Genomic DNA, 57,671 nt, shown 5'->3' with positions numbered 1-57,671 from the left:
TAATTCTGCATGAAATGGGACATGTGATTGGAATTGGTACAATCTGGCAAAGCCTCGGTTTAGTCATCGACCTTGGCACAACAGACCCAAGATTTGTCGGCCCCGAGGCGATTGCGCAATACAATGCCTTGTTGGGCCGTAGTGTGGTTGATGTTCCTGTCGCTAATACGGGCGGTGGTGGTACATTTGGTAGCCACTGGCGGGAATCGGATCTGGACAATGAATTGATGACCGGATACTTGAATTCGGGTGTCGCAAATCCGATCAGTACGATCACAATTGGGAGCTTGGCAGACTTGGGCTACGTTGTCAATCTCAACGCCGCCGACAACTATCCTCTTCAGGCTCCAGGCGCTCAATTACTCGATCCTGTACCTGTCGGAGAAATGTTGGACGCAGGTCCGTTCACAATCTTAGACGCGAGCGCCTTTGTTTCGTCTGGTGCAGATGTAACCGCGAATGCAATTACTCCTGCAGGACGGGGTATTCTGGTTGAAAATTATGCCACCACAACTATTTTGAATAATGTGATCGCCAATACTGGAACCGCGATCGATCTACAGACGCCTGCAGGCATCCCGAATGTGGTTGGCGCTACCGTTTTCAAAGGCAATAACAGCACCGGAACACTTGGTACAAATGCGATCCAGCTTACTGATGCAGACCCGCTGTTTGTAAACCCAGAACAAGGAAACTTCTACCTGGCAGATAACAGTAAGGCGATCGATAGTTCCTTGAACAGTCTTTCTGATCGTCCCGAATTTGTCGATGTCAAAGATCCTGTGGGAATGCCAAATTCGGACATTTTCTCCCCCGACTATGACGCGTTCGGGCAATTGCGTATTGATGACCCGACTCAAACTCCGCCTCCTGGCCTGGGTTCAAATATCTTTAAAGACCGTGGTGCTATTGAGCGGGCAGACTTCGTTGGCCCTACAGCCAGAATTACTTTGCCCGAGGACAATGACGCCAATGACGTTGACCTCGACGACGATTTAACTGAAGTTTACATTGCGGATCCGGAATTGTTCACAACCATGATTGTGGAATTACGTGACTCCGGTATCGGCGTTGATGATTCACTGGTGAATTCATCACAATTTATTTTAACAGCCACAACAAGTTCCACGCAAAGCACTCTGATTGAAGGCACAGATTATCTCTTCAATTACAATTCCAATACCAACGAAGCCATTTTCACTTCGATTGCCGGTGTCTTCAGCCTTGACACGCTTTATACCATTGATGTCCGCAATACCGACTTCATCGACATCAATGATCCAACGAATAATATCATCGGCATCAAAGACCTGGCCGGCAACGACCTGCAGCCAAACCGTGACGACCTGACGACAGCATTCACAATTGTTGTAACTGATGCTGCGAATGATCCGCCTGTCAATCACTTTGGCGGCACTCCCATCCCTGCTTCTCCGAATCTGGTTGTGCAAACGGAATCCGAGGCGTCGTTCGTCTTCACTTCAACCCCCAGCCCAGGATACCCTAACGGAAATGCGCTGAGCGTAACTGATAGTGATGCGTTTCTGGGAGATGGTCTGGTTCAAGTAACCCTGACTGCAGTCAACGGAACCGTGGCACTTGGTTCAACCCCAGCCGGCATTACGATTGATCCGGGCTCAACAGCGAACAATATTATATTCACCGGCCTCATTGATGATGTGAACCTCGCACTGGAAAGAACCACGTGGACTCCGGACACTGGTTATTATACTTCTGGCAGCATGGCAACTCTTGGTGCCGCCACGCTGACAATGACCACGAATGATTTAACAAACTTTGACGGTGCAGCAGAAGAAGACACCGATGTCATTGAAATCATTGTCAATGATCCACCTCTGGTTCAGTTCAGTTCTGCGACGTATAACGTCACAGAAACAGATGGTGTCACCACAACAACACTGGACGTCACCTTGACCAGGGACAAAGTGGGGGGTGTTTCAACGGTTCTCGTATCAGACCTCCTCACTGGCTCAGCATCTTCGGGTGTTGACTACGATGTAATTCCCGCGAACACACAAGTAAGCTTCGCTGCCGATGAACTTACAACAACATTTTCGATCACCATTCAGGGTGACGATATCGTTGAAAGAGATGAAACCATTGATCTCGAAATTTCTGGAGCATTTTTCAACGCCTTAATTGTTAACCCGGATCCTTTTGGTACTCCCGCCCAGGATACAGCCACAGTCACAATTGATGATAACGATCAGGCTGTACTCAGCATCAACACAGTTGATCAAAACGAAGACGCAGGGACGGTTGAATTCACAATTTCGCTGTCGAAGCAGGTTGATGCAGATGTCTCAGTAGATGTAATGACCCAGGACGGGACCGCTTTTGTTACCGGTGGTCCTGGTGTAGGGGTTGGAAATAATGACTACACTCTGTTCGATTCAAATATTTCCATTGGTGCTCTGGCTCTGTCCAATGTATTTTCGGTTTCAGTCAATAGCGATAATATTGTTGAACTTGACGAGTACTTTGATGTGATCATGGATTCGCTTAGTCTTGACGCCAATGGTCTTGACGTAGTTCTGGGAATGAATGGCCGAGGAAATATTATCAACGATGACAGTGCCACGATTTCAATCGTGGGTGAGACTGTCTCAGAAGATATTGCTACTGGTCTCATGACGTTTACCGTATCGCTCACAAACCAGGTTGCAGGGGACATCAGTTTCTTTGCTTCAACTCAAGATAGCACTGCCACCATCGCTGACAATGATTATGAGCAACTTATCCAACAACCAGTTACAGTTGCAGCGGGATTAACGTCAACAACATTCACCGTCATGATAAACGATGACGAAACAGTTGAGCTTTCTGAAGATCTAATCGCGGTTCTCAGTGATTTGCAAAACAATAATTTCGACGTAGTATTCGACACCGGTCTAACAACCGAAGCGATCGGTACGATTCAAAACGACGATTCCGCGTCATTCATCATCAGTGACGTCACTTCAAATGAAGCGAATGGGCCTTTTGTGTTTGCCGTCACAATGACCAATGCTGTTGACTTCAATGTAAAAGTCAATGCGGAAACCGTTGATGGAACCGCTCTTGCTGCAGACAATGACTACACACAACTCAACACAGGTGATGAACTTCTAACCTTTACCGCGGGGGGACCACTAACACAAATCTTTACCGTCGACGTCACGGATGATAACAAAGTTGAACTCGATGAAGTCTTCACAACGATTCTAAGCAACTTGAATGCAGGCGGACGTAATGTGAGCATCGCCGGCGCCCTTGGCACGGGAACAATCCAGAATGATGACCAGGCGATCATCAGCATCAGTAATAAGGCTCAATTGGAAGATGAAGATACCGGTGGAGGATCTGGTGTATTCACCTTTACTGTAGCCATGTCAAATCCGGTCGATGTGGACATTGAAGTTCATGTTGCCACTCTGGATGGATCGGCAAAAGTAATCGATAATGATTACACTCCGATCACTCTCGGCGACCAGACCATCACATTTACAGAAGGTGGCTCCCTACTTGAGGAGTTTGATGTCCAAGTCACTGTTGACAATATCGTTGAATTGGATGAAACCTTTCAAACAATTTTAGATAACCTGATGAATAGCGGCCGTAATGTCATACTTGGCACAAATGGAACCGGCATCATTCAAAACGATGATTCAGCGCTCATTACCATTAATGACGTTACCGGACAAGAAAATGGTGGCCCCCTCACATTTACGGCCACGATTTCCAATCCAGTTGACACTAACATCAGCTTTGATGTTTCTACACAAGATGGAAACCGGTTAGATACCTCACTAATTGAAAATGCGACTGTCGCTGACAATGATTTCACCGCGATTCTGAATGAAATTATCACTTTCACAGCTGGTGGATCAACTACGCAGACTTTCACGGTTGATGTGACGGGTGATGACAAAGTCGAACTTAACGAAGTCTTCAATGTGCTGATGAGCAACCTTGTTAATAATGGTCGAAGTGTCACACTGGACACGCCCGCTCAAGGAACGATTGAAAACGATGATATCGCGACTCTGACGATCAATAACATCACAGAGCGTGAATCGAATGGTCCGTTCACATTTACAGTCACACTTTCGAATGAAGTTGACACTGACATTATCGTTGAGGCAGCGACAATGGACGGCACCGCGATCGCCGCCGATGGTGACTACACTGCCTTGGAAGATGGTGACCGAGTCATCACCTTTGTTTCAGGAAGTCCGTTGACTCAAACATTTACCGTGGATGTTTCAAACGAGAATCTTGTTGAAGCGGATGAAGTATTTTCAACGTTCCTGAAAAATCTCGAAAATAATGGGCGAATGGTTTCGACTGTCATGGGAGATGGTGAGGCGACCATTCTGAATGACGACTCTGCGACGCTTTCGATCACACCTGTGATAGATACTGAAAACAATACCCCATTTGAGTTTCTGGTCGAGCTTTCCAATCCGGTAGATGTTACCATTACAGTTGACGCATCGACTCTGGATGGATCTGCGATTGCTTCATCTGACTATGAGGAGATTGTCAATAAGATGCTGACATTTAATCCGAATGTCACTCAGTTGACGGTTGACGTAACCATAATCGACGATGCTACCACTGAAGGACCTGAGACATTTGAACTCGTCCTGGGAAATCTTGATCCAAATGACCGGGATGTTTTCCTGACCAGTATTACGGCTCGCAGCAGTTCCGCTACTACTGACGCTGCTATTGCCGTTGATGTCTTAGGTGATTTCGCTTATGTCGCTGACCGTGATGGTGGTTTGCAGATATTCAACATCGCTGACCCCTCGAATCCAATTCATACAGGATCTTTTGATTTCAATCAGCAAGGTATTGCACAGGGAATCGATGTCGTTGGAAATCTCGCCTATCTAGCCGTTGGAGAAGCAGGCCTGCAAATTTTGGATATTTCAGACCCAACTAATCCGACATTTGTTGGTAATTTTGATACACTCGCCCGTGCTCGAGGTGTCCAGGTCATCGGCAATCTGGCCTATGTCGCTGACGATAGTGGAAACGGCGGGGGGCTCCAAATTATCGATGTTTCAGCTCCAGGAACTCCTGTTAAACTCGGAAGCTTTGGTGTAGCAACTCCCGGTGGTCTGGCTGGTGGTGTGAAAGTAATCGGAAACATTGCCTATGTCACAGACGGAAACAATGGACTGCGAATTATTGATGTTTCCGATTCTTCGACCCCAACCGAGATCCATAATGTAGCAACACCAGATGGTGCTGCCATTGGTCTGGATGTTGTAGGAAACTTCGCTTATGTCGCGAATCGCGAAGGTGGATTGCAAATCATTGATATCAGCGATCCATTCACAGCTTCCATCGTGGCTGATGTGGATACGCCAGGTGTCGCCACTGGTGTGCGTGTTGCTGGAAATTTTGCCTACGTTGCTGACGGTACCGCCGGTTTACATGTCATCGATCTTTCTAAACTTGAAATTATCAGGACACACAATACTCCAGGTAGTGCCAGGAATTTGTTTGTCCAGGACACTCTGGCTTTTGTTGCCGACACATTCAATGGCTTAGAGATCCTGGAATTCATCCCTTCAACTTCTGCTACCGGAACTATTCTTGATCCAGGTGCCCCACCCTTAACGGGAACTGCCTCAGTAAATTCCACGATCAATACTTCTCTCGTACTAACTCCTACAACAACAGACGCGAACGACGAGACAGCGACAATACCAGAAAGCGAACAATGGATTGACGAATGGGATAGTTTCTGGATTGAAGTCTGGGGAAACACAAGTGATGGTGCAGGAATCAGCGGTGGTAGCTTTGATCTGAAATACAATACGGACTACTTCACTGCGACCGCAGTCGAATATGGAGCAGCCTTTGGTGGTTCCAGCTCATCTTCCATTAACGATCTGACTGGTACTGTCTCAGGAATCAGCGGCCAAAATAATCTTGGCACACTTGGATCTGGAAATCAGGTTCTGTTGGCGCGGGTCAAATTTGAATCGACAGATGCAGATGGAGTCGCCATTGATCAGCAAACCGGTTTCCTGGGCCCACACAGCCTCGGAATCAATGTGACCAATGCCCAACTTGATATTACTGATTTTGGTGGAGTCAACGCCTCTGTTGCTGAATTACCGACTACGGACTTATGGGCTGTCCCATTTGACCTGGATGATAACGGCGTTATCAACAACAGAGATCTGGTTACATTCATTTCGTTCTATGGAACTTCCGTACTGGATTCATCATCCGGGCTGGCATGGTCCTTAGACTTTGATAAGAATGGCCAAATCAACATCCGAGACCTGAGACACCTGATTAATAATTATAATCTTACGAAAGCAAGTGGACAACAAGTCGCCTTCCCATCCAACTTCCCACAAGAATGGTATGGTTCTCCCATCACGACTGATGGCGAAGCTTCCTTAAATGTTTTGATCGAAGCTGCTATCGACGAATGGAAAACAGCAACCGGAAATGATCAATTAGCCGTCCAGGTTTTCGTAACCGATCTTGGTGGTCAACAACTTGGTGAAGGTCATATCCTGGAACTTGATGAGAATGGAGTCCCCGTTAAGGGGCGGATTTATATTGATGATGATGCATCAGGTCTAGGATGGTACTCTTCAATCGAAGGCCTTGCCTTTGACAGCAACGGCCAGGCAATCGCAGGTTCCGCAGCTGAAGGCCACTACGATCTTTACACAGTTCTGTTGCATGAAATTGGTCATGCGGCCGGGTTTACTACAAGTTACTCAGCCTTTACAGACCACGTATTCAATAATGGATCGGGACAGGTCCAATTTGTCGGCTGGGATTTTGTTGCTCCTCTTACCAATGACGGATTACACATTGATGAGAGCTTCTTCCCGAATGATCTCATGGGAGCTACCCTGGATCCATCGACACGCAAAACCATCTCGATACTGGACGTTCAGATTCTGCAGGCGGCCTATGAAAACGCGACAGGGGCTGTCATTACCCCTCTGACAGCTCCTCTGATGGCAGCTGATGAGAGTCCAACCGTTCAATCAACGACCACTTTATCGACTAAAGCCGCATTTTCTCCAACTGCGATTTCACTACCGCGAACTGCTCCCGCTGTCAAACAAGATCATCCTGCCAAAGCGGTACTGCAACCCGAATGGAATTACGCTCAATCACAACTGATTCAAAATTCCATTATGAGTTTTGAACCATCAACGAACTTGGATGAACTGGCGGGGTCTTTGATTGACGTCTCATATGATACAGCACAGTATCTGGCTGATGAGCCTGACAAAATCAAACCTGAAGATCGATCATTCCGGTTTGACTTTGATCATGAATTTGAACTGGATGAATTTGTTGAAAATGAAGCAGTTGACGAAGAACTCGACAGTATGTTTACGGAGTGGTCAGGACCGTTAGTTTAAGCTGATAGTCTCATTGCAATCTATCATTGATTGAGAGAGGTGAGAATGAAATTCTCACCTCTCTTTTCTATGAAGGGAGAAATTCATTCCACTCTAAACCAAAGGTCTCTGCGACTGCGTGGTTCGTAACCTGCCCTTGATGGATATTGACGGCGGTGAGTAATCCATGATCTTGGGCACAAGCCGCTTCCAGCCCCAGCCTGGCCAGTTTCAGTGCGTACGGCAGCGTGACATTACAGAGGGCGTAAGTACTCGTACGTCCCACAGCACCAGGCATATTGGCCACACAGTAATGTACGACGCCATCAACAACAAAGGTCGGATCTGAATGTGTTGTCGGATGAGACGTCTCCACACAGCCTCCCTGATCGACGGCAACATCAATCAGCACGGCCCCCGGTTTCATCATTTTCAGGGCCGATTGAGGAACGAGCATCGGTGCACGGGCTCCGGGGATGAGCACAGCACCAATCACCAAATCCGCTAATTCCAGTTCCGCTCGAATATTATGCCGATCACTGTATAAGGTATTCACGTTCGCGGGCATGATATCTTCCAGATATCGCAGTCGATCCACGTTGACGTCCAGGATCACAACATCCGCCTGAAATCCGGCAGCAATCTGGGCTGCATTTTTTCCAACGACTCCACCCCCGAGTATGACAATATGCGCGGGCGGCACACCAGGAACTCCCCCCAATAGGATTCCCCGCCCTAATTGAGGGCGCTCCAGGTACTTAGCACCTTCTTGAATGCTCATTCGGCCGGCCACTTCACTCATGGGCGTCAATAACGGTAATTGTCCGTTCCGCCCCTCCAGTGTTTCATACGCAATTGCGGTCGCTCCAGTCTCCAGAAAACCGCACGTCAATGCTACATCGGCTGCAAAGTGGAAGTAGGTAAACAGTAGTTGCCCCGACTTTAATAATGCCCATTCCACTGGTTGGGGCTCTTTGACTTTGATGACCAGATCGGAGCGGGCAAAGACTTCTTCAGCAGAGTTTACAATTTCAGCCCCATTCTCTTCATAGAGTTCGTCAGAAATTCCGCTTCCCAGACCAGCCCCCTTTTCCACCAACACTGTATGTCCTGCAGCCGTCAGCTCCTCTGCCCCCACCGGTATCAAAGCAACACGATATTCATCCTGCTTGATTTCACGTGGCACCCCAATAATCATGATCTTCTCTCCATTTCATGTAATATCGCCGACAGCTATGATACGATACTGCTATTATACGTTATCTTATCAATAGTATTCGTCTGTTTTCACCAGCAGGCTTGAATCATAACCTGCAAGACCATTTGTCGGCAAACCGACTCCAGAAATAACGACAGAGACATTACAGTGACCGCACAATTCACCGAGGCTCAGAAAACTGCAGCAAATCATTTGATCAAATTGAGTCTGGAAGAAGATCTGCAACAAACGGGCGATTTGACCTGCCAAGCACTGATTGAAAAGACAGATCAGGCAGAGATCCAGATTGTGGCCCGACAAACGGGAGTCTTGGCCGGTACTCCTTTGACGTCTCTCATCTTTTCTAATCTGGATCCGGAAGTGGTTTGCACAGATCACCTGTCTGATGGAAATCCTCTTGAGCCGGGCTCGATCATTACCACCTGTACCGGCCCCCTTGCCTCAATTCTGATTGGCGAACGGACAGTACTTAACTTTCTGACGCACCTGAGTGGAGTTGCCTCTCTCACTTCTAAATATGTGAAAGCCGTCGAAGGAACCAAGGCGGTGATCCTGGATACGCGAAAAACGCTACCCGGCTGGCGGATCCTCGAAAAGTATGCTGTGGCGGCCGGCGGAGGAACCAATCATCGGATGGGACTCTATGATGGTATTTTAATCAAAGACAATCATCTGGCAGCCTGGGCCACACGTAACTCACACCCCTCGATCGCAGCCGCTATCAAACAGGCGCGAGAATCAGTCAACGGAGAAAAAGGTATCGAGGTCGAAGTGGATACACTCGATCAACTGGCAGACGCCTTAGAGGCAGAACCCGAAATTGTTTTACTGGACAACATGCCTCCTGAAATATTAAAACAGGCAATCCAAATGCGAAATGAACAATCGCCGAACACACTACTCGAAGCTTCAGGCGGTATCAATCTGGAAACCGTTCGTAGTGTCGCAGAAACGGGTGTGGAACGAATCAGCGTAGGAGCACTCACCCATTCTTCAATCGCCCTCGATTTAGGATTCGACTGGAAACGCCGCAAGTGATGCTGCTGCTTCCATAAAAAACATCTATTCTCAAGTTTAGATTTCAACACATGAATAAACCAGCCGCACAGGACCCTGCCAGTTCTCTGTTCGAGGATCGCCCGATCGTCCTGCGCAGCGCACTAGTCTGGTTATTGCTATTTTTCATCGTTTTTATCAGCTTTACACTTCCCAACAGTAACCCCGCTACAAGCCGCTGGGATGTATTAACACATCTCCCCTATCTGTTACTGGATCTGGTTGATCCACTCCCCATAGAAAACCCACCTCCATCAGGCTGGTCTTATTTCTCTCAGCGTTTCCCTTTAATCGGAATTGCTTTGGCCATACTGGCAGGAGCCTGGGGATTGGGTCAGATCATTACAAGATTGGTCAAAATCCCACTAGCTCCATTTTCAGCAGAGCGAACCGTATTCGCTTATGGCGTGGGGCTCTCTGCTGTTTCACTGCTCACTTTGGGAGGGGGACTACTCGGAATTTTATCCCAATGGCTCTGCTATCTGATACTGATCTTTTTTGGAGTCACTGGAGCTCTTTTCGCTTGTAGTGAGTCAAAATTAAAAACCGGGACTGCGCTACCCTGGAAATTTTCTCTACCAGACACCATCACGCATGAAGTACTCTTTCGTGCCGGCTGTTGTTTGCTGATCGCCCCGTTTGTACTCAGCATGTTTCTGGGATCCATGCTCCCCTCAACTGACTTTGATGTATTGGAATACCACTTTGGTGGACCAAAAGAATTCTACCAGCAAGGCTATATCAGCTTTCTGTCACACAACGTTTATACTAGTTTCCCCTTTCTAACTGAGATGTTGATCTTACTGGGAATGACACTGAAATCTGACTGGCTGACAGGTGCACAAGCAGGAAAGCTGGTCCTGATGAGTTTTTCCCTGTTCACGGCACTGGGAGTATTTGCCACAGCACGGCGCTGGTTTGGTCCAAATGCGGGTTGGCTCGCAGCAACGATCTTCCTGACAACTCCTTGGACCTATCGCATTTCAATCATTGCCTATACCGAGGGAGGACTCTCCTTTTACTTGATGGCCAGCCTGCTAAGCCTGATTCTGACGATACAGGTACTTAGGATCTGGTCTGCACCAAGTGATGAAACATCAACATCAGAAGACGCACGCTCGTCCTTATGGAGCTATGCGTGCCTGACCGGTCTGTTATCCGGTTCTGCAATGGCTTGTAAATACCCCGGGGTTCTGTCAGCCGTCATTCCCCTGGGGCTGGCCCTGCTGGGTTTCAGTTGGTGGCTGCTGAAAGACAAAAAACAATTACGAACAGCTGTCACACTCAAACTAGCAGCCATTTTCTCTATCGGCACTTTACTTGCCGTTGGTCCGTGGCTGTTAAAAAATCTCGTAGAGACTGGCAACCCCGTCTATCCACTACTCTATTCTGTGTTTGGCGGTGTTGATTTGAACGAACAACTCAACATCAAATGGAAAAATGGACATGGAATGGAACCGCTTGGCCTGACGTATCTGGCAAATAATGTCATTGACGTCACCATGATTCCCGTTGTTTCAGTCCTGGCAGGTATCGGCGCCACCTGGAGTTCGAAGCAACTCTGGAAAGTCGGGCTCACGATCGCGATCTTTGCTGCATTTCTATTTAATCTCACCATCGCCACCAGTGCACTCAGTGGCAATAACACTTATCTGAATGAATTAAGCTATTCACGAAAACTGGCCACTTCCATCACCGGGCCAGAAATCATGCAATTGAATCAAATGAAGCTGGGGGCGAAGCAGGTGGTACTCTCTGTGGGTGATGCAGAACTGTTTTATGCTGAGTTCCCTGTGATCTATAATACAGTTTTCGACCATGAGATATTCCAACAGTGGACGGCGAAACCGGAATCAGATATCCCGAATGAGTTACTCTCGTTGAAACCTGCCAAAGAGATCAAGCAGAAATTCAAGGAAGAACATATCGTTTATGTCTATGTAAACTGGGCGGAAATACTCCGGTATCGGCTCACTTATGGCTTTACCAGCTACGTCACACCACCCCGGTTTGAACAGCTCGTGAAAGAAGGCGTGCTGGAACCCCCGTTACTAAACCGATACAGTTATCGAAAATTCGATTCATTCAGAACAGATGAACAAAAAGAAATACTGACATGGGCTCCGGAACTGATTGTTGAGCGAGAAGGCGAGCGCTACTTCATCACAGCGCAAATCTTTCCGGTAGCTCCCTGAGCGGCTCATTGCTTGCAGCCAATTAACCTACGGGGGAGTCGAAATCATAGAGTTCCCGCCGAGCGGAACGGGGTGCACTTCCCAAATTCGGAATGATAATATCACTATCATCCAGATTCTGATAACCGCGCGGTTTACTCTCTAAGAGACAAAAACGCTCGAATTCATCGATATGAATGGTTTCCTGATTGATGGCCTCGGCCAATTTTTGATCAGACGTGTTCATAATCAACTCCCCCCTCATTCCTCATGTGAAACATGATCGCCTCACAATTCGCATCCCGCATTTTATCGATCTTTTCCACAAAATCCTACAAAATTCTGACTGGTCACCTCATTTTTTGTGGCTAAAACGCCTCAAAAGCATGATATCAAAGAACATATGACGACGTATCGAACTGCCCGAATACCCACATTTGAATCGAACCTTTCCTGATTCTCAACGGTCCAACTGGCGGGCATTGACCATCTGCACCGGGAATTCAATAATGGTCAAAGCAAACTCTATTTTGATTTACAGTTACTTTATTTGAGCCAATTATGACAACCAGCTTATCGAACGTGCCTGATTCTGCAGGTCGCTTTGGGGAATTTGGACGCCGCTTTGTCCCGGAAACATTGATGCATGCCTTGGAAGAACTGACCCAGGAATATGAGAAAGCCAAACAGGATCCCAGCTTCCAGGCCGAACTGGATGACCTGTTAAAAAACTATGTCGGTCGACCGAATCCATTGTATTTTGCAGAACGCCTGACTGAACATTGCGGCGGCGCCAAAATTTATCTGAAACGAGAAGACCTCAATCATACGGGAGCCCACAAGATCAATAACACCATCGGTCAAGCCCTGTTAACCATGAGGATGGGCAAAAAACGAGTGATCGCAGAAACTGGTGCCGGCCAGCACGGCGTCGCCTCTGCAGTCGCATGTGCCCGCTTTGGCCTTGAATGTATTGTCTATATGGGTGAAGAAGATATTCGCCGTCAGAAGCTCAATGTGTTTAATATGAAAATGATGGGCGCGGAAGTACGTGGCGTGACCAGCGGTTCTCAGACTTTACGCGATGCGGTGAACGAAGCGATGCGCGACTGGATGTCGAGCGTTGAAACAACACATTACATTATCGGCTCCGTCATCGGGCCTCACCCATTCCCAATGATGGTCCGCGATTTTCAATCTGTTATCGGTAAAGAGACCCGTGCTCAATGTCTCGAACAAACAGGGAAACTTCCAGATCAGGTCATCGCCTGCGTGGGAGGCGGCTCTAACTCCGCAGGAATGTTCTATCCATTTATTGATGATGAATCCGTGAAGCTGACGGGAGTAGAAGCCGGCGGAAGAGGCCCCGAGCCAGGCCAGCATGCCAGCACTCTCAGCTACGGTGCCAAAGGAGTTCTGCACGGGAGCTTTGGATATGTCCTGCAGGATGATGATGGTCAAACGTTAGACGTGCATTCGATTTCCGCAGGTCTGGACTATCCGGGCGTTGGCCCCGAACACAGTTACTGGAAAGATTCGGGCCGCGTCAATTACACGGCGATCACCGATGACGAAGCACTGGCAGGCTTCCAGACAATGGCAAAACTGGAAGGCATCATCCCTGCGATTGAATCGTCCCACGCCATCGCCCAGGCATTGAAAGTCGCCGGTGATGCCAACCCCGATGAAATCATTGTCGTCTGTTTATCAGGTCGAGGCGATAAAGACGTGAATGAAGTCGCCCGCCTCATTGGACGGGATATTTAATTTCAGACCACCCCGATCATCGTTTTCAGAACCATCTCTTCTCTTCTCATAACAGTATTGCAGTAAATCGTGACCACATTAATCTCTGATAAATTTGCGCAGTTAAAATCGGAAAACCGCATGGCCTTCATGCCTTTCATCACAGCCGGTGATCCCGATCTTGAAACCACAGTCGCCGTGCTGAAAGAACTGGCCCAGCGGGGTGTGGATCTGATTGAGGTAGGTTTCCCCTATAGTGATCCCATCGCAGATGGTCCGGTGATTCAAGAATCGTACACCCGTGCTTTAAATAACGGGTTCCATGTGCATGACCTGTTCGAAGCACTGAAAGCACTGTCGGAAGATTCTTCTGTCACTCTGCCGCCTTTGGTAGGCATGGTATCTTATGCGATTATCTTCCGGTACGGCGCTGAGAAATTTTTACAGGAAGCAGAAGCCGCCGGCTTTTCCGGATTGATTGTCCCTGACCTGCCCGGCGATGAAGCACCGGAATTCGCTGAGAAAACCAAAACGGCCAACCTCGATCTGGTCCAACTCGTTTCACCGTTAACGCCAGAAGATCGTACGAAACGCATTGTGCAAGCCGCCAGTGGATTTATCTACTGTATCTCGGTTGCCGGAACGACCGGAGTCCGCGATGAGCTTCCCGAGGAATTGACCGCGCATCTGAAATCATTGCGCAATCTGACAGATCTGCCGCTGGCCGTTGGCTTTGGAATCAGTCAACCCAAGCATGTCGACACCTTGCGCGGCAAAGCAGATGGCTTCATCATCGGTTCCGCCATCGTAAAACAATTCGCTGCATTTTCTGACCCCAGTCAAACCGTCAAAGATGTGATTACAGCGATCGGCGATTACGCGGCTGAAATGGTAGCAGCGACAAAGGGTTAACATCCTGCTCTGAAGTGTTCAGGATTTCTTTCGCGTGCCTGTCTGTTTGCGTAAAAAAGGATAAAACCAGACCCCATACGGCAGATAGTCAGGCACGATGAGTTTCTGCAAACGTTTCGGTTTTGCGAGTTCCCAGCCAAATTTTCCTTTTAGTAAGTTGGCAGGCACTCCTGCAGCGGCAGCATGTTGTTTGCTAACGGGAAATGAATCCACAATCTCCACCGTACCGATCAACACGCCGGTAGGAAGTTCTTCTACATTGATCTCTGCCTGCTCAGTAGCAAGTTCAGCATGAGACGTTTTTGCCAGCTTCTTCGATGCATAAACATAAATCGGGCCGCGAATGTTCGTCTGGCTGGAACGGATTTCGATTGTTTTAATACCACGCAAAATCAGTTCCGCCCAAGGCTGTCGGATTCCCAGTGCAGGCAGCCTTTTATCAGGATGCTTGATAGGTCTTGTCATCGCTGGCTCAAACTTCAAAAGATTGTTGATAGTGGGGAATAATGGGTTCCAAATCACACTCATCACGAATTAAAGCCGCCAGTGCTTCTGCCGATTCGGGTTCGCCATGCACCAGAAAGACCTGGCCAATATTTCCAAGTTTTGCTGACTGTGCATACCACCATTTGAAATCTTCCACATCGGCATGACCTGACAGTCCACTTAGTTGAACGACCTTGGCCTTCACCTTGTAATATCGATCAAAGATTTTCACCTTGGGATCCCGTTGCTGTAAACGTCTGCCTAATGTATTCGCCGCCTGGTATCCCATTAAAACAATTGTATTTTCAATATTGTCGATACCGTTTTTCAGATGGTGCCGCACACGACCGTTTTCGCACATTCCACTCCCAGCAATCACAACAAAGGCGCCTTTCCGCTTATTGAGGGCGATACTTTGTTCGCGTGTTGAAACATAGTCGAGTAATGCAAATCCGAAGGGGTCTTTGTCGGCTTCCATCATCGCCTGAACTTCGTCATCCATTTCATGAAGATGATGTCGAAAGACGGAAACCAGCCTTGTGGAAAGGGGACTGTCAACAAAAATGGGAATGTGTGGCAGACGTTTTTCGTTATACAGTTCATTCAAATAATAAATTATCTGTTGAGTCCGCCCCAAACTGAAGGCCGGTATTATCACACGTCCTTCAACACGATAGGCCTCATCAAGGATCTGATACAATTCCTCTTTGATATCCGATACCTTTTCATGCACGCGGTTTCCGTAGGTGCTTTCTGAAATTAAGACTTCGCAACCTTCAATCGTCTCTGGATCCCTGAGTAAAGGTAAATTCCGTCGTCCCAGGTCACCAGTAAAAACAAGGTGCCGCCATTCCCGTTGATCTTTGATTTTCATTTCAATAATGGCGGACCCCAGAATGTGCCCGGCATCCAGAAAACGCAATTTGACATCGTCTCCTAACTCATGCCATTCATGATAATCCAGACGCTCAAACAGTTTTGCCACCCCATCTACATCCTCTTCGGAATACAGGGGTTCAATCGGCGGATGCTTCTCTTTTAATTTTCTCGCGAGATACTTGGCGTCTTCAGCCTGTATCCGGGCACTATCTTTCAACATGATCTCAGCGATATCCGCCGTCGCAGACGTACAAAAGATCGGTCCGCGAAAACCTTTGCTAAAAAGTCGTGGCAGGTTGCCACAATGGTCCATGTGCCCATGCGATAAAAAGACAGCATCGATCGAATCCGGCGGATAAGCAAACCAGCTGTTTTTTAAATACGATTCTTGGCGGTGCCCCTGAAATAATCCACAGTCCAGCAATATCCGTCGTGAATCAGTCTCAATCAAATGCTGGCTACCGGTTACTTCGCCAGCGGCTCCGAGAAAGGATATTTTCATCTAAAGTTTCATTTCCAGACATAAAAAGAAACGGGAGAACTCTTACAGAAATGGTAATCGCGCACTATCAAAGCAGGCATCAGTTTGAAGAAGTTGATTAAACGATGATTTCCTGCTCATTCTGGGAGGTGGTACCCGTCCGTTCGGAGATGCTGTAGGAATCCTGATGCCGACCTGTATAGGCGACAATGAGCTCAGCCAGCAAACCCAGACTGATCGCCTGTCCCCCCAGAATTGTCGCTGCCACAGAATAGGCCAGCAAGGGACGGTTTCCAATCGGCCCCAGTTCCAGACCAAAGGCATTCGTCAACACCCAGAGAAATCCGAGGTACCCCAATCCTAAGAAGCCTAAGAAGAGACAGCTCAAACCAATAGCTCCCAGCATATGTTGAGGGCGCTGTCCATAACCTGTTAAAAACCGAACCGTTAACAGGTCTAAAAATCCTCTCAAAAATCGACGCACACCATATTTGGAATAGCCGTGCTGGCGTTCCCGGTGATGGATAGGAATTTCGGTGACTTTAAAACCTCGCGCATCTGCGAGAACCGGGATAAAGCGATGTAATTCGCCATAGATGCGAATCTCAGCGGCGACATCCTTACGAAACAATTTCAAGCCACAGTTATGATCGTGCAGTTTCAGCCCGGTCAGTTTGGCGATCATCCAGTTGAATACCTTACTCGGATAAACCTTATGCCAGGGATCAAGCCGGCGTTCTTTCCAACCGTTGACAACATCATAGCCTTCGTTCAGTTTTTCCAGAAAGCGGGGAATTTCTTTGGGGTCATCCTGCAGGTCTGCATCCATCATCATAATCACAGATCCCCGTGCTGCTCGCATGCCTGCCGTCAGTGCAGCTGCTTTGGCAAAATTTCGGCGAAAACGGATTCCTGAAACTCGCTCATCCTTAGCAGCCAGACCGGAAATAATCTCCCAGGAAGTGTCAGTCGAACCATCGTCGATAAAGATCACTTCCAGATCGAGATCATGAGCCTGACTCGTATCACAGATTTCCTGATACAGTTGTGGCAAACTTTCGGATTCATTTAATACAGGAATCATAATAGAGAGCACGGCGAAGACCTTTCTCGCAGCGGGAAAAACGATAGCTGAGTCAGTTTGTATCAGAAGGCAGTGTCTCTTGTGTCGAAATAGTATCCATGTCCGTCCGGCTCCTGATACCATAGTATAAAACAAAGGCCGCCAGAATTTCACTAGCAAAAGAAACGATTCGGATCAATAACGCAGCAACAAAGGCATTCACCGGCCCAATTGCGGGTGAGCCGGCAAGAATTGCCGCAATCAGCCCTTCTCGTACCCCCAACCCAGCGGGTGCAAACAATGCAGCAAAGCCTAGCGAGAAGGCGGCTGAAATCGCGGCTGTCCAGAGAGGCCATTCGTGCCAGTTCGGCCCTGAGTTTCCCAGAGAAGTAAGAATGAGCCCTAAACTTAAACCGTGCAAAATCCAGCTGATCAAAAACACAAAGACGCCCACATAAAGTAAACGAATCGAAATCGAAGGCCGCGGTTCTGCTGCAGACGCTTCGACCTCGGACTTTGTAATTTTTTTTGAAACCAGATTCAGAAGCCGTGAAACTAAAGGCAAAGAGACAAATAAGACAAACAAAAACAAAATCGGAACCAGCAGTGGCCGGGCTTGAATCGACTGAATCCAGGCTGGCCATTCGGCTAGCTGATCGGAATTAAACACATGAGGCACTAATGCTAGAAACACGACTAAGCCCACTCCCATAACTGCCAGTGTCTCATAAGCGGCCGTCAAAGCAGACACGGAAACGCGCACGCCAAACTCTTTTAACAAAGTCGCTCGAATCAATAAAACGGAAACTTTCCCCGGAATATATTTCCCCAGGTGGCCCCCATAATAGGCGCGGGCAGTGGGCCAGAAAGCGACTTGTTCACCTGAGGTAATCATCAATCGCTGCCAGAACCAGACTGACGGCAACCAGGCTACAAAGTTGCAACACCCCGCCAGGACCAGCCAGACTGGCTTGATCTGAATTTCAGCCAGCGAATCACTCTGCTCCTGATAGAGTTGATAGCCTTGCTGCCCCACAAAATAGAGGACCAAAGCCAGCAACCCCCATTTGATCAACTTCCAGACTCGAGCCGAGACAGATTTCGAAACGGGTATGGCTTTTGTGTCAGACATAAACAGAATCTGTCTCGTAAGAAAAAATGCGAGTGGCGTAACTAACTGACACTACTTTTCCCAGCTTCCGCTTGAGTTACAGAAAATAATTCTTTGACCGATGCGCGTCGCAAAACCAAAATCGTATAAATCCCAAGAATCGTACCGATAGGAAATATCAGACATTCCAGCACTGCAATGATGAGGCAATATTGATAATTTTCATATCGCGCCAGAGATTGTCCTGTCAGAATAATACAGAATAAAACCACAACTCCGAGTAAAAAAAGAATAAAACCGAAGCCAAGCAATAAACCTACTTGCACCTCTGGATTTGATTCTTCAAGCACCTTTTGATAATCACGTACCATGACGGAGGTGACTTTATAAAAATAAAACGATACAAACAGATTCAGAATTCCGTAAATGATCTGTAACTTTGAAAGTATCTGCAAGTGTCGTTTATCTCGTTCCATAACCATAACCTATTCGCTGTATTCTACTAATTGATTTGAAACTCAATAATTTAGTTCGTTCCAGTTCAGGGAACGGTTTCAGTTTCAGCAACGGGAATCGGCTGAGTTTCACCCGATTCGCGGAATGCCCCCGTCTTCAGAAAACGCATCGTATATGCAATCGTCTCAGAATCACTCATCATAAAAGAGTGTAATACCGGTAACAAAATATAGTCAGCTGCCCCCGGCAAACGTGTGCTGTTCACGCCTACTGTTCCATCATTATCACCACGAATCAGCGGATTATATCCCTTCAAGGCATTCCGCCCGCCCGCTACAATTCCGAAGGGAAAGGGGGGCGTTGGCAGCTTGGCAATAAAATCACTATTGGCTTCGGTCACCAACTGCTGACCGGCGGGACCAAAGATGACTTTAAATAACAGATTCGAGCGAAACCGATCTGCCATATCTGCGCCTCGGTTCGGCACTCCCAGCATGACCATCCGCTTGATTCGGGAATCAACATCTGGCTGCTGTGACAGCCAGGAACGAACTACCAGTCCTCCCATACTGTGTACCACTAGATCGATTTCTTCAACGCCTTCCAAAGACTCAATCACCTGCGCCAAATAATTTGCATTCTCAGGAATTGTGACCTGCGTACTGGGATAATCAAAAGGGACCACCATCCGCCCTGATTGTCGGCAGGCTGCTTTCAATTTTTCAAATGATTTGGATGAGCGTATGATGCCGTGAATCAATATGACAGCTTTTCCCTGCATCGGCTTCAACTGATTTGCCTCTTTAATTTCTTCCAGCCGTGCCTGACATGCTTCTAAAGTTCCGCTCGCATGGCGCTGGTCTCCCGCATCCAGCAGGCGATAATGTTTACTGATCACATTCTGCTGAATTTTCCAGCCTTGAAAAAACTGCACATCACCCCAAAACTGACGACCGCCCAATGTTTTCATAGTAAGTATTTTCCTTTGAATCTCCTCGATTTTCCTCTTAGCAGCCGATTCTTGAGCCTCTTCTGCCCCACACTGTACAGGGAACAAGCCCGACAAAATGATTCCCGTCCAGATCGCCAGAACGCGTTCTACCATAATAATGCGGTCCGATAGCGAAATATGCTCGAGCCAACAGCTCTTGGATACTCGGTAAAAAACGATTCCCAGTCAAAACGCGACTCATTTCACGTCTTCCAAGGTATCGGCAGGGGACTCTTATCAAGTAAAATCCTACAGGGCATTGTATCGATTCATCGAATATATAGAATGGCTTTATACAGAAGTCTTCTATTTTTTATGATGGCCCCGCCGATCGACGATGAATTATGATCCGGCACAGGAACGCCAATCACTTTGAATACCAGAAATTCCGCAAGAAGGATCGTTTTTAGTATGGATCAGCAAAATACGTTAGCCGACAACCCTTTACTGGTTTCTGAGGGCCTTCCTCGTTTTGATTGCATCGAACCTCAGCACATTGAACCTGCCGTCAAGTCACTGCTGGAGCAATCAACTTCCGGACTGGAAAAAATTGAAAAACAGGCAGAGCCGTCTTGGGAAGGTCTGATGCAGCCCTTGGAAGAATTAGACTATCCCTGGGAACGATCATGGGGGTCGATCGGACATTTGCTGGGTGTAAAAAATACTCCCGAACTGCGCGAAGCTTATGAAAGCGTGCTTCCGGAAGTGGTTGCTTTCTCATTGCGTGTGAAACAAAGCAAGCCCATCTACGAAGCCTTGAAAAGTCTGCGCGACAGCAATAAGTGGAATGAACTCAATGACGCGCAACGCCGGATTATTGACAAACGGATTCTGTCAGCAGAGCTCGCCGGCATCGGCCTCGAAGGAGAACAACTCACACGGTTTAATGAAATCGCAACAGAACTGTCTCGTCTGGCAACCAAGTTCTCAAACAATGTTCTGGACGCGACAAAAGCCTTTTCGCTGATTATCACGGACCCAGATGTCGTAGAAGGGTTTCCCGACAGTCTCAAACAATTGACGGCCCAATCCTATAACAGTTGGGATGACAAAGAAGCCGACACCGAAGCAACTCCTGAACAGGGGCCTTGGAGAATCAGTTTGGATTTCCCCTGCTTCGGTCCATTCATGCAGCACTGTCGAAAGCGAGACCTGCGCGAAAAAGTATATCGGGCTTTTATCACGCGCGCCTCGGAAGGAGACGTTGATAATACCCCCTTGATCCCACAGATCCTGAAACTGCGTAAAGAAAAAGCACAACTCCTCGGTTATCAAAGTTTTGCCGAAGTAAGTCTGGCAGAGAAAATGGCTCCCAGCATTGATGCGGTTCTGGAAATGGAAGAACGACTGCGTACGGCATCATGGGATGCAGGCCAGCAGGATTTAAAAGAGCTACAAGAATTTGCCGCGGAACAGGGCGAAACGGAACCGATCATCCAATGGGATTTTGCCTTCTGGTCAGAACGACTGCGCGAGCAGCGTTTCAGCTATACAGATGAAGAATTACGCCCCTACTTCTCACTGGAAAAAGTTCTGGATGGCTTATTCGAGTTAGTAAATCGAATCTTTGGAATTACGGTCACCGCTGTAGCGGAAGAAGTCCCTGTCTGGAATAAAGATGTCCGCTATTTCAATATTGCCAGTGAAACGGGCGAAACAATAGCCGGATTTTATCTCGATCCTTATGCACGTCCCGCCGACAAACGCGGAGGCGCCTGGATGGACGATTGCCTCGGCCGCAAAATCGTTGCAGGCAACGTACAAATTCCCGTTGCTCATCTGGTCTGTAATTCGACACCTCCCGTGGGAGACAAGCCGTCCCTGATGACGTTCCGCGAAGTCGAAACGCTGTTTCACGAATTCGGACATGGCCTGCAGCACATGCTGACGACGATCAATGAAGCAGATGCTGCCGGCATTAATGGTGTGGAGTGGGATGCTGTCGAACTAGCCAGCCAGTTTATGGAAAACTGGTGTTATCATAAGCCCACGCTCCTGGGTATGGCCAAACATTTCGAAACCGGGGAAACATTGCCTGACGAATTATTTGAGAAAATTAAATCCGCACGCAACTACCAGGCGGGCACACAGATGCTCCGTCAAATCCAATTTGGTGTCGTCGATTTGAAACTGCATAGTGAGTTTGATCCGAATGGTTCTCAAACCGTCTTCGATGTCCAGCGCGAAGTGAGCCAGACGACTTCAATCCTGCCGATGCTGCCGGAAGATCGTTTTCTGTGTTCTTTCCAGCACATTTTTGCCGGAGGATATGCAGCCGGCTACTTCAGTTATAAATGGGCGGAAGTGCTCAGTGCCGATGCATTCAGTGCCTTTGAAGAAGCAGGCCTCGACAATGAACAGGCTGTGGCAGAAACAGGCAGACGGTTCCGTGACACCATTCTTGCCAAGGGTGGCAGTTGCCATCCAATGGATCTCTTCAAAGAGTTCCGCGGCCGTGAACCCAGCCCTGAACCACTTTTACGCCATACAGGTCTGCTATAAAACAGCCTGGTTCTTTCGTTGCAGATCTGGTTCTCCTGGGTCCGTTTTCCCACTCTGGAAATGGTGCATAGAGTTTGCCTGCGCTACAAATTTAAGCCCAAACACTTGGAAGTGTATTCAGATGTTCGGTTTGGATACACAACGACAACCGCGGAATTCTTAATAGAATCTGTCGATACATCGAGAGAAATCTCCGGTTGGAGGGCCTCCGCTAAAATGCTTGCAGGAAATAAGTTCGACTGATATGATCCGGCCGGCTTCGCAGCATCGTATACCTGCATTAATGACTTAAACAAGGACGGCACTTAGATGGCAAATCAGCTTGAGCAGGCAATTAAAGATAAAACTGCAATCATTGGTATTATCGGCTTGGGATATGTAGGACTCCCCCTGATTGATGCCTTTGTGAACAGCGGCTTCAAAACGATGGGATTCGATGTTGATCAAAATAAGGTCGATCAACTTCAGGCCGGCAAAAGCTATATCCAACATATCCCTTCCAAAACAGTTTCCGACTGGCTGGAAAAGAAACAGTTTGAATCGACCACAGATTTATCACGCATGAGCGAAGCAGATGCTCTGCTGATCTGCGTACCGACCCCGCTGACAACGAGCCGCGACCCTGACCTCGCCTATGTCGAAAATACAGCGAAAGCGATTGCCGAGTCATTACGCCCCGGTCAACTCGTCGTACTAGAGAGCACAACTTATCCGACAACAACACGCGATGTCCTGTTGCCGATTCTCGATGCCAAAGGCCTTAAAATCGGCGAGGACTATTATCTCGCCTACAGCCCGGAACGTGAAGATCCCGGCAACCCGGATTTTTCTGCAGCAGGGATTCCCAAAGTCGTCGGCGGGATGGAAGAAAACAGCCTGCGAATCGCCGCTGCCTTGTATGAACATGCCGTGGTCAATGTGATTCCGGTTTCTTCACCGGAAGTGGCTGAAGCCTGTAAGATTCTGGAGAATACGTACCGCGCGGTCAATATCGCGATGGTCAATGAACTTAAAACATTATTTGATCGCATGGGCATTGATGTCTGGGAAGTCATCGATGCAGCGAAAACCAAACCCTTCGGTTTTCAGGCCTTCTACCCTGGCCCGGGACTGGGGGGGCACTGTATTCCCATCGACCCGTTCTACCTGAGCTGGCTGGCACGCAAAGAAGGCCTCACCACGCGATTCATCGAGTTAGCGGGGGAAGTCAATACCCGTATGCCGCGTTATGTGATTGACCGATTGGCCGAGTTTCTGAATCAGCAGGGAAAGCCTCTCAAAGGAAGTAAAATCTGCATGCTGGGCGTTGCCTACAAAAAAGATGTCGACGACCCCCGCGAAAGCCCATCGTTCCACCTGTTAGACCTGCTACTCGAACGTGGCGTGGACTTCACTTACAACGATCCTCATATTCCAAGTTTGCCCAAGATGCGTCATCACAATGTACCGGCTATGGAAAGTCAGGAATTAACTCCCGAATTTCTGGCAGCTCAGGATTGTGTGCTCATCGCCACAGATCATAGTGCCTATGACTATGACTTTATCGTCAAACATTCAGGCATGATTCTAGATACACGTAACGCCACGAAGAATGTGACAGAAGGTCGCGAGAAAATCTATAAAGCATAGCCAGAGACTGAATCACAACAGCCCGGTTGATAACCAACCGGGCTGTTTTTGTTTGGCCGACACATTCCTCGACTCAAGTAATAATCTGTTCCAAAGCCTGTTGCTGCTGTGCAAACTGCTCATCGGTCAAGATGGGTGTCAGATTGCTGGTTGAATATTCTTGCGATAATTCAACCCAACTTCGGCAACCGGCATAACGCGTTTCACTCTCTACTTCAAATGGTTGAGACAGTTGATAAGCGCGGACCAGCAACACAAATAAACCCGGGTTTTTATATTCAAACCGCTGTTGGATCGTTTCCTGATTCAAAACCTGAAGCGAATCCAACCGGGAAAGCACTGACGGATCTTTGATTTCTGCGACCTTTTCAACCACTGCATACAATGCCAGCATGATCTTTTCCGAAGCGGGCTCAATCGCAATCGGGGCTTGGAGTAAATCGCTAAATTCCGGCTGTAACTGCTCAGCCCCCTGATGAAAACGCGTCGAAAAAAGCCAGAACTCACGATGGTCAACACGGAAACCCTGTTGTCCTTCGTGAATGCCTCCCTTTCGTACCAGGACGGACTGTCTCCCCTGCCCTAACGCAGCGCAGACAGCCCCCCATTCTTTAAATGCGATTCGATTCTGTGCCAGCATATTTCTACCAGACAATTGAGAGCAGTTGTGTCATTATTTCTTTGAACGCGGATTCTGCATCCAATACAGATAACCGTCTTCGGCACCCACGATTAAATCACGAACGCCGTCCTTGTCCCAATCCACCGTACAAGGGCTGCTGGTATGGCCGGCCAGTTTTCGTGAACTGAGGGGTCCCTGATTTTTCAAGACGACTTTTCCATCAACGGTTTTTTCATTGCGATAGAAGTCAGCATTCATGCTATTCACGAGTAGATCCAAGCGTCCATCGCCATCCCAGTCGACGATATGCAGTTTATACCGCCCACTACCGCCGGCCCGTTTGGGATTCAGTTGAATCGGCTTGAGAGATTCATCCACAAAAATTCGCTGGCCCGGCTGCAACTTGAGTTCTTTGCCATCACGAACCCGCTCAAAAAAGGCAATATAACCTTCATGATCCAGCATCACCAAATCAGTTAGGCCATCCTGATTGAAATCGACGGCAACGGGAGTCGTTCTCCACTGAGTCACCAATTGATTGCCACGCGGATTCCACCAGTTCCAGGCAGGCTTGGGAACATTGCCCTTCCATTCCACGTCTACCGTCTGTGCAGGAGCCAGTTTGGGAGCTTTCCGTGTCCCAATATTTTCGTACCAGAGAATTTCTCCCCAGATTGAATTCACCAGTAAATCGGGCAATCCATCCTGATTCCAGTCTGCGACCGTCTGGGTTGTATATCCCCACTTCGCTTCACAGGGACCTTGAATCGAGCCGTTAGGACCTGCCTGAATTCGAATCGGTCGGCCGCCTGCTTCCAGATAACGAGGGGCAGCCAGTTGAGGGGAATTCGCGTTTCCATCCAGATTTTCAATCAAACCAATATAGCCTGCGGTATTCCCACAGATCAGATCTTCATCGCCGTCACCATCCCAGTCATAAGCGTAAGGCGTCGCCAGAGCACCAAACTTGACTCCCGCTGCCTTTTGCCGGAAATAACGTGGAGAGAGAAACTGAGGCAGCCCGCCCAACAGTTCTCCCGTATTCTCCATGAATGCGACACGTCCATCTTCATCCCCAATCACCAGATCGGTATCGCCATCCTGATCCCAGTCAATCGCAGTCGGCACGATCATCTGCAAATCCATCTGCAAAGGCTGACCATTATTCGCCAGACGGCGCCCAGACACATAACGAGGTTCGCTTCGGGTTCCTATATTCTCGAAGTATGTTAATTGATCCAGAAATTCTCCACACAACAAATCCAGATCACCATCATGATCAAAGTCGGCAAAGTTAGGAGAAGGCCAGCCAAACACTTCCAGAGGCTGATCTCCGACCTTAATCTTGACCGGTTTTTCATAATTGGGCTTTTCATCGGTACCAGAATTTTTCAGCACATACACCAAACCATGCAGCGGTCCGTTGGTCCACTGCCCCTGTTCGTTGTAGGCGTCGTCCCAGCCATAGTCACCCCAGTCGCCGACTCCTACAATCAAATCATGATCCTGATCGCCGTCGTAATCCACATAGTACCATTGATTCGCACGCACTTTTTTCCCATGCACATTTCGGTCAACGGGTAACGCAGTCAGTTTATCAAAACCCTGCTTTTGAAAATCAACCACTTCCCTCCCGGAAACTAAGACACGAGGTGTTCCATTGATCGATGAGAGACAGGTATTGTGATAGCCTTTTCCCAAGCGAACCCCCGGCTCAAAAACAGGCAGCTTCTGTTTACCATCGGATCGATTTTCGAAGAAATAGGTTCCATTGGAAGGCTTATCCGGGCAGGAAACCAACAGATCCAGATCACCATCGCCATCGTAATCCATCGGAAGCGGCCAAGCCCATAACCCGACCCCCAGATCAACTTCAAGATCTGGATTATGGTAGGTTAATTGCTCCAATTCTTCCGCGGGCAACGAGACCGTCAGAGTAAAAAACAAGAAGGCGAAACCGAGCTGATAACCAGTTCGAAATAGAGGACGAGCGACCATAATAGAATTTCCTAAAACGGAATGAGTAGTATCGTTCAAAAAGCAAAGACGTGCTATAATCTCAAAAATTTATGACTTCCTATATTTAACTCGAATACTCTGGAAGAGTCCAGTCGTTCAATTCCGTACAGATTCAATAAGTTGAAATATAATGAATTGGTTGCTTCTTTGTCGTTTATTGGGTCTTGTGGGAATGCTGGTCGGAGCCTCAATGGTCTTCAGTCTCCCCTGGGCATTTCCGATCTTTGGTGAAACCGCCGAATTCGAATCCGCGGGCTTCTGGGGCATTTGTGGTGCCATCGCCTGCAGTGTTGTCTCTGGCTCCATTCTATATCTCGTCGGTCGCAATGAACATGGCACCATCCTGCGAAAAGAAGCATTGGCAATTGTCGGACTGAGCTGGATCTATTCCGGAATTCTCGGCTGCCTGCCTTTTCTTTTTTCCGGGACCATGGTCACACCAAATATCCCAATGACCATTCCCGATGCCTTGTTCGAATCGATTTCGGGATTCACGACCACCGGGGCTTCCGTGCTGCGTGAACTGGAAGACCCAGCACTGGTTCCCCGTTCGGTTCTATTCTGGCGCAGTTTTACTCATTGCCTGGGAGGCATGGGAATCATCGTTTTGTTCGTCGCAATTCTGAGCCATCTGGGTGCGGGTGGAAAGGCGTTAATGAAACGCGAAGTCCCCGGTCCCACAAGTGAAGCTGTGCGACCGCGCGTGCGTGAATCGGCAATTGTCATGTGGACCATCTACGTCTCTTTTACACTCGTCCTGGCATTGATCCTCTGGTTGGAAGGCATGAGTGTGTTCGACGCATTCTGTCACAGCTTCGGCTCAATGGCAACCGGCGGTTTCAGCACGCACAATGCCAGTGTCGGCTACTTTAACAGTTCGCTAATTGAATTTACGATCGCCGCCTTTATGGTTGCTGCCGGCACCAACTTCTCGCTTTATTTTCTTTCACTCAAAAATATTCGCTCGCAGGACCGTTCCTGGAAACACTTCATCGCTCCACTGAGAAACGACATTGAGTTTCGTACCTACTTGATCATTCTAGGCTCCGCAATTCTGTTTCTGACCTACAACCTGATGCGAAACCAGATTTACGATAACCTGCCTGACGCACTGCGTTATGCCGGCTTCCAAGCCGTCTCGATCATGACTACTACCGGCTATGGAACCGGCGACTTCGATACCTGGAACGAATCTTCCAAAATGTTATTGCTGCTGTTGATGTTTGTCGGCGGCTGTGCCGGCTCGACAGCAGGTGGCATTAAAGTCATTCGATTCGTCCTCTTTGCGAAAATCATCTGGCTCGAAATCGAAAAATCATTCCGCCCGAATGTGGTTCGCCCTGTTCGACTCGGCGAGACCAATATCGAACAGAGCATACGAAACGATGTCACCGTTTATTTCAGTCTGGTCCTGGTAATTTTCATCTTCAGCAGCCTGTTACTGACGGCCATCGAGCCGAATACGGAATGGCAAAAGAATAAACCGGAGAAACTGATTGACTGTACCAGTGCCGTGGTCGCGACCCTGAATAATATCGGTCCGGGTGTCGGCGAATTGGGTCCCACAGAAAACTATGCTGACTTTACCCTGACAGGAAAAGTGATTTTGACCGTTCTGATGCTGTTAGGTCGACTGGAACTGTTTGCGATTCTCGTGCTGTTTGTTCCATCCTTCTGGAAAAACTACTGATCTAAAAAGAGCACGAATCTCTTTCAGACTCGTGCTCACTATCTCCATTGATTGTGATTTACTTTATCAAATCTTTTCAGGTTTTTGACCCGTCTTATACTTCTTTGGTCCCGTCCCGGAATTATTTGGTTCATATTCTCCAACGAAATCCGTCTTGGCTCCCTGGGTTGGAATTTGATCTTCCATCCCCAGTGCCCACAAAATTCCGTTCAGCGACAATTTTCGCACATTGGAATCTTTGAAATCAAAGGGATGTGCCGTTGTAGTAAAGAAGACACGCCCCTTGGTCCCGTCTTCTCCTTTGTATGTCTTCGTCCAGGCAACGGGATTGGTCATCGGAAATTTATCCAAGTTGCCTTTCATCTGGTGATTTGACTTTAGCGAATGCCCGATCAGAAGAGGCTTACTGTCACCCGCCAGCTTATGACCTTCACTGCCGCCATGCACGTGATACAACCAGGAGTAAGCTTTATACGGTTTCACGCCTCGCAGAATCGGATGCTCTTTGGCATCATCATCAATAGTGACTTCAGTCAAAAATTCGTGACCATCCCCAAAATGACCATGGTGTGTGATCCATCTTTGGCCCACGAGTTCAGCGATCTTTTCATTGTTCCAATCCTTGAAAGGGCTCTTCGGATCACGAAACAGAAATGCATGCGTTGCAGTTCGGAAACCAACAACCGGCTTTCCTGATTTGACATACTTTAAAAAATGCTGGAACTGCTCAGGTGGTAAATCCCGAAAACGAGTGAACAGCACCATCAGGTCTGCGTCATCGAGTGCTTCCAGACCACTGATTGATTTTTGGTTTCCTGGAGCAATATTGCCATCTTCATCGAGTGAATAACAGATCGTCACGTCGAATCCATAATCCCGCTTCAATATTTTTGCCAGCATCGGCATCGATTCTTCAGAACGATATTCGTCATCACCGGTTACAAATACGACGTGAGGCTTCTCACCAGCCTGCGTTTCTGTCACAAACATCGCCCCCAATAACAATGAGGAAAAACAGATCAAGAGATAAGACAACGGTTTCATGAATACTCCTGCCAACGCTGAGGGTTTTTCTATGTATGAAGCATGACGGTTCACTTCGATTCAACCTCTATCGTATCGAAACAGGGGACCCGAATTCAATTGTTGAATAGGAGAACTCTTGACCTTGCCCCATAGATTAGGCATGCTGGAATCATCAAAAATCTGTCAGATTTCAAAACACCTTCCAAATTGGCTCCTTTTATCGAGTTTCACAGCAACATGAAGAATGACACACTAAAGACATGTCTGATTGCCGGATTCCTCCTAGTGATCTTGTTTTCGCTCAAGACAAATCTGTTTGCCGATTCCGCTCTGAAAATCCCCGCCGTTTCAGACAAAAATGTCCATCTGCGAGGCAGTTATCAGAACAGTAGACAGAAATTTGAAAAAGAGAAGACCGGACATGTCGCGTTTCTGGGTGGTTCAATTACTGAAATGAATGGCTACCGTCCCATGGTCTGCCAATTCCTGGAAAAAACATTTCCGGAAACCAAATTCCAGTTCACGAATGCCGGGATTTCTTCCACCTGTTCGAATACAGGTGCCTTCCGTACCACTCGTGATGTCTTAAGCCAGGGTCCCGTTGATCTGTTTTTCGTCGAATTTGCTGTCAACGATGACCAGGACGCCGGCCATTCTGAAACAGCCGCCATTCGAGGCATGGAGGGCGTGATTGCACAAATTCGCAAACACAACCCTTGTGCCGACATTGTGATGGTTCACTTCGTGAATCCTTCCATGCTGGAAACGATTCAACAAAACAGGAAGCCGCTCTCCAGTTCCAGCCATGAACGTGTCGCCGAACACTATCAGATTTCAACCGTCGATCTCGCCAGTGAAGTCGCGAAGCTCATACAAGCCGATCAACTGACCTGGAAACAATTCGGGGGTACACACCCGGCCCCATTTGGAAACGCCATCTGTGCTGCCATGGTTGAAAAGCTGCTCACAAACGCCTGGCAGGAACAAGGATCGCGCAGCAAACACACGATACCCGAAAAACCTCTCGACCCTTACAGCTTTCGCAACGGAAGACTGATTGACATTAAGAATGCGAAACTGAATGCAGGTTGGACGATCGAAGTCCCCGATTGGGATTCCATCCCCGGAAGTAAACGGAGTCGCTTTACCAGCATTCCCATGCTGTGTGCCACAGAAGCCGGCGCAGAGCTGGAACTCGATTTTGAAGGAACTGCACTAGGCGTCTTTACCGTCGCTGGGCCTGATGCCGGAACCCTGGAAGTGAGCATTGATGGAAGCCCGTTTCAATCCTTTGACCTGTATCACAAATACAGCAAGGGTTTGCACTACCCGCGTTCAGTCGTCTTTAACAGCGAGTTAAAACCGGGCAAGCACCATGCGAAAATCCACTTGAGTGAGAAATCATCCGGAAAAGGGCATGCCGCGCGAATTATGTATTTTGCTGGTAACTGAGCACAACAAAGTTCGGCTTAAAAGAAATCCAGACGGACATCAAACAGTTTCTGTCGATCGCCCCGATTGCGAAAATCGTCCAGCATCGCTTTCATATCCGGACGCAAAAATTTATTAAACTTCTGTTTGCCGCCGATCCGCACAACCAGTCGTTTTTCATAGTCTACAATTTCAGGAGAAAGCCAAAGCGTGTTGATCTTACCTCCCGATCTGACGTAGATCACATTCCCCTCTTTCACACTGACATTGAGTGATACCGGCCTGACTCGAATGCGCTGATTTTTAACGACAACCGGCCGCATGATCTGCGGAGGAAGCTCTTCGGTACGTACCCAGTAAAACCGATTATCAATCGGACGCAGAATATTTTCTTCGATCTCTTTCGGATACTTGAGTCGCTGCTGCAGCTCCATCCAGTTAAACAGGTTATGAATTTCTTCGTAATAATGTTCATAACCCCGCCCTATATACTCGGCGTAAATCACATCGTGTCCATATCGCATCATCCGGTTGACAACCAGCGAATTATGATCCAGCGTATCGCGGTCGAGTTCGCCTCCCACGATATACCAGGGCAAATGTTTTGCATTCTGCCAGTAGTGCAGATTAAAAGCGCTGGTTTTTCCTGCAATGGGGATCACGCCGGCAAACAAACCTGGATGTGACATGCCGATATCAAAAGCCGCATCCGCCCCCGTACCATGTCCGGCAAGAAACACGCGATCGGAATCGACATTAAAACGCTTCCGGGCATCGCGAATAGATTGGATGACGGCATAGTGTGCCGTGATATTGTCTTCGTAATCCTTCTGATCTTTCTGAAGATACTCTGGTGAGATCACAATATAACCACGGCGCTGTGACTGACCAGGACCGTTTTTGTACTTCCCCCACCAACCCAGCTCAAATTGAGCTGTCTTGTGCGAAGGGTGCAGTGCAACGATCATCGGATAACTATGATGCGGATTATATTCAATCGGCAATAAGACCGAGTAAGAAACCGGGACTTCCGCACCGGGATTGGTCACCTGAATCGTAAAGGCATCATCATTCTTGCGTACGGGCGCATCCAGAATGGGTGGCAAAAGAGGGATCATCTGCTTGACCACTTCCGTCGAAACACCTTCCAGCTTTTGGAGCGTTTCAATCATGAAATCGCGTTCATGCTCATCTTCGTTGCGCAAATATTCCAGCACTTGTGCCCGTGCAGTCCACAAATTGAGTGCCGTATCCAAGTCGGTCACCACACGCGCGGATCCGACAATCCAACCTGAATAGGCAATCGCCAGTTTTTCTCGAGCAGACAGAGAATCATCGCTTTCCAGGTTCAGAAAGGCAGCTAATCGATCGATGGAATCAAAATTGAGCTGAGTGATGACCTCGCGGCGATAAGCCTGTAACAGATTCTTGGTCTTCTCATCCTTGATCTCAGCTTCGAGTTCTCCCAGGCGGAACTGTGCTTTCTCGATCTGTTCTTGCCGTTTATGATAATCTTCTTCGACTTCACGAAGCTGCCTTAGAATGGACTGGCTGACGTTATTCGTCGGAAATCTGGCAATCGCCTCCTGTGCCAATTGATGCTGACCGGCTTTGCGCCGCTGTTGAAGTTCATTGAGCAACTGCTGACTATGCAGCGTGCGTAAGTCTTTCACAAACACTGCAATTTTATCTTTGTACTCAGGAAAATCCTGTTCGATATCCGCAAATGCCTGGGCTGCGGGAAGATACAGGCCCGCTTGAATATAAAACCGAGCGATGGCGATCCGTTCATTCGGGTCTAGCGGATCAATGGCTTGTTTCAACATCGCCGCCAGAACTTCTTCTTTCACAGAGGTCGTTCGAATTCCCAGATCCCATTGATGCTTGAGGCCGGTCACTTTCAAATACCGAGGAGTGATCTCGGTGACTCCCTGCAGTAATGCCAGATTCCCTTTATTCGTACTGAGAGTCACTGTTCGTCGTCCGAACTTGTCAAAATCGGTCACATCAATGAATGAGCCGACGGTTTTTAACATCTGTCCGCGACCGGTCACCTGCTGTTTGAGTGGGAATATCTCCTGCTCGGATAAAAATTCCTGGTTCAGATTGAATCGCTCCACATTCCTGCGAGAAACGAAATAGCGAATCATCCCGTTATCGACCAGGATTATCGGTGCCCCTGTGAACGTGCGCGATGACTCGCGCGGATCAACAATGTCACCCTCAATCCTGGCAGCTAACTTATCCGTGAGGCCAAGAATCGGTGCCAGATCACCGCGGATGATGGTGCCATGCTTCAGCTCCACTTCCCCGGCTTGGACTGCCCCTATAGGTACGAACCCAAGTCCGATCAAGAGCAGGAAAACCAGTGCGGCGAGACTCGCTCTTCTCAGACTCAAAGTAGCACAATAAAAACAGTTAACGGATTCAGGAAATAATCGTACAGTCATACAGAATTCATCGACATACCGACAGTCAGAATTTGAGAAATAGTAAGCCCCTGTGATTTACCTACGCATCCCGAATCCGTTCATTGGTAAAAAATCAGGATAAATTCAATTTTACGGCAATCCAGCGCCATAATTCCGGAATAAACAGATAACCGAGGTAGCATATTCCGGCTATGACCCCCAGGTAAATAATCAGGGTAATCCAGCCCCAGGTCCCTTCTGCCAGATTCTTAAAAAATCGGCGACGATTCCTGCGGTCATAATCACGACTGATTTCGTTGATTTTATCCTGCATATTTGTCGCACGCGCATCAGCTTTGTCTTTGATTGTGCGGACCTGCATGACCGAATCAAATTCCGGACACTGTGCCAGCCCGATAAACTGCCCCTCGGCGGTGCGTTTGACTTTGGCAGTCGTATTAATCACACCGGCTTTCACTCCCTGCTTGATCTGGGCAACCGTCATTTTGCTGACGATCGTTTTGCCGGCTGCGTTCTGATGTTGAATGAACCAGACTCGTTGCTCCACAACCTCTTTCTTGTTTTTGCTGGTTGATCGCTCCGCGTCTTTGGCAGACGAAACTTCATGCCCACTACTTCGCTTGGGAGCAGCCGCGGATGACACTTTGCTTTTGCCTTTGCGACGGACTCGTGGTGCTCCAGACGCAGCCTCACCATCGATAAAGCTTAACGACGGCGATTCCAATTCCATGTCTTCCAACAAAGACATAATCTCGGCACAATTCTTAAATCGATGATCCGGGTTTTTGGCCATCATCTTTTCAATTAACAGATCCAGTTTCTCGGGTACTTCCGGATTAAGCTTGCGGACGGACTCAAACTTCCCAGACTCCTTAGCCATGATCAGTTCCAGAGCCGTATCGCCACTGAATGGAAACTTGCCCGTCAGGAAGTTATAAAAAGTTCCCCCTAAGGCATAAATGTCCGTCCGATGATCGACATGCTTGGCATTCCTTGCCTGCTCGGGAGGCATATAAAGGGGCGTCCCCAGTCCCGTGCCACTTTGGGTCATTGAGTTATCTTCATCAACGGCTTTGGCAAGCCCCAGATCAGCTACCTTCACGACGCCTTTACTGGTCACCAAAATATTGTCGGGTTTGATATCGCGATGAATCAGTTTTGACTCATGTGCATGTGAAAGCGCATCCAGACAGGCCAGAATAATCAATGTGGCATCACCAATGGAAAGCTGTTTGAGCTCATCCATCCAGTCCTGCATGCTCTTGCCATCGATATATTCGATGGCAACATAATGAAATCCGTGATCCTCCCCGACAGCATAACAGCGGACCACATTGGGATGGTCAAGCTTGGCCATCGCTTTCGCTTCACGATAAAAACGCTCTACAAATTTCGGGTCGTTGGCGAACTTTTTCTTCAGAGTCTTGATCGCTACTTTACGATCCAGACTCTCCTGCTCGGCCAGATAGACATCGCCCATACCACCGGCACCCAGCTTGCGTTTCAGCCGAAACTCTCCCAGATGAGTAATCTTATTCGCGGATGATGCCCCTTTTTGAGGTGAGGCTTCTGATGAAGACATTGTTCCATTCTCCTGTTAAGCCCGCAGAAAAAAACCAGGTATTAATAAAGAATATAAGTGCAGAACTCACTTCAGCTTGCAGGATGTAGTAGAAATGAAATAATGAACCGGGGACAACGGAAACTCTGCCCCGGATTCGTAAAAACCTGCATCGCCCAGTATAAACAGAAGCCTCTAGAATAGCCATAATTTCCTGTCAAACCAGCGAAGAAATGCAACCGGTCTACCAGGTACATTCTTTCCCGGTCAACATCTTGTATGCTTCAAAGTATTTCTCGCGTGTTTTGGACACGATTTCTTCAGGCAGTGGAGGAGGCGGGCTGTTTTTATCCCACGTAGTCGTCTCCAGCCAGTCACGTACAAACTGTTTGTCCAGTGACAGTTGAGCCCCTCCCGGTTGATAGCGGTCGGCCGGCCAGAAACGAGAGCTGTCAGGTGTGAGAACTTCATCAATCAGAATCGGTTCGCCGTCCAGAATCCCAAATTCAAATTTTGTATCTGCCAGAATGATGCCTCGCTGCTGTGCGTATTCGGATCCCTGCTGATAAATCTGAATACTCAAGTCACGTAGTTTTTCTGCCAGTTCCTGACCGATGGCATCACTCATAGTCTGAAAGGAAACATTTTCATCGTGGCCTGTTTCCGCTTTGGTTGCCGGGGTAAAGAGTGGCTCTGGGAGCTGATCGCTTTGCTGCAGACCTTCCAGTAGATCGATTCCACAGACGGCGCCCGTCGCCAGATAATCTTTCCAGCCGGAACCGGAAAGATAACCGCGAACAACACATTCAAAGGGAATTACTTCTGTTTTTCGAACGACCATACAGCGACCGCTCAGCGCCTCCAGATCAGCATCATCGGGAAGTGGTACATCAGCCGGATTCATGCTCAGTAAATGATTGGAAACCGACTCAAATCGTTCAAACCAGAACCGACTGATCTGAGTTAATACCCGCCCTTTATCCGGAATGCCAGGGGACAAAATCCAGTCAAACGCACTGATACGATCTGTGGCGACAAACAGTAATCGGTCCCCAAAATCATACACATCTCGAACTTTACCCCGTTTGACGGGAATTCCGGAAAGCGAACTTTCAATAAGAGCTGCAGAAGCCATAAACGAAGACCACCATGATTAAAATCCAATGAATTTGAACACTGGAAGTTTACCGAGAAGCCGCCTGCTAAACAATTGACGACAAATCATAACCGACAAATCCCATACAAAATGAGTGATCGTCAGGTTCCTGCTTACTCAGTCACGTATCTCGTTACAATGTACATACATACGAGTCTACACTTGCCTGCGGCTCCTTAAACGCGATAATGGATGGTAAGGCCTGAAGTTAACAACTTTCTCAAAAAATCAGATAACGATTGCGACCCGTTTTATGGGCAACTTGCGTTTTTTAATTGCACCCTCACAACTACCTGAAGACTGGTCTGATCTTCATCGTGCTTATCTGAACGCTGTTGATGGTCGGGTTTTTCCCACGCGTGTTGAAGTGGACGGGAATCTGCTGACGTTTCGCCGACAGACCTCACAAAGCTGCAAATTGAATATAGTCTGGAAAATCACCGACTTCGGCCGACCTGTCATCAGAACAGCTTCCCTCTCAGAACGGGAAGAACCTTATGTTCTGCTCCTCGAGTTAGCCCGCGGAAAAATTTCCACACTCAAAGACCAACTCAGTGTTTGGCAAATCGCCGGTTTGAACATTCCTGAAGAACTCTGGAAACTACACGACGAAGCCTTCTCTGCGTTCTCGAAAGCTGCGGTTAACCAGGACAAACTGGAAGAATGCTCAGATCTGGCGGGAGTCGCTCTACAGAAAGCACATGCTGCAGCCGAAATGCTGGTGCAACTTTATGCGCGCCAGCGATTGATGATTCTGCATCAACGCGCACAATCTCTGAAACTGCCTGTGTCACTGGGCTGTAACCTGGGTGAGTTTGTCCCCAATTCACAGGAAACCCGGCAGATCTGCCAGGCCTTTGACGCCGCGAACACTGATCTGATTAACTGGAAATTGATCGAACAGTTTGAAGGAGATCAGAATTGGGATTTATGCGACCAGCAGGTTGACTGGTGCGAAAAGAACCATCTTCTGATTCGTGGCGGATGTCTGCTCGACTTTGCTCCACATGGTCTACCCGACTGGCTTGAGTCCTGGAAGCTGGATATGGTCAACTTCCAGAGCATCATTTCGCATTTCATCGAAACGGCCATCACGCGGTACACCGGCAGTATCCGGACCTGGACTCTGGTTTCCGCCATGAATACCGGCGGCGTGTTTGGCCTCAACGAAGAAACGCGCTTAACATTAACCGCACGGGCAATCGAAGTTGCCAAACAGACCGACGATTCCATTCAGTGCTTTATTCGGGTGGAACAACCGTGGGGCGACTATCTGGCTAAAGGCCAGCATCAGTTATCCCCCATGCAATTTGTGGATGCAATTGATCGGCTCGGCGTCGGCCTTTCCGGAATCGATCTTGAATTCAGTATTGGTTACTACCCCAATGGTTCCCATCACCATGATTTGCTGGATATCTCAAAACTGATTGATAAATGGAGTGCGCTCAATCTGCCTTTACATCTCACGCTGGCATTTCCCAGTGATGACTCGATCATCGATGAGAAAAACAAGAGCATATCTAAAGTACAAGCAGGCCAGTGGAAAACAGACTGGAGCGAAGCAGCCCAGGCGGAATGGATTGACCTGTATCTTCCCCTGCTTCTGGCTAAACCTGCTGTGACGGGCGTGTACTGGTCCCGTTTTCGAGATCAGGATGCACGTCGTTTTCCCCACTCGGGCTTGATCAACTCCGAAGGCCAGGCCAAACCCGCCTTGAAAACCATCACCAAGTATCACCAGCAGTACTGGCGATCCTGAATTCAGACTTTCCCGATCCGGTCAAAGCCGCTCTCAGTCGAAAATTAGCTGACTGCCTGCTAGTATGTAATTGCGTGAAGCATTGTTAATCCGAAAACCTGATCTCTCTTCAGGATGTTTTCACCACGTAAATTCCGACGGATTCGATTCCGTCTTCCCCCACTAATTGAAGGATTCTGAAATGGCTGCTGAAAGCAAAGTGCCTGAAGTTGGCAAACGTGCTCCTGCTTTTTATCTTCCCGCTTACCCCGAAGGAAAAATTCGCTTGAGCCAGTACAAGGGTGAGAAAAATGTGCTGCTTTATTTTTACCCCAAAGATAATACCCCAGGATGCACTACCGAATCCTGTGATTTTCGGGATCGAGTCGCCACATTCAAACGAAATGACACCGTGATTCTGGGGATCAGTCCCGACTCCGTCGCGTCACACGAAAAGTTCGCAACTAAGTTCGATCTCCCTTTCATCCTGCTCTCCGATGAAAACCATGAGATTGCCGAAAAGTACGGCGTGTGGGTTGAGAAGATGAACTACGGCAAAAAATACATGGGCATTCAGCGTTCCACTTTCCTGATTAATAAGGATGGAAAAATTGCTGCTGCCTGGCCGAAAGTCAAAGTCAAAGGGCACGCTGAAGAAGTCACAGAAGCTCTGAAAGAGCTCGACTGAATTCACTTTTACTCCGAATGGTTGGATTAACCAGCCATTCGGCGTTGTTCTGCAGGAAACTGGATAAACGGACCTACTGCTCCCTGTTGACTTCCATCCCACTCGTGGCTGTTCACCGACTCCAGCACTCGTTCTGCAATCTGCATCGCCTGAAGCGCCTGTGGGCCTCCGACCAGGGGCTCGGCTCCAGTTCGAATTGCTTCAACGAAACTGCTCAATTCAGCCGTTAATGCATCTGCCGAAGAAACATCGGGCGAATCGACTTTCAAAAATGTGCCAAACACATCCTGTTTCAACGCTTCAATGTTCGCGCCTGCTTTTCTTGCACGCTCCAGTGGCGGCGTTCCATAGAGCAGCGTTTCTGATGGTTGATACGAGGTCACTTCGCGACTGGTAAAGTCAACGGTCACACACCCCGAGGCACCCCAAATCTGCATATCCCGCTTGGCGGTAGGACAAATTCGGCTGGCAGTCAGGTCCGCGATACAGCCATTCTGGAAGCGTAAGCGAGCCTGAACAACATCTTCGTGCTCTCCCATGACTGAAACGCCAAAGGCTTCGACGCTTTTAACTTCTGAGTCAACAAGAGACAGCACAAGATCAATATCATGAATCAGCAAATCGTGAATCACGCCGATATCAGTAGATCGAAATGTATAAGGACTGACGCGTTCGCTGCGAATAAAACGTGGGTTCGCGCAACGCGCGAATGCTGCTTGCGTCGCAGGATTAAATCGCTCGACATGCCCTACCTGAAGCAAAGTGTTATGTGCTTCAGCAATCCGCACCAGTTCTTCTGCCTCCTCAAGATTACAGGCAATCGGTTTTTCCACCAGAACCGGAATGTTGCGGGATAAAAACTCACTGGCGATTGCCAGATGCACGTGAGTCGGAACGGCCAAAGAAACCGCATCAATTCCCTCGAACAATTCGCGATAATCGGCAACCCAGCGACTGCCATGCTGTTCGGCAACTGCCCGGCCTTGCTCCGGATTTGTATCCGCTACGGCTGAAAGATTCACTCCTTCCAGACCGGCTAAAATTCTGGCGTGATGACGTCCTAAGGCACCGACCCCGACTACAGCTACATTCATTAAACTCATGCTGCTCTCCGTGTTGAACTTTGTTCGCTTTCTTCAGGAACATATTTCGCATTGCGCGCTGCTTCTTCGCGGCCTCGGCCGGCTTTACTTCCTTGAATGGCTTCAAAATGGTTGAACAAGGTCTGCAATGCCATCGGCATCACCCCGTCCAGTTCCTGGCTGAAGATGTCTTTTACTTCATCCAGTTTCTTATTTTTTCGATAAAACAGTCGGTGTGCCCGGCGGATAACGGCAACAGAATTCTCAGAAATCCCTGCGCGTTGCATACCGACAATATTCACCGTCCGAACCCGGAAATCATCAGCACCGGTGCATATCATAAATGGAGGCACATCCACAGTCGCCCGTGCAGAACCACTGACAAAGGCCAACGTCCCCACAGTACAAAACTGATGCACGACGGTATTACCGGAAACAATCGCCCGATCATGCACATGCACATGGCCGCCAAGTAAGACGCCATTGACTAGTGTTACATCATCAAAAATCCGACAGTTATGCGCTACATGAGAGTTACAGAGAAATGTATTCCGGTTCCCGATACGAGTACGGTGATCCTCTTTTTCTGCGCCGCGATGAATGGTGCAACCTTCCCGAAACAGATTATCATCACCGATCTCTAATCTGGTGGGAGAATTCTTATATCCTGCATCCTGTGGCTCTGCACCAATGACCGATGTGGGAAAAAATCGATTTCGCTCTCCGATCGTGGTATGCCCGGTAATGGAAACATGACTTTGCAATACCGTCCCGCTTCCAATCGTTACATGAGGACCAACATGGCAAAATGGTCCGATCGTAACATCTTCCCCGATCTCCGCTTTAGGGTCGACATAGGAAAGATTTGATATATTTGTCGGCATGTTCGACATCCCTAAAAGTCTGCAGTCAATGACGTACCAGAGTGTGAATAAATGACTGCCATTCAGCAGCCGAAAATTGCAATGTCAGGCAACCTTCCATACTGTTTCAGACAGAGTGGAACGGTGCGTCGATTTAATTTTTTTGATTAACTCTCGATTTAAAGCATGCCCCGATTGATGCGCACTGAAATATCCATGCATGTCACATCCAATCAAGGCGAAGTCACCTAAACAATCTAATATTTTGTGACGAACACATTCATCAAGTGTTCGAAATTCATTTCCAACAGGTCCCTCTTGCCCCAGGACCAGTAAATCTTCTGCTGAAAGACGCTGACCGTATCCCAGTGCACGCATTGCTTCGACTTCCTCTTCCAGAACAAAAGTTCGTGAAAAAGCCAGTTGATTCATCCAGGTTTCAGGATTAATTTCCAGCGTCAAACACTGTGGCGTTACAGGCGAATCTTCACCGTAATTCAGATAATAACCAATCGCCAGAACCGACCGATTCAACGGTTTGGCCTGAATAAAGCTTCCCGATTCGTTTTCAACGGTTAGAGGCTGTTCGATACAAATCAATTCTCGCTGAAACGGTTGCTCAACGATGCCTGAATCCAGCAGAGCCAGAGACAATTCCTGTGAAGAACCGTCGAAACAAGGCGCTTCGGGAGCATTGATCTCGATGCGGCAATTATCGATTTGTAATCCCGCGAGTGCAGCCATGACGTGCTCGATCATTTCGACCGATGCATCCTGATATTCAATTGCAGTCCGTCTCTGTTTGAATACCGCATATTCAATTAAAGCCGGAATCGGTTTTGAACCAGCAAGGTCCGTTCGGACAAACTGAATTCCATGATTCTCCGGAGCCGGACAGAATCGAATTTTAACATCCGAGTTGGTAAAAATCCCAACCCCAGTACATTCTAATGATCTGGCCAGCGTTCTCTGATTTCGAGTTCGCATTGCCTACTCCTTCGATGACGGGATACTATCTGCTGCGCTGAAACAATCGCAAAAAGGATGCAGGCAGGTCGGAACACCTGCACTACATCCAAAGAGAGTGGTAACCAAGCATTCGGTTTAGCGATTAGTCGTACCCGGCGTTGGACGAGTTGTCGAACGAGTTGGAGCGGCAGAGGAACCACCTGAACTTGGCTTATAGCTTCGGTTCAGATAATCCAGAACAGACAGCGTAATGTCATCATCGGCACGGTGATAAACAACCTGACGATTCATGCCTTGAATCAGTTTCTTGGGATCATCGGTATCGAGGTTTTCACGATTAAACCGCATGATCAAAGTGTAGTTGTAGATCTTGGCATACTTCTTGACGGTGTCTGTCACTTCCATATAAATGGTGTGATAGATGCGTGACTCTTTTCGCAGGAAGTCGCGCTGTGCTACTTTACGAAATGCTTCAAAGTCTGAAGCGGCCTGGGCCAACTGTTTTTCGCGAGCCAGATACTCGGGACTACCCTGTTTGAAGTCCTGCATTTCTTTCTGCACAGCTTGGATCTTTTCAGCCATTGCCTTGGCTTTGGCATCACTTTGCTGAATCTCTGCTTTCAATTCTTCACGCAGAGCGGTGAATTTTGTGTAGTTTTTGAACACATGGGCCATGTCGATCAGACCGACTTTGTGTTCCACTGATTTTGCATTTGTCGATGCTGTGCCTTGTGCTGACGCTGTTTCAGTCAAACAGGCAAAACAACCGGCGATAGCAATAACCGTAGCTGATGTAATTAATTTTTTCACGACCGAAGCACTCCTTTGCAGAATGGACCACTCTCCGTAGTGGCAATCAAACGAAATTAGATTTTTCTTGATTTGGTGACGAATTTGATCCCAGCCTCTAATACACAAATTCTTGATCAAACTCTATTGGAAATGTTGCTTTGTCTTGTATGGCGCTGAGGAAATCATGTCATATGAAACCTGCTGACCATACTGAGAGAACGATAATTTTGCATAGTTTGGATTTTACGTCAATACGAAAAACCGGGCTTTGTCATGCTAATTTCTCAGGAATCGATACATAACAAATTATTTCACACATTTTTTGATCAATTCGACAAGCCGCAAACAAAACTATCGGATTCAATGTTATTTTTTTGGGCTTGCCTTAAATTTCTAATTCTATTATTAAACGGCTCTCTTTCATAATCTCTATCGCTACCTACCCCCTCATTCGAATCCATTTCGACTCGTGATTCAAAAACAATTCTGTTTACTCAATCACCTTCGACTCCACAATTAATACCTTACAAATGGGCTGTTTAAAGTCAGCACGGAGGCTTATTCCATGTGTTCGCTAGACCGCTGGATCCTGACACCTTTATTAATTACAGGGCTGCTACTCTGCCTTGCTGATGACGTTGATGCAAAAAAACGGACATTTCCCTACGAAGCCGTCGTCAATGCGGAAGAAGCTCTGGTAAGAAGCGGCAATGGACGCCGCTATTATCCCACGCTCAAACTCAAACGAGGCAGCCGTGTCACCGTACATCGGCACGATCCGGGTGGCTGGTTCATGATTACGCCCCCCCAAGGGAGCTTCAGCTGGATTCGTGCTGAATATGTGCAGAAAGCAGCCGGCAATCGTGGTCGAGTCACAGAAAACGGAGTCGTAGTACGTGTCGGAAGTGCCTTTGGTGATTCGCGCGATGTAGAACAGATTCGGCTCTCCAAAAATGATGAAGTGACTGTTCTGGGAACGAAAAATGTCCCGACAGAATTCGGCAACGTCCTCATGTATCAGATCAAGCCACCAACGGGTGAATGGCGCTGGGTAGAAGGACATCTGCTGGTTCCCACTAATCAATATCAACCCGGACAAACTCCACCCACCCCCGTCGATTCACCGCTCGCTACGAATGAAACTGATCCGTTTACTCAAAACATCACAAAAAATGAAGCTCCTGCACCACAACAGGAAATGATTAAAACCCCCACCGACGGCTCTGCACGTCGCAGCGTTCCGGAAGAAGAACAGATTGCCGCCGCCAAACAGGCCATCAAAACCATCGATACCCAATTCCGTTCCATGATCGAAGCCGAACCAACGGCATGGGATTTGAATGCCTTAGAACAGGACTACAAAACCCTGCAGCAGGAGATCAAACACCCTGCGATCGCCAGTAAAATTGACTTGAGGCTGGACGCTGTTACTCGCTATCGAAAAGTACAGGCAGAATATCAGGACTTCCTGAAATTGGCAGAAGAGACCAGCAAACGAGACGCCGAACTCGTCTCCATGGCTCCCGATCAGAACAAAACCAGCCGCTATCCTGCCCCTGAAATGACGACACCAGGATCAGAATCCCTGATCCCACCAACTCCCGAACCGTCCTCACAACCAGTAACACCAAGCCAACCAGTCACTCCGCTGCCTCAACCCAGCGCGCCGACACCAACGATTCCTCAACCACAGACAACACCACAACCCTCGCAACCGGCTCAACCGCGGTTCTCGGGAGCTGGCATTGTCCGCCGCTTACGAGCCCCCCGACAGGGAATGCCAACCCATGCATTGGTTGCTCCCAATGGTCAGTTCCTCGCTTATTTACAGCCGGTTTCACCACAAATCAATCTGGATGCCGCAGTAGGACATCCCATGGGCGTCACCGGTAAACGCTGGTTCCGCTCTGATTTACGCGGCGACTACATCCTGGTCGAATCCATGATGCCGGTCCGTCTGCAAGCGGCTCCGGTCCCCAATCGATAAACAGACATCAATGCCATACATAAAAAAGCCCTCTGTTCCTTGTGAGCAGAGGGCTTTTATTTTTTTATTAAATCGAAAGAGAAGCTTACATCATCTCTTCGGTACCAGCGGCTTTCTCGACATCCTCTTCGCTGACTTTACCTGATCCCTTGGGATCATCTTTGAACAGAATCATAAAGATGACCATAATCACAAAGGCGGCCGCCGTCGGAATGATCCAGAATTCTTTCCAGGTCTGAAGTTTCGCGGCTCCTTCACCGATCACGATCGCATTGATTAAGTTTCCACTAATCAAGGCACCAACCAGCATCCCCACCCCTTGTGTCGCCAGAACAAGAAACCCTTGTGCCTGGGCTCGAATAGCAGGACCCGCTTTCTGATCAACATAAATTTGTCCTGTCACAAAGAAGAAGTCGTAACAGATTCCGTGCAACAAAATCCCACAAATAATCATCCAGGCAACACCGTCAGAAGCACCTGCTGCGAACAATGCATAACGGACAACCCAGGCAAACATGCCGAATAACAGCATCCGTTTGACGCCCAGAAACTTAAAGAAGATTGGCATCAATACCATAAACAGTACTTCGGACATCTGCCCGAACGACATTTTAAATGCCGGATTCGTGATTCCCGCATCAGCCACAAATACTGGTGCATAAGCATAATAAGCGGCTAGTGGAATACAGATAAGTAAGGAACTCGCCATAAACACGAGGAATGAACGATCCTTTAATAAAGCCAGCGAGTCTAACCCCAAAATGTCGCGAACAGAAATGGCCTTCCCCTTCGAAGGTGGCGGCGTGTGAGGCAGCGTTAAGCTGTAAAGACCCATCAAGACACCAGCCCCACCCGCAACGAGCAACGGCTTCGATGTCATATCTGCTCCCATCACCTTACTGACGATGATGTTAGCCACAATCCACCCCAATGTTCCAAATACACGTACTAAAGGGAACCAGACTTCCTGATTCTTTAAGTGAGAGAATGCAATCGTATTCGTCAGCCCCAATGTTGGCATGTAACATAACATGTGTAACAACAGCAATAAAATGAACGTCTTACTGCCTTCACCATTTTCGCCGACAACACTCGGTGCCATATAAAGCACCGCGCCTCCGATAATCATCAGCACCGCCAGCACGCGTTCCGAGGAAAAGAAACGGTCAGCCACCATCCCCAGCACGAACGGCGAGACAATCGCGGCAATGGGCCCCACGGTATAAGCCCAATAGATGGCATCCCCCATCCCGTTGGCCCCCATGTAGTTACCCACGGTAACATACCAGGCCCCCCACACGAAGAACTCCAGGAACATCATGATGGAAAGTCGAATACCAATAGATAATGGCGATTGCTGTGATGACATAGTGGGCGGGCCCTTCTCCTGATCTGTTGTTTTATCACGTTCAATGAAACTGTAGCGACTCTTGATTTTCTTCCAGGCTTCATCAGCCGTCGAGACACTACTAAGAACCCGAAATCGGGCTGAGTACGGAGCCTTTCGGATTTTGATCGTTACGATCATGTCCCGAATTCACAAATCAGGCAAGTATAAAGAGATCCACTCCCACGAATTTCTCTTGAATGTTCGGCAGTAACAGTCCCAGTTTCGTCCCACGAACCACCTGATAAAGCATCAAACAGTCCCCGTTCCACTTCAATATGGCCGCTTCTCGACAACACAGCCACCTTATTCCACTCAAATAAAGCCGCTACTCTACAATGATCTTCGTATCAATGCCAAAAACGATCACACCGTATCCCCTTTAATAGAAGACATTTATCGCCCCTGGACCACAAAATATACTATTTACCCAGATTTTCTAAATTATTTATATTTACACACAAAAGCCAGGCGATACAATCCATTCAACCCGAATAATCGTTATAATCGGCACAGGCGGAACTCACTCTCATCTCACTCTCAATAAAACCGCCACCACTTACTGAGAGGTCAAACATGAATCTGTTAAAAACATTCTGGAGTGAGGAAGCTGGTTTAGTCATGTCTGCTGAACTGGTCATGCTGGGAACCGTGGGTGTCCTTGGGGCCACCGTAGGGCTCAGTGCTGCTTCCACCGCCATCAACGATGAAATGGTGGAATTCAGCCACGCTATCCGAAGTCTGGATCAAAGTTATCATATTGAAGGCCACAAAAGCTGCCGTGCCTGGACCGCTGGTTCTTCGTACCGCCAGCAGGATGTGGCTGTTTCCCTCGCCGACCTCTGTGGCCAAACTGAGCAGGCAGAACAGGCTGCTGAGAAAGAAACCGTCATCAAACGCAAAGCACCTCCGAAATCAAAAGAGTTGCGAAAAAAGCTGAAAGCGAAAAAGAAAAAGGCCAAACAAAAACAGAACAAGAAAAATGAAGCCTGATTCATCTGGTTGCTAAGCAATTCCAGATAACAAATAAAAAAGCCCTCTTTGGAGTTTCAATCAAAGAGGGCTTTCTTCATTTTGAACGGGTTAGCTCACTTCGCCTGATTCCACTCGTCAACCTGCTGTAAGACTTTAATCACGGCCTTCAACGGGTCAAGAGCTTCAGCTTCAAACCGTCGGGAGATCCGTGGATTATTCGGAGGCGAATACGAACAACTGAATAAAAATTCGTTCGGCCGAACGCCTGGTTCGAGGCGATAATCGCGGATGCCCAGTTCATTCAACTTCTGAACAGCGGCGCTCCACGTTGCCGGATCGCGACGCAGCATCGTCTCAGCACGTAAGCGAAACTGGGGATCGACTTCTTTGACCGCAGCCTGCTTGACAGAATTCGTTTTATCAAACGGATTCGTTTCATTCTCGATTTGCTGGATTTCCTGGCCGAATGCACCACCGGTATTGGGTGAAAACTGCTCGTCTTCAAAGCCCACCTGTTCAATCGGATTATTCTGAAAACCACGTTCGGGCATCTGCTCGGCCGAAGGAAGTTCCGCCATTTTCTGGTCTGGTTCCAGCTGAGAAGGAACGGGATCTAGCTCCCAACCTTCCATCGCATCTGCGGGTGGCAACCATTCTTCGCCATTAATCGAACCATTTCGCGAAGAGGACGTTTTTGCGAAGGGACTCCCCTGGGGAGACCGCTTTCGATTTCCCCGAGACGGGCCGCCAAGATTTCCTTCACCCCCCAGCTCAATTTCATGTGATGAAGCATCAAACGAAATCTCTTCAAACTGGGAGTGGGAAGATTTTTCGCCGTCAAATGGATCGTTTTCATTGAGAGCCGACTTTTTAACGGGAGCGATTTCTGGAATACCGAAAATCGCCAGCATCGGAACGGCGACCAAAGGGATCAGCACCAGCAAGGTTGAAAAAAAGTCATTTGATTTGGAGCGCATTTGCGTTTCTCCTCCATGTTCGCAATCACGCTATCGGAAAAATATCCGATTTGAACAATGGGAACACTCCTTGTTCTCAATGTCTGGTTACCAGAAACCATCGTGGTCAACCACATACTTACGGGATCAGAAACTGCCTGAGACATGATCATCTGGCGTGGCAAATTACTGATCAATTAGCCCTTAAGAACAAATCACACGAAGCGAAAATCGCTCCCCATACCTGCCTCAAGGGGGCGAATCATACAGAATCCCCTCTAAACGGACAATTGAAGTTTCGAAAAATCTCCTGATTTCAAGAAATCCCGGACATTTCTCTTTTTTCACTCAAGTCGCCCACTGTTAAAATAGAGCAACAGGCAGCCATAGAAAACATAAGCAGCAAGCAGGCCAAACACCCAAACAGATAAACTAAAGAATCTGTCTTGACAATTTACGAAAAAACAAGGAGAACACGTCATCTAAGTAATTGAGGTTGATCGAATCGTTCGATTAATAATATAGATTCGAGCCAAAAACAGATTGGATCTGTTCTCGACAATTCTTGATCGGACCCTATCATTTCAATAAGCGGAAACTCAGTCAGCAGTTTCCATACAGCAGTGTGGTCTATATTTCTTACTGGTTTTGAGAGATTGTCTCGGGCAAAAGCGCTCACTCGGGAATAGCTCAAAACGAGTGGATTTCGACAAAGGGAGTCACGAAATTCAATGGTAAAACAAAACCGTTACCAACCAGACAACGTACTGGCCCGCCAGGCAAAAAAGGTGGCTACCATCGCAGGAGTCTTAACCCTCGCAGCGACTGCCTGTCTGTCACAAGTCGGCACGCTGATGGCAGCAGCCCCCAACGAACATAAACTCGATCCCGCCATTCGGCTCGCACTGCAGAGCTATGAAACAACGTCGGAAATCAAAGATTTTCAGGCGACCTTCATCAAACGGGAAAAAGTAGGCCGAAAAATGCAGGCCACACATACCATGCAAATTAAGTTTCGTGAAAAACCATTGAGCGTTTATCTCAACTTTCAAAAACCACATACCGGCCGAGAAGTCATTTATTTCCACGGCCGAAACGGGAACCAGATCCTGGCCCACGAAACCGGAATCAAAGGTCTGGTCGGTACTGTCTCTCTCCAACCAAACAGCCCTCAGGCAATGGACGAAAGTCGTTACCCGATCACAACCATCGGCATTCGAAAAATGCTGTATCAGATTCTGAAACAATGGAAAGAAGAACGTCAAATTGAAGCAGGCGTCTCCGTCAAATACTTCCCGGATGCCAAGCTCGGCAACCTGCAGTGCAAAGTTCTGCAGACCAGCTACCCGCAACAAAAGCAGGGAATTCGCTTCCAGATGACAAGATTGTACATCGACAAAGCAACGAACCTTCCGGTCCGAGTCGAACAGTACGACTGGCCCACCAGAAGAAATCCTAAGCCGGAATTAGTCGAAGAATACACCTACACAAACATCCGCACCAACGTCGGATTAAGTGACGCTGACTTCGATCCCAAAAACCCTGCTTATAACTTCTAAGCACGACCATATAAATTAACTTCTCTTATAAATCAACAGCCGAAGGTTAGCCCCTGACCTTCGGCTGTTTTTCTTCATACCGTGCCTTTTACCGCAGTCGGCACTCTCCTCTTTCCCATGAGTCATGCACACTATCAAGTTGCAAGTGCCTCTTTCGCATTGATATAATCAGATATTATTATATGTCCTTTGTCATTATCTGATTTCTTTTCGTATGCTTACATAGACAGAGAAAACAGCCTTGATTCCGCATGCCTGTTTCAATCAGCTGATCAGATAAATTTACAACCTGCTTTGATCTACTTTCTATCAACTACCAAGGAGCCCCAATAATGAGTGAAGCGCCCAAGAATGTCTCATCACGCCGCGACTTTTTAAAGAATTCAAGTAAACTCGCAGCCGGGGCTTCTGTATTAGCCGGAACGGCAATTCCACATGTCTATGCCGCCGATGAAAGCACCATCAAAATTGCCCTCGTCGGATGTGGCGGACGTGGAACCGGAGCCGCCGCCAACGCACTCTCCACCACCAGCGGCCCCATCAAACTGGTCGCTATGGCTGACGTCTTCGACCATCGTCTGAATACCAGCTACAACAGCCTCAAAAAACAATTCGGCGATAAAGTCGACGTTCCCGACGATCAGAAATTCATCGGCTTCGACGGATACGAAAAAGCAATCAGCTGCCTCAGCCCCGGCGACATCGTTCTGCTTGTCACTCCACCTGCATTTCGCTGGGTCCACTTCGGCTACGCCATCGAAAAAGGCATCAATGTCTTCATGGAAAAACCGATCACCGTGGACGGCCCGAGCACTCGTAAGATGCTCGAGCTGGCGAAAAAATCGGAAGAGAAAAACCTCAAAGTCGGCGTCGGCTTGATGTGCCGTCACTGTAAAGCGCGACAGGAATTGTACGACCGCATCCAGGATGGTCAGATCGGCGATGTCCTCGAACTCCGCGCCTACCGTATGGCGGGTCCCACAGGTTCCGCAGCTACCGGCCCCAATACGACTGACATGAGTGATTTGATGTATCAGATCTCCCGATTCCACGGGTTCCTCTGGGCCAGTGGTGGCGGTTTCAGTGACTTCCTGATTCACAACATCGACGAAAGTTGCTGGATGAAAAATGCCTGGCCCGTTCGTGCCGATGGATCCGGCGGACGTCACTATCGTGGTGATAATGTCGACCAGAACTTCGACAGCTACAGCGTCGAATACACGTTCGCCGACGGAACCAAAATGTTCCTCCGCGGCCGTACGATTCCTGGCTGCCGGCAGAAATTTGCCAGCTTTGCACATGGCACAAAAGGGCTCGCCGTGATTTCCACGTCGGCGCATCATCCCGCCAAGTCGCGAATCTATAAAGGCTATAACGAAGATAAAGACAACCTCCTCTGGGCTTACCCGCAACCAGAACCGAATCCGTATCAGGTGGAATGGGATGACCTGATCAGCGCGATTCGAAACGATCAGCCCTACAACGAAGTCAGACGCGGTGCGGAAGCCAGCCTGGTCACTTCGATGGGACGTATGGCCGCTCACACCGGACAGGTCGTCACCTACGACGAAATGCTCAACTGCGAACAGGAATTCGCTCCGGATGTCGACAAACTGACGATGGACTCACCCGCGCCTGTTCTCGCTCGCGCCGATGGCTCCTACCCTGTTCCACTGCCGGGTATCCTGAAACGTCGTGAGTATTAAGATTCACTGACGACTCCGTTCGTCTCTGAATAAAATGTTCAGAAAAATGTAACGACAAGCGAACTCCGAAACCATTTCGGGGTTCGCTTTTTTAGTTCCATTTAAGCACCGATTCCCCGTTATGCGTCGCGCGCGAGAAAACCATTTTCTTCACCTGAACCGAGCTCACTAACTGATCATTCCGCAGCGGGTTCAGCGGTGATGTTTCGCTGATCATCACCTGCAGAATCTGACCTGCTGCCGTTTGCTCAGCATTTTTTTTATGACGTTCGACACACTTCGGAGCGCTTACAACACGCAATGGTACACGTTCGGAACCAGTTGAACGCTCTTCAGCACACCTTCGGAACTGGGTACCTTCCTGCCCTCCCTCATGATTCATTCTCTTTCCGATACAACAGAAAACAGATTTCACGACAAAGTGCAGCAAGTACCACATGACTCATCTCCTTTTCTGAAAAACACCTGTCTGCGAACAACGCAGTCAGCCATTCGCGATGAACCGAAGCACGGCAGCCCCGGTTCCTGTGCTGTCCGTTTTTAACTGCACAGCGTGATGTTTTTTCTTTTGCTTTTACAAGGCCCCATTCGAATTCAGAAACACAATCTGGCGTTTCGAAAACGAACCCCAGGCGGCACATTCTATGGATCGCCACCAGCGAAGGTAGATGAAAATCACGTCGTACTTGTGATCCATCGCTTGTGACAGATTTTCACCTGAATCAAAGCCAGACAGAAAAATTGATAAAATCGGGAGAATTGGACAATCGATGATTGCCTTTTTGATCGACGAACTGTAAATTCTGTTTATGTGGGTTTCCTGCCCAATTGATCTTTGATAACTAGTTGATTGTGGGTTATCCACCCAGTACAATACTGATATCACTCAATATTGTGGAGAGTTGATACACGCATTCCCCTTTCGCAGGCTGGCCATGAACGGCGAAACATTTATTTCGGGAGAAACAAAACGAACGGTCGACGACCGGTTTCGAATTTCTCTTCCCGTAGAAATGGCCCAGGCAATTACTGACGAATCCGGGGAAACGCTGTTGACTAAGGAACGAGCCGGATGTCTCAGCCTCTGGAAAGCCGCAGACTGGCAAGCCAGACACCAGCAGGGTGTGGACCTGATTAAACAAAAAATTCAGGCACACCGACTGGAAAACCGCTGGGACGAAGTGCAACGCCTGGGACGATTACTGTCGACCAGAAATCGGACCATCCAGTTAGCAAATCGCTCTCGCTGCACAATCCCGGAAGGATTTCGGGAATTTCTGGGAGTGCAACCCAACCAGGAAGTCATGATTGTCGGCGCAGTGATCTGTGTTGAAATCTGGAACCTGGAAGCCTGGCAAAACCTGCTGGAACAGGACATGCCCGAATTCGGGACACTCTTTAAAGACCTGTCCAGCTAACCCCTTGCCTGACGATACTCACAATCAAAAAACAATACACATTGTTCTTTAGCGTCTTTGACGACAGGAGAAGTGGGCGACTCATTCAGTATCCCCATCACATCCGATTCACCCTAAAGGCTTAATTCCATGGAAGGTCTTTTTGGCACGGATGCCGCTTTCTTCTCTTGAGTCAAATGCGTTTTCCCCATTCTCAATCTCAGGCAATTTTGAGAATGGGGATTTTTTATGCGCTGTCTAAAGAAAACCACGAAGCGATTTGGCACAACTGCCCCGGTACTGGACCATTAGTCGCGGGACGTTAGTCCGGTTCAACAATCGCATGTTTGCTACCACGAAAATCACGAAACCACACGAAAAGCGAATTCCCATTGGCAGAATCAGCACTCCCACCATAAGCGGATTGGCGCCTGCCACCGCTTGCGAGGCACGACATCGACTTCAAAACGCAGATGTTCTGTTATTGTCAGCCTAACTTCAACGTTGGGGCGGACCCATGTGTCCGCCCGCCTTGTGGCATTGAAAATTGATGTCGCATTGAGGGAACCAGTCAAGAAGCTCCAACTTGCATAGTGGCAATCATAAAGGGGTCAGGACCGAATGGCACTGCCGCTGTTTTTTGAGTTTGTGTTTGCGCAACGACTCCCGCGTGACGCAGTCACGGTTTTAATTTTCTGATTTTTTGCCAGTTCGCTGGAAATTGTGTTTGGCAAAACCTTTCCTGGCATTATGCTGCGTTCTGGCAAGACCTTCCTTGGGTTGGTGTGGGTAAAACATTTGACCAAGGAAGGTTCTATGCCATTTATATCAGCTTCCCGTTTGAATGCAGCATCATTTTCTCTTTTCAAACGCTCGATGATGCAAAATGCTTCGCTTCCGCTGGCCGATGTGATCGATGACCAGGGCTGGCAGCAGATCTTCGATGAACACAAAATCAATTTTGGTTCCGGCGAGGATGACGTTTACACACCGGCAGTCACGCTCTGGGCATTAATTTCTCAGGTCTTCTTTTCCGAGGAGCAACGCAGCTGTAAAGCAGCTGTGATCCGTGTTGCCAACCTGTGTGCCGCGCTGGGCCGACAGATTTGCAGCACCAATACCGGTGCTTATTGTCGGGCACGACTCAAAATCCCGTTTATCGTCATTCGCGACATTGTCCAACAAATTGCCGCTGATGCGGAAGCGGCCTGTGATCAGAATCGTGTCCAGACCAGAGAGCAGTCGGCGGCACGCCTCAGTCCTTCCAGCATCGCTGATGTGAAATCACGGAGCACCGGCGGTCGCATTCTGCTGGTTGATGGCTTCACCCTCACGGCCGCCGACACTCCCAAGAATCAGCGTGCCTATCCACAGAACCCGACTCAGAAACCGGGGCTCGGGTTCCCCGTTCTACGCTGCGTTTCTCTGATCTCGATGACAACCGGACTGCTGGTGGATCTAGTGAGCGGGCCTTACAGCGGAAAAGGCAGTGGCGAAACGGCCCTGTTCTGGCAAATGCGCGATGCACTCCGACCGGGAGATACCCTGGTGGCAGACTCGTATTACTGCACGTACTGGCTGGTGAGTGCGTGCCGTGCGCGGGGCGTGCAGATTCTGATGAAGAATCATCACTTGCGTGACGATCATCCGCAAGCCGCACGGCGGCTGAGTAAACGGGAGCGACTGGTGACCTGGTCACGACCATTGCAACGTCCTGACTGGATGCCCCGTCAGGAATTCTGGCAACAACCGCTGACGCTCACTCTGCGCCTGGTCGATGTGCAGATCAGTCAGCCGGGGTATCGCGCCAAAACGTTTACGATTGCCACCACCATCACAGATCGGAAAGCATACCCGGCGCGCTGGATCGCCGCCGTGTATCAGAGCCGCTGGCTGATCGAACTGGATATTCGCAGCATCAAGTGTTCGCTGGGTATGGATATTCTGCGTGCGAAAGCGCCCGACATGGTGCTCACCGAACTCTGGTCGTGCCTGCTGGCGTACAATCTGATTCGATTGAAAATGCTGCAGAGTGGCATTGCCACAGACCGTGATCCGCGTTCCCTCTCGTTTACCACCACGCAACAGATGCTGGCTGCAAGCTGGTTGTTGGGAGCCGTCACGAAGCTCACGGATGAGTTGGTTACACTCGGACAACAGGTTCCCAGCAGCGAACAGGTAGGCCATCGCACCGGCCGAACAGAACCCAGAGCCAATAAACGCCGCACCAAAGTGCTGGCTCTACTGAAGCAACCAAGATATCATTACCATCAACAACGGAAGGCAATCGTATGAGCGCAAACTGTTACGCTACAACAGGCAGTGCCATTCGGTCCTGACCCCTTTTTAGTCTTCTTCTTTTGGGAGTTAATGACAGGCAAAAACAACCCTAAGAAGTAGGGTACTTGTTCATGTAGATAGCGATAAGGATCGATTTTCATGAGTGTATTTAGCAATATAAAATATAAATCTGAGTATGAAGCGTGGCTTGGAAAAGTGGAATTATCAGGGTTTGAAACCTGTGGGATTCTCTGGGATTGCGATGCGGATTATCTCTCTGAAGCATACGAAAAAAGTGAGCCAAATAATGGGCCGGTTTTGTTACAGCTTCAAATCGAATCAACAGATGGGAAACCGCCTACGAAAGAACAAGAAGCTGCTTTTGAATATTTATGTACAAATGAAGATACAATTGCAAAAGCTGCATTAAAATATGCCCTTCAACAATGTAAATCAGCTTACTATTCGGAATCACTGCCTGAAACCAAGACATTACAAGGTGAAAAGCGTGAGCTTCGCAAACGGTTGAATACTTTAGATGGATTTTGTGAATTAGTAGAACCGAATACAGTTACCATTCTTTCAGAACATAAAAACAAAGTTGCTTATATCGCATTTGATTTCAGAACATCATTAGATTACGAACACGGCTTTAGCATTTTAACGCATCGCAGAAAAGCTGTGAATTGGGCAGGGGCTGGCGAACGAGGAGGCGGACCACCAGAAACCATTTCGTCGGAAGAACAGGATTTAATCAAAAAGTATCTTGATTGTGAAGCACTTTATCTTGACCTGGTGTCTCAAGTCGTCGATTTAAAATCAGCAGAACGGCTAGCTGAAGATATTGCTAAAGTAGAAGCAGAGAGTGAGGTTCTTTATAATCAAACTTCCCGGTTATTCATTCCCAATTCTCCACAAGGTCAGAAGCGATCCCGTATTGTGGTACAGCGATTATCTGAATTTGAAAGAATATGGAAAGACTGTCCTGAAGCTGCTAAGCATTTGAACCTGTATCTTAAAAAGTGCCTTGCGTGGAAAAATAGTCGTCCATAATCTCTGCAATCTATGAGATATCATATGACTCGCAATAATATAACGAGCAATTTGTGTGGTGAATTGAAATGGTATTCTGATCATGAATGTTGGGGAGGATTCGTTTCAATAAATCAATCCGATATTCCGATCACAGTAATACCAGAAGAAGGGGACGATTCTGTTGCACAAGATTACGTAGATAAATTGCTAGAAGACCTGCTCGAATATGAATATTCATTTCGTGAATACATAACCAAGTCTCTGTTACCAATCTATAATGACGAATGGCACCACATGGTTGACGATGGACCTGAATTATCTGATTCCGAGTTCATGAGTCGACTTTCCCTTACCATGATTCAAATTGTGTTTGGAAATCTGAATTCACCTGATCAAAAAGAATGGTATGGAGAGTTTATATATAACCCAGATGACATGTTCACAGAGCATCATGTTTCGCTTTTTTGTTGACAGCAATATTCATTTAGATAAGGCAGTGATCGGCTAAAACACCAGTGATATCTTTTTGGATAATTGATTTACGAAAGCAATTCCACTGATGATGGAAATAGATATAAAAACCCAACAAATTAAATTGCTTGATACTTCCGTGGGTGGACAATTTGGCTTTGAGGACAGAATAAGGGGTCAGCGACTGTCCAATAGTTATGTGGAAGAGCGGAAGAAATGAAACTCAAATGGTCAAAGCAACCTACGTATAAATACCCATTCGTTGTGCGCCCGTGCTACGGGAGTGATGATCTTTTGATCGAATTCCGGTGTGACCACCGATCTAGTGGCTTCCCGAACATGGTCAGTTTCCTCGAAGAGAATTACGGTATTTCGATTGAACCGGTATCTGAGGGCATGGTTTCATACGCCATTGCGACGGATGAATTCATCACCAAGGCCAGATGTGAAAAGGGGACTATCACGATCACAGACGAGGGGGGTGGGCTATTCATCACTGCAGAAGGAAGAGCAAACGAGATCATTGGCGACATTGAATCAATCCTCCTAGCCTCGGGGAAATTCGAACGACTTGAGGTTGACTCAAGCAAGTACACTTAACCATAACCGGCAGTGCCATTCGGGTCTGGAGCAATCCTGTTCGTCCCTGCGAACGGTCACACCAGTTCCGCCAGCTGTTTCGCAAATTTGCGTCCCGTCACTGACAGCGGGTACGATTCCAGATCGCTTACCCTGACCCATTGATAGCGGCCCGCGGAATCTCCTGAATCCGCAGTCTCCGCCTGCGCGATAAAACAAAGCAACCGGATTTTATACCGGGTCACACTGTGACGGATCTCGGATACAAACTGTTGAACGGCCGACTCCACACCCGCGTGATCTCGCACATATGCTTCCAGTCGCCCCAGCACATCGCAGGGCAAGCCGACGGGCATCTCAACGCCTCGTGCCGTTTGATGCCGTGTCTCTTCAAACAGCAGCTTCTGCCCACTGTTTTTCTTGCGCGTGGCAGCGGGATGCGACACACCATTTAAATCCTCCAGCGTGAACCGGGGAAAGTCCCACAGGCCGGCCCAGCGCTCGTCTGGCTCCCGCTGCCGAATCAAGACGGCGTCCTCCCTGAAAACGGCAATGCTGGCATCAGTCAACGGCGTGATCTCGGGACGTGCCTTGGGACGGGGAATCAGATGCTGACGCTGGCTCAAAAAGGCTTCGCACCCTGCACTCACCGGACAGGCACCGCAGTCGGGGTTCTGAGGCGTACAAACCAGACTCCCCAAATCCATCAACGCCTGATTGAAATCGCCGGGTGACTTCCGCGGCAGAATCAAGTCCGCAAACTCCCACAGCTGATTTTGCCCGGCCTTCGATCGAGGATCTTCTTCAAGACCGATCAACCGGGAATACAGCCGCAACGTATTCGCCTCCACAATCGGTGCCCGCCGATCATAGGCAAACGAGCAAATCGCGCCTGCCGTATAGCGACCGATGCCCGGTAATTTTTCTAACCCTTCTACCGTCTGCGGAAATTCTCCCTGCAGCTCATTTGAGACGATTTTGGCCGCCTTATGAATATTCCGGGCCCGGCTGTAATATCCGAGCCCTTCCCAATGTTGCAGCACTTCGCTCTCGTCAGCAGATGCCAGCGCATGCACATCGGGAAAGCGATCCTGAAACTTTTCAAAGTAGGGAATCACAGCTGCCACGACCGTCTGCTGCAGCATGATCTCACTGATCCAGACTGCAT

At 48.3% G+C, this 57,671-nt stretch carries 41 protein-coding genes (2 of these 41 cut by a window edge); 20 read left to right on the top strand and 21 right to left on the bottom strand.

The genetic code is table 11. From position 1 onward, the window contains the following. Positions 1-7,418: the end of a Calx-beta domain-containing protein gene (locus Enr17x_RS03825; protein ID WP_198000954.1), read on the top strand. 8,578 nt of this gene lie to the left of the window's left edge; the window shows 7,418 of its 15,996 coding nt (coding positions 8,579-15,996); the start codon falls outside the window, past its left edge; its stop codon occupies positions 7,416-7,418. Between the two features lie 67 nt (positions 7,419-7,485). Here Enr17x_RS03825 and ald read toward each other — a convergent pair whose 3' ends face one another. After that, positions 7,486-8,595, bottom strand: coding sequence for an alanine dehydrogenase (gene ald / locus Enr17x_RS03820; RefSeq protein ID WP_145306027.1), 1,110 nt, complete (start codon positions 8,593-8,595; stop codon positions 7,486-7,488). A gap of 168 nt (positions 8,596-8,763) precedes the next feature. Between ald and nadC the strand changes: the two genes are divergently transcribed. Then, positions 8,764-9,654: a carboxylating nicotinate-nucleotide diphosphorylase gene (gene nadC / locus Enr17x_RS03815; RefSeq protein ID WP_145306025.1), complete on the top strand. Its 891-nt coding sequence runs from the start codon at positions 8,764-8,766 to the stop codon at positions 9,652-9,654. Positions 9,655-9,704: 50 nt separating this feature from the next. Beyond that, positions 9,705-11,867, top strand: coding sequence for an ArnT family glycosyltransferase (locus tag Enr17x_RS03810; RefSeq protein ID WP_145306023.1), 2,163 nt, complete (start codon positions 9,705-9,707; stop codon positions 11,865-11,867). 22 nt (positions 11,868-11,889) lie between these two features. Here Enr17x_RS03810 and Enr17x_RS03805 read toward each other — a convergent pair whose 3' ends face one another. After that, on the bottom strand, positions 11,890-12,093 hold the full coding sequence (locus tag Enr17x_RS03805; RefSeq protein ID WP_145306021.1) for a hypothetical protein: 204 nt from the start codon (positions 12,091-12,093) through the stop codon (positions 11,890-11,892). Positions 12,094-12,407: 314 nt separating this feature from the next. On the opposite strand from Enr17x_RS03805, the gene trpB reads away from it, so the two are divergent. Next, entirely contained in the window at positions 12,408-13,613 is a 1,206-nt protein-coding gene (trpB, locus tag Enr17x_RS03800) for a tryptophan synthase subunit beta (RefSeq protein ID WP_145306019.1), read from the top strand. A gap of 69 nt (positions 13,614-13,682) precedes the next feature. Further along, positions 13,683-14,504 (top strand): tryptophan synthase subunit alpha, encoded by an 822-nt coding sequence (gene trpA, locus Enr17x_RS03795; RefSeq protein WP_145306017.1) that lies wholly within the window; start codon positions 13,683-13,685, stop codon positions 14,502-14,504. 18 nt (positions 14,505-14,522) lie between these two features. Here trpA and Enr17x_RS03790 read toward each other — a convergent pair whose 3' ends face one another. The 6 genes from Enr17x_RS03790 to Enr17x_RS03765 all read right to left on the bottom strand — a co-directional run bounded on the left by Enr17x_RS03790 (position 14,523) and on the right by Enr17x_RS03765 (position 19,950). Then, positions 14,523-14,969, bottom strand: coding sequence for an ASCH domain-containing protein (locus tag Enr17x_RS03790; RefSeq protein WP_198000953.1), 447 nt, complete (start codon positions 14,967-14,969; stop codon positions 14,523-14,525). Positions 14,970-14,976: 7 nt separating this feature from the next. Further along, a complete protein-coding gene (locus Enr17x_RS03785; RefSeq protein WP_145306013.1) occupies positions 14,977-16,371 on the bottom strand; it encodes an MBL fold metallo-hydrolase RNA specificity domain-containing protein in 1,395 nt (464 codons plus the stop codon). 97 nt (positions 16,372-16,468) lie between these two features. After that, positions 16,469-17,434, bottom strand: coding sequence for a glycosyltransferase family 2 protein (locus Enr17x_RS03780; protein WP_198001174.1), 966 nt, complete (start codon positions 17,432-17,434; stop codon positions 16,469-16,471). A gap of 52 nt (positions 17,435-17,486) precedes the next feature. Beyond that, positions 17,487-18,545: a lysylphosphatidylglycerol synthase transmembrane domain-containing protein gene (locus Enr17x_RS03775; protein ID WP_145306009.1), complete on the bottom strand. Its 1,059-nt coding sequence runs from the start codon at positions 18,543-18,545 to the stop codon at positions 17,487-17,489. Positions 18,546-18,586: 41 nt separating this feature from the next. Next, on the bottom strand, positions 18,587-19,000 hold the full coding sequence (locus Enr17x_RS03770; protein ID WP_145306007.1) for a hypothetical protein: 414 nt from the start codon (positions 18,998-19,000) through the stop codon (positions 18,587-18,589). 65 nt (positions 19,001-19,065) lie between these two features. Further along, positions 19,066-19,950 carry an alpha/beta fold hydrolase gene (locus Enr17x_RS03765; RefSeq protein WP_232100940.1) on the bottom strand — a complete coding sequence of 295 codons (885 nt, stop codon included), beginning with the start codon at positions 19,948-19,950 and terminating at the stop codon, positions 19,066-19,068. A 432-nt stretch (positions 19,951-20,382) separates the two neighbouring features. Here Enr17x_RS03765 and Enr17x_RS03760 point away from each other — a divergent pair, with 432 nt between their 5' ends. Both Enr17x_RS03760 and Enr17x_RS03755 read left to right on the top strand, forming a co-directional pair. Beyond that, on the top strand, positions 20,383-22,473 hold the full coding sequence (locus Enr17x_RS03760) for a M3 family metallopeptidase (protein ID WP_145306003.1): 2,091 nt from the start codon (positions 20,383-20,385) through the stop codon (positions 22,471-22,473). Positions 22,474-22,782: 309 nt separating this feature from the next. Beyond that, a complete protein-coding gene (locus Enr17x_RS03755) occupies positions 22,783-24,102 on the top strand; it encodes a nucleotide sugar dehydrogenase (protein ID WP_145306001.1) in 1,320 nt (439 codons plus the stop codon). Between the two features lie 73 nt (positions 24,103-24,175). On the opposite strand, the gene Enr17x_RS03750 is transcribed toward Enr17x_RS03755, so the two are convergent. Further along, the gene (locus Enr17x_RS03750; RefSeq protein WP_145305999.1) at positions 24,176-24,742 is read right to left on the bottom strand and encodes a DUF1802 family protein; all 567 of its coding nucleotides are present in this window, start codon (positions 24,740-24,742) and stop codon (positions 24,176-24,178) included. Positions 24,743-24,775: 33 nt separating this feature from the next. Beyond that, positions 24,776-26,722: an FG-GAP repeat domain-containing protein gene (locus Enr17x_RS03745; protein WP_145305997.1), complete on the bottom strand. Its 1,947-nt coding sequence runs from the start codon at positions 26,720-26,722 to the stop codon at positions 24,776-24,778. Between the two features lie 151 nt (positions 26,723-26,873). Here Enr17x_RS03745 and Enr17x_RS03740 point away from each other — a divergent pair, with 151 nt between their 5' ends. Further along, the gene (locus Enr17x_RS03740) at positions 26,874-28,433 is read left to right on the top strand and encodes a TrkH family potassium uptake protein (protein WP_145305995.1); all 1,560 of its coding nucleotides are present in this window, start codon (positions 26,874-26,876) and stop codon (positions 28,431-28,433) included. A 66-nt stretch (positions 28,434-28,499) separates the two neighbouring features. On the opposite strand, the gene Enr17x_RS03735 is transcribed toward Enr17x_RS03740, so the two are convergent. Continuing rightward, positions 28,500-29,477, bottom strand: a complete 978-nt coding sequence (locus tag Enr17x_RS03735; protein WP_145305993.1) for a ThuA domain-containing protein — start codon at positions 29,475-29,477, stop codon at positions 28,500-28,502. Between the two features lie 267 nt (positions 29,478-29,744). Between Enr17x_RS03735 and Enr17x_RS03730 the strand changes: the two genes are divergently transcribed. Beyond that, on the top strand, positions 29,745-30,911 hold the full coding sequence (locus tag Enr17x_RS03730) for an SGNH/GDSL hydrolase family protein (protein ID WP_232100939.1): 1,167 nt from the start codon (positions 29,745-29,747) through the stop codon (positions 30,909-30,911). Between the two features lie 17 nt (positions 30,912-30,928). On the opposite strand, the gene Enr17x_RS03725 is transcribed toward Enr17x_RS03730, so the two are convergent. The 3 genes from Enr17x_RS03725 to Enr17x_RS03715 all read right to left on the bottom strand — a co-directional run bounded on the left by Enr17x_RS03725 (position 30,929) and on the right by Enr17x_RS03715 (position 36,018). Continuing rightward, a complete protein-coding gene (locus Enr17x_RS03725) occupies positions 30,929-33,340 on the bottom strand; it encodes a carboxylesterase family protein (RefSeq protein ID WP_145305989.1) in 2,412 nt (803 codons plus the stop codon). Between the two features lie 94 nt (positions 33,341-33,434). After that, entirely contained in the window at positions 33,435-34,904 is a 1,470-nt protein-coding gene (locus Enr17x_RS03720; RefSeq protein WP_145305987.1) for a serine/threonine protein kinase, read from the bottom strand. 223 nt (positions 34,905-35,127) lie between these two features. Next, a complete protein-coding gene (locus Enr17x_RS03715; RefSeq protein ID WP_145305985.1) occupies positions 35,128-36,018 on the bottom strand; it encodes a phosphoribosylaminoimidazolesuccinocarboxamide synthase in 891 nt (296 codons plus the stop codon). 274 nt (positions 36,019-36,292) lie between these two features. Between Enr17x_RS03715 and Enr17x_RS03710 the strand changes: the two genes are divergently transcribed. Then, complete coding sequence (locus Enr17x_RS03710) at positions 36,293-37,798, top strand: endo-1,4-beta-xylanase (RefSeq protein ID WP_145305983.1); 1,506 nt, start codon at positions 36,293-36,295, stop codon at positions 37,796-37,798. A 181-nt stretch (positions 37,799-37,979) separates the two neighbouring features. Further along, positions 37,980-38,465 (top strand): thioredoxin-dependent thiol peroxidase, encoded by a 486-nt coding sequence (bcp, locus tag Enr17x_RS03705; protein WP_198000952.1) that lies wholly within the window; start codon positions 37,980-37,982, stop codon positions 38,463-38,465. Between the two features lie 26 nt (positions 38,466-38,491). Here bcp and Enr17x_RS03700 read toward each other — a convergent pair whose 3' ends face one another. From Enr17x_RS03700 to Enr17x_RS03685, 4 genes are all read right to left on the bottom strand, one after another. After that, entirely contained in the window at positions 38,492-39,568 is a 1,077-nt protein-coding gene (locus tag Enr17x_RS03700) for a Gfo/Idh/MocA family protein (protein WP_145305981.1), read from the bottom strand. Further along, a complete protein-coding gene (lpxA, locus tag Enr17x_RS03695) occupies positions 39,565-40,431 on the bottom strand; it encodes an acyl-ACP--UDP-N-acetylglucosamine O-acyltransferase (RefSeq protein ID WP_232100938.1) in 867 nt (288 codons plus the stop codon). The genes Enr17x_RS03700 and lpxA overlap by 4 nt, the downstream gene beginning before the upstream one ends. Positions 40,432-40,515: 84 nt before the next feature. Then, positions 40,516-41,397 (bottom strand): UDP-3-O-acyl-N-acetylglucosamine deacetylase, encoded by an 882-nt coding sequence (lpxC, locus tag Enr17x_RS03690; protein WP_145305978.1) that lies wholly within the window; start codon positions 41,395-41,397, stop codon positions 40,516-40,518. A gap of 117 nt (positions 41,398-41,514) precedes the next feature. Further along, positions 41,515-42,189 carry an OmpH family outer membrane protein gene (locus Enr17x_RS03685; protein ID WP_232100937.1) on the bottom strand — a complete coding sequence of 225 codons (675 nt, stop codon included), beginning with the start codon at positions 42,187-42,189 and terminating at the stop codon, positions 41,515-41,517. Between the two features lie 547 nt (positions 42,190-42,736). Between Enr17x_RS03685 and Enr17x_RS03680 the strand changes: the two genes are divergently transcribed. Continuing rightward, positions 42,737-44,158: a hypothetical protein gene (locus Enr17x_RS03680; RefSeq protein WP_145305976.1), complete on the top strand. Its 1,422-nt coding sequence runs from the start codon at positions 42,737-42,739 to the stop codon at positions 44,156-44,158. An 85-nt stretch (positions 44,159-44,243) separates the two neighbouring features. Here Enr17x_RS03680 and Enr17x_RS03675 read toward each other — a convergent pair whose 3' ends face one another. Continuing rightward, positions 44,244-45,527, bottom strand: a complete 1,284-nt coding sequence (locus tag Enr17x_RS03675) for a nucleoside permease (protein WP_145313897.1) — start codon at positions 45,525-45,527, stop codon at positions 44,244-44,246. Positions 45,528-46,121: 594 nt separating this feature from the next. Here Enr17x_RS03675 and Enr17x_RS03670 point away from each other — a divergent pair. Continuing rightward, the gene (locus Enr17x_RS03670; RefSeq protein ID WP_145305974.1) at positions 46,122-46,538 is read left to right on the top strand and encodes a hypothetical protein; all 417 of its coding nucleotides are present in this window, start codon (positions 46,122-46,124) and stop codon (positions 46,536-46,538) included. Positions 46,539-46,633: 95 nt separating this feature from the next. On the opposite strand, the gene Enr17x_RS03665 is transcribed toward Enr17x_RS03670, so the two are convergent. Further along, positions 46,634-47,497 carry a hypothetical protein gene (locus Enr17x_RS03665; protein WP_145305972.1) on the bottom strand — a complete coding sequence of 288 codons (864 nt, stop codon included), beginning with the start codon at positions 47,495-47,497 and terminating at the stop codon, positions 46,634-46,636. Between the two features lie 710 nt (positions 47,498-48,207). On the opposite strand from Enr17x_RS03665, the gene Enr17x_RS03660 reads away from it, so the two are divergent. From Enr17x_RS03660 to Enr17x_RS03630, 7 genes are all read left to right on the top strand, one after another. After that, positions 48,208-49,035: a DUF1571 domain-containing protein gene (locus Enr17x_RS03660; protein ID WP_145305970.1), complete on the top strand. Its 828-nt coding sequence runs from the start codon at positions 48,208-48,210 to the stop codon at positions 49,033-49,035. A gap of 332 nt (positions 49,036-49,367) precedes the next feature. Continuing rightward, the gene (locus Enr17x_RS03655; protein WP_145305968.1) at positions 49,368-50,741 is read left to right on the top strand and encodes a Gfo/Idh/MocA family protein; all 1,374 of its coding nucleotides are present in this window, start codon (positions 49,368-49,370) and stop codon (positions 50,739-50,741) included. A gap of 935 nt (positions 50,742-51,676) precedes the next feature. Further along, a complete protein-coding gene (locus Enr17x_RS03650) occupies positions 51,677-52,159 on the top strand; it encodes a division/cell wall cluster transcriptional repressor MraZ (RefSeq protein ID WP_145305966.1) in 483 nt (160 codons plus the stop codon). Between the two features lie 795 nt (positions 52,160-52,954). Continuing rightward, the gene (locus tag Enr17x_RS03645) at positions 52,955-54,433 is read left to right on the top strand and encodes an IS4 family transposase (protein ID WP_232100936.1); all 1,479 of its coding nucleotides are present in this window, start codon (positions 52,955-52,957) and stop codon (positions 54,431-54,433) included. A gap of 144 nt (positions 54,434-54,577) precedes the next feature. Beyond that, positions 54,578-55,471, top strand: a complete 894-nt coding sequence (locus Enr17x_RS03640) for a DUF6985 domain-containing protein (protein ID WP_145305964.1) — start codon at positions 54,578-54,580, stop codon at positions 55,469-55,471. Positions 55,472-55,495: 24 nt separating this feature from the next. Next, the gene (locus Enr17x_RS03635) at positions 55,496-55,924 is read left to right on the top strand and encodes a DUF2262 domain-containing protein (RefSeq protein ID WP_198000951.1); all 429 of its coding nucleotides are present in this window, start codon (positions 55,496-55,498) and stop codon (positions 55,922-55,924) included. A 216-nt stretch (positions 55,925-56,140) separates the two neighbouring features. Next, positions 56,141-56,524, top strand: coding sequence for a hypothetical protein (locus Enr17x_RS03630; protein WP_145305960.1), 384 nt, complete (start codon positions 56,141-56,143; stop codon positions 56,522-56,524). A 56-nt stretch (positions 56,525-56,580) separates the two neighbouring features. Here Enr17x_RS03630 and mutY read toward each other — a convergent pair whose 3' ends face one another. Further along, a protein-coding gene (gene mutY, locus Enr17x_RS03625) for an A/G-specific adenine glycosylase (protein ID WP_145305958.1) crosses the window boundary here: on the bottom strand, positions 56,581-57,671 show its 3' portion. It continues 118 nt past the right edge of the window; 1,091 of the gene's 1,209 nt are visible here — the last part of the coding sequence; the start codon falls outside the window, past its right edge; its stop codon occupies positions 56,581-56,583.

Origin of the sequence: Gimesia fumaroli, assembly GCF_007754425.1 — a bacterium.
Classification (GTDB): domain Bacteria; phylum Planctomycetota; class Planctomycetia; order Planctomycetales; family Planctomycetaceae; genus Gimesia; species Gimesia fumaroli.
The sequence above is the reverse complement of the archived record's forward strand: the minus strand, read 5'-3'. Positions and strand labels throughout refer to the sequence as shown.

Excerpts from the sequence above, each read along its gene's own strand:
- Enr17x_RS03780 (WP_198001174.1), bottom strand. The coding sequence starts at position 17,434 with ATGATTCCTGTATTAAATGAATCCGAAAGTTTGCCACAACTGTATCAG.
- Enr17x_RS03655 (WP_145305968.1), top strand. The coding sequence starts at position 49,368 with ATGAGTGAAGCGCCCAAGAATGTCTCATCACGCCGCGACTTTTTAAAG.
- bcp (WP_198000952.1), top strand. The coding sequence starts at position 37,980 with ATGGCTGCTGAAAGCAAAGTGCCTGAAGTTGGCAAACGTGCTCCTGCT.
- Enr17x_RS03675 (WP_145313897.1), bottom strand. The coding sequence starts at position 45,527 with ATGTCATCACAGCAATCGCCATTATCTATTGGTATTCGACTTTCCATC.
- Enr17x_RS03745 (WP_145305997.1), bottom strand. The coding sequence starts at position 26,722 with ATGGTCGCTCGTCCTCTATTTCGAACTGGTTATCAGCTCGGTTTCGCC.
- Enr17x_RS03775 (WP_145306009.1), bottom strand. The coding sequence starts at position 18,545 with ATGTCTGACACAAAAGCCATACCCGTTTCGAAATCTGTCTCGGCTCGA.
- Enr17x_RS03740 (WP_145305995.1), top strand. The coding sequence starts at position 26,874 with ATGAATTGGTTGCTTCTTTGTCGTTTATTGGGTCTTGTGGGAATGCTG.
- Enr17x_RS03810 (WP_145306023.1), top strand. The coding sequence starts at position 9,705 with ATGAATAAACCAGCCGCACAGGACCCTGCCAGTTCTCTGTTCGAGGAT.
- Enr17x_RS03735 (WP_145305993.1), bottom strand. The coding sequence starts at position 29,477 with ATGAAACCGTTGTCTTATCTCTTGATCTGTTTTTCCTCATTGTTATTG.
- Enr17x_RS03670 (WP_145305974.1), top strand. The coding sequence starts at position 46,122 with ATGAATCTGTTAAAAACATTCTGGAGTGAGGAAGCTGGTTTAGTCATG.
- Enr17x_RS03785 (WP_145306013.1), bottom strand. The coding sequence starts at position 16,371 with ATGAAAATATCCTTTCTCGGAGCCGCTGGCGAAGTAACCGGTAGCCAG.
- Enr17x_RS03630 (WP_145305960.1), top strand. The coding sequence starts at position 56,141 with ATGAAACTCAAATGGTCAAAGCAACCTACGTATAAATACCCATTCGTT.
- Enr17x_RS03755 (WP_145306001.1), top strand. The coding sequence starts at position 22,783 with ATGGCAAATCAGCTTGAGCAGGCAATTAAAGATAAAACTGCAATCATT.
- Enr17x_RS03805 (WP_145306021.1), bottom strand. The coding sequence starts at position 12,093 with ATGAACACGTCTGATCAAAAATTGGCCGAGGCCATCAATCAGGAAACC.
- Enr17x_RS03665 (WP_145305972.1), bottom strand. The coding sequence starts at position 47,497 with ATGCGCTCCAAATCAAATGACTTTTTTTCAACCTTGCTGGTGCTGATC.
- lpxA (WP_232100938.1), bottom strand. The coding sequence starts at position 40,431 with ATGCCGACAAATATATCAAATCTTTCCTATGTCGACCCTAAAGCGGAG.
- Enr17x_RS03790 (WP_198000953.1), bottom strand. The coding sequence starts at position 14,969 with ATGACAAGACCTATCAAGCATCCTGATAAAAGGCTGCCTGCACTGGGA.
- ald (WP_145306027.1), bottom strand. The coding sequence starts at position 8,595 with ATGATTATTGGGGTGCCACGTGAAATCAAGCAGGATGAATATCGTGTT.
- Enr17x_RS03750 (WP_145305999.1), bottom strand. The coding sequence starts at position 24,742 with ATGCTGGCACAGAATCGAATCGCATTTAAAGAATGGGGGGCTGTCTGC.
- Enr17x_RS03715 (WP_145305985.1), bottom strand. The coding sequence starts at position 36,018 with ATGGCTTCTGCAGCTCTTATTGAAAGTTCGCTTTCCGGAATTCCCGTC.
- Enr17x_RS03760 (WP_145306003.1), top strand. The coding sequence starts at position 20,383 with ATGGATCAGCAAAATACGTTAGCCGACAACCCTTTACTGGTTTCTGAG.
- Enr17x_RS03660 (WP_145305970.1), top strand. The coding sequence starts at position 48,208 with ATGGTAAAACAAAACCGTTACCAACCAGACAACGTACTGGCCCGCCAG.
- Enr17x_RS03720 (WP_145305987.1), bottom strand. The coding sequence starts at position 34,904 with ATGTCTTCATCAGAAGCCTCACCTCAAAAAGGGGCATCATCCGCGAAT.
- Enr17x_RS03700 (WP_145305981.1), bottom strand. The coding sequence starts at position 39,568 with ATGAGTTTAATGAATGTAGCTGTAGTCGGGGTCGGTGCCTTAGGACGT.
- Enr17x_RS03640 (WP_145305964.1), top strand. The coding sequence starts at position 54,578 with ATGAGTGTATTTAGCAATATAAAATATAAATCTGAGTATGAAGCGTGG.
- lpxC (WP_145305978.1), bottom strand. The coding sequence starts at position 41,397 with ATGCGAACTCGAAATCAGAGAACGCTGGCCAGATCATTAGAATGTACT.
- Enr17x_RS03765 (WP_232100940.1), bottom strand. The coding sequence starts at position 19,950 with ATGAAAACATTGGGCGGTCGTCAGTTTTGGGGTGATGTGCAGTTTTTT.
- trpB (WP_145306019.1), top strand. The coding sequence starts at position 12,408 with ATGACAACCAGCTTATCGAACGTGCCTGATTCTGCAGGTCGCTTTGGG.
- Enr17x_RS03645 (WP_232100936.1), top strand. The coding sequence starts at position 52,955 with ATGCCATTTATATCAGCTTCCCGTTTGAATGCAGCATCATTTTCTCTT.
- Enr17x_RS03770 (WP_145306007.1), bottom strand. The coding sequence starts at position 19,000 with ATGGAACGAGATAAACGACACTTGCAGATACTTTCAAAGTTACAGATC.
- Enr17x_RS03635 (WP_198000951.1), top strand. The coding sequence starts at position 55,496 with ATGACTCGCAATAATATAACGAGCAATTTGTGTGGTGAATTGAAATGG.
- Enr17x_RS03710 (WP_145305983.1), top strand. The coding sequence starts at position 36,293 with ATGGGCAACTTGCGTTTTTTAATTGCACCCTCACAACTACCTGAAGAC.
- Enr17x_RS03725 (WP_145305989.1), bottom strand. The coding sequence starts at position 33,340 with ATGACTGTACGATTATTTCCTGAATCCGTTAACTGTTTTTATTGTGCT.
- Enr17x_RS03680 (WP_145305976.1), top strand. The coding sequence starts at position 42,737 with ATGTGTTCGCTAGACCGCTGGATCCTGACACCTTTATTAATTACAGGG.
- Enr17x_RS03650 (WP_145305966.1), top strand. The coding sequence starts at position 51,677 with ATGAACGGCGAAACATTTATTTCGGGAGAAACAAAACGAACGGTCGAC.